Annotated in this window: 55 protein-coding genes, 1 other RNA gene and 1 riboswitch; of the genes, 31 read left to right on the top strand and 25 right to left on the bottom strand. The window is 60.2% G+C overall.

Going from position 1 to position 56,211, the window contains the following annotated elements; genetic code table 11:
- Positions 1-149: 149 nt before the first annotated feature.
- The 12 genes from NOM06_RS14980 to smpB form a co-directional block, all read right to left on the bottom strand.
- Positions 150-1,040, bottom strand: a complete 891-nt coding sequence (locus NOM06_RS14980; RefSeq protein ID WP_179214432.1) for a hypothetical protein — start codon at positions 1,038-1,040, stop codon at positions 150-152.
- Positions 1,041-1,435: 395 nt separating this feature from the next.
- Positions 1,436-4,261 carry a DUF927 domain-containing protein gene (locus NOM06_RS14975; protein ID WP_255912147.1) on the bottom strand — a complete coding sequence of 942 codons (2,826 nt, stop codon included), beginning with the start codon at positions 4,259-4,261 and terminating at the stop codon, positions 1,436-1,438.
- On the bottom strand, positions 4,258-4,614 hold the full coding sequence (locus NOM06_RS14970; protein WP_255912145.1) for a hypothetical protein: 357 nt from the start codon (positions 4,612-4,614) through the stop codon (positions 4,258-4,260). The genes NOM06_RS14975 and NOM06_RS14970 overlap by 4 nt, the downstream gene beginning before the upstream one ends.
- A gap of 144 nt (positions 4,615-4,758) precedes the next feature.
- Positions 4,759-5,013, bottom strand: coding sequence for a hypothetical protein (locus NOM06_RS14965; RefSeq protein ID WP_255912143.1), 255 nt, complete (start codon positions 5,011-5,013; stop codon positions 4,759-4,761).
- Positions 5,010-5,168, bottom strand: a complete 159-nt coding sequence (locus NOM06_RS14960; protein WP_255912141.1) for a hypothetical protein — start codon at positions 5,166-5,168, stop codon at positions 5,010-5,012. The genes NOM06_RS14965 and NOM06_RS14960 overlap by 4 nt, the downstream gene beginning before the upstream one ends.
- The gene (locus NOM06_RS14955; protein WP_255912140.1) at positions 5,165-5,776 is read right to left on the bottom strand and encodes an ash family protein; all 612 of its coding nucleotides are present in this window, start codon (positions 5,774-5,776) and stop codon (positions 5,165-5,167) included. Before NOM06_RS14955 ends, NOM06_RS14960 begins: the two co-directional genes overlap by 4 nt.
- Before the next feature lie 10 nt (positions 5,777-5,786).
- Entirely contained in the window at positions 5,787-6,137 is a 351-nt protein-coding gene (locus NOM06_RS14950) for a helix-turn-helix domain-containing protein (protein WP_255912139.1), read from the bottom strand.
- A 9-nt stretch (positions 6,138-6,146) separates the two neighbouring features.
- Positions 6,147-6,365, bottom strand: coding sequence for an AlpA family transcriptional regulator (locus NOM06_RS14945; protein ID WP_026457192.1), 219 nt, complete (start codon positions 6,363-6,365; stop codon positions 6,147-6,149).
- A 111-nt stretch (positions 6,366-6,476) separates the two neighbouring features.
- On the bottom strand, positions 6,477-7,328 hold the full coding sequence (locus tag NOM06_RS14940; RefSeq protein ID WP_082791869.1) for a hypothetical protein: 852 nt from the start codon (positions 7,326-7,328) through the stop codon (positions 6,477-6,479).
- Between the two features lie 113 nt (positions 7,329-7,441).
- Positions 7,442-8,692 (bottom strand): integrase domain-containing protein, encoded by a 1,251-nt coding sequence (locus tag NOM06_RS14935; protein WP_255912138.1) that lies wholly within the window; start codon positions 8,690-8,692, stop codon positions 7,442-7,444.
- 180 nt (positions 8,693-8,872) lie between these two features.
- Positions 8,873-9,232, bottom strand: a transfer-messenger RNA (tmRNA) gene (gene ssrA, locus NOM06_RS14930).
- Between the two features lie 166 nt (positions 9,233-9,398).
- Positions 9,399-9,887, bottom strand: coding sequence for an SsrA-binding protein SmpB (gene smpB / locus NOM06_RS14925; RefSeq protein WP_005334498.1), 489 nt, complete (start codon positions 9,885-9,887; stop codon positions 9,399-9,401).
- Positions 9,888-10,056: 169 nt separating this feature from the next.
- On the opposite strand from smpB, the gene NOM06_RS14920 reads away from it, so the two are divergent.
- Positions 10,057-10,491, top strand: coding sequence for an SRPBCC family protein (locus tag NOM06_RS14920; protein WP_005334496.1), 435 nt, complete (start codon positions 10,057-10,059; stop codon positions 10,489-10,491).
- Complete coding sequence (locus tag NOM06_RS14915) at positions 10,484-10,831, top strand: RnfH family protein (RefSeq protein ID WP_019446547.1); 348 nt, start codon at positions 10,484-10,486, stop codon at positions 10,829-10,831. The genes NOM06_RS14920 and NOM06_RS14915 overlap by 8 nt, the downstream gene beginning before the upstream one ends.
- A gap of 81 nt (positions 10,832-10,912) precedes the next feature.
- Here the strand turns inward: NOM06_RS14915 and NOM06_RS14910 are convergent, their stop codons facing one another.
- A complete protein-coding gene (locus NOM06_RS14910; protein WP_164537244.1) occupies positions 10,913-12,187 on the bottom strand; it encodes an amidohydrolase in 1,275 nt (424 codons plus the stop codon).
- 179 nt (positions 12,188-12,366) lie between these two features.
- Positions 12,367-14,823: an acyl-CoA dehydrogenase FadE gene (fadE, locus tag NOM06_RS14905; RefSeq protein WP_255912137.1), complete on the bottom strand. Its 2,457-nt coding sequence runs from the start codon at positions 14,821-14,823 to the stop codon at positions 12,367-12,369.
- Positions 14,824-15,079: 256 nt separating this feature from the next.
- Between fadE and lpcA the strand changes: the two genes are divergently transcribed.
- The 3 genes from lpcA (at position 15,080) to NOM06_RS14890 (ending at position 17,259) form a co-directional block, all read left to right on the top strand.
- Positions 15,080-15,658, top strand: coding sequence for a D-sedoheptulose 7-phosphate isomerase (gene lpcA, locus NOM06_RS14900; RefSeq protein WP_005334485.1), 579 nt, complete (start codon positions 15,080-15,082; stop codon positions 15,656-15,658).
- A 164-nt stretch (positions 15,659-15,822) separates the two neighbouring features.
- A complete protein-coding gene (locus tag NOM06_RS14895; protein ID WP_236562085.1) occupies positions 15,823-16,632 on the top strand; it encodes a class II glutamine amidotransferase in 810 nt (269 codons plus the stop codon).
- A gap of 291 nt (positions 16,633-16,923) precedes the next feature.
- A complete protein-coding gene (locus NOM06_RS14890) occupies positions 16,924-17,259 on the top strand; it encodes an Hpt domain-containing protein (protein ID WP_005353511.1) in 336 nt (111 codons plus the stop codon).
- A 39-nt stretch (positions 17,260-17,298) separates the two neighbouring features.
- Here the strand turns inward: NOM06_RS14890 and yvcK are convergent, their stop codons facing one another.
- Positions 17,299-18,213 (bottom strand): uridine diphosphate-N-acetylglucosamine-binding protein YvcK, encoded by a 915-nt coding sequence (gene yvcK, locus NOM06_RS14885; protein ID WP_201941316.1) that lies wholly within the window; start codon positions 18,211-18,213, stop codon positions 17,299-17,301.
- A gap of 113 nt (positions 18,214-18,326) precedes the next feature.
- Here yvcK and NOM06_RS14880 point away from each other — a divergent pair, with 113 nt between their 5' ends.
- Both NOM06_RS14880 and NOM06_RS14875 read left to right on the top strand, forming a co-directional pair.
- A complete protein-coding gene (locus NOM06_RS14880) occupies positions 18,327-19,511 on the top strand; it encodes an FIST signal transduction protein (protein ID WP_107685081.1) in 1,185 nt (394 codons plus the stop codon).
- A 31-nt stretch (positions 19,512-19,542) separates the two neighbouring features.
- Positions 19,543-21,639 carry an ATP-binding protein gene (locus tag NOM06_RS14875; RefSeq protein ID WP_255912136.1) on the top strand — a complete coding sequence of 699 codons (2,097 nt, stop codon included), beginning with the start codon at positions 19,543-19,545 and terminating at the stop codon, positions 21,637-21,639.
- A gap of 249 nt (positions 21,640-21,888) precedes the next feature.
- Here the strand turns inward: NOM06_RS14875 and NOM06_RS14870 are convergent, their stop codons facing one another.
- The 3 genes from NOM06_RS14870 to narQ form a co-directional block, all read right to left on the bottom strand.
- Entirely contained in the window at positions 21,889-22,464 is a 576-nt protein-coding gene (locus tag NOM06_RS14870; protein WP_005334473.1) for an LON peptidase substrate-binding domain-containing protein, read from the bottom strand.
- A gap of 103 nt (positions 22,465-22,567) precedes the next feature.
- A complete protein-coding gene (gene narL, locus NOM06_RS14865) occupies positions 22,568-23,206 on the bottom strand; it encodes a two-component system response regulator NarL (RefSeq protein WP_033136243.1) in 639 nt (212 codons plus the stop codon).
- Positions 23,206-24,918 carry a nitrate/nitrite two-component system sensor histidine kinase NarQ gene (gene narQ / locus NOM06_RS14860; RefSeq protein WP_100653336.1) on the bottom strand — a complete coding sequence of 571 codons (1,713 nt, stop codon included), beginning with the start codon at positions 24,916-24,918 and terminating at the stop codon, positions 23,206-23,208. The genes narL and narQ overlap by 1 nt, the downstream gene beginning before the upstream one ends.
- Before the next feature lie 78 nt (positions 24,919-24,996).
- Positions 24,997-25,137: riboswitch (molybdenum cofactor riboswitch) on the top strand.
- Here narQ and moaA point away from each other — a divergent pair.
- From moaA to NOM06_RS14780, 16 genes are all read left to right on the top strand, one after another.
- Positions 25,125-26,120, top strand: a complete 996-nt coding sequence (moaA, locus tag NOM06_RS14855; protein WP_255912135.1) for a GTP 3',8-cyclase MoaA — start codon at positions 25,125-25,127, stop codon at positions 26,118-26,120. (Overlaps the previous riboswitch by 13 nt.)
- A gap of 239 nt (positions 26,121-26,359) precedes the next feature.
- Entirely contained in the window at positions 26,360-26,902 is a 543-nt protein-coding gene (napF, locus tag NOM06_RS14850) for a ferredoxin-type protein NapF (RefSeq protein WP_255912134.1), read from the top strand.
- Between the two features lie 29 nt (positions 26,903-26,931).
- Positions 26,932-27,186 carry a chaperone NapD gene (locus NOM06_RS14845; RefSeq protein WP_031227438.1) on the top strand — a complete coding sequence of 85 codons (255 nt, stop codon included), beginning with the start codon at positions 26,932-26,934 and terminating at the stop codon, positions 27,184-27,186.
- A gap of 101 nt (positions 27,187-27,287) precedes the next feature.
- Positions 27,288-29,777, top strand: a complete 2,490-nt coding sequence (gene napA / locus NOM06_RS14840; protein WP_255912133.1) for a nitrate reductase catalytic subunit NapA — start codon at positions 27,288-27,290, stop codon at positions 29,775-29,777.
- A gap of 16 nt (positions 29,778-29,793) precedes the next feature.
- The gene (napG, locus tag NOM06_RS14835) at positions 29,794-30,531 is read left to right on the top strand and encodes a ferredoxin-type protein NapG (RefSeq protein ID WP_255912132.1); all 738 of its coding nucleotides are present in this window, start codon (positions 29,794-29,796) and stop codon (positions 30,529-30,531) included.
- Entirely contained in the window at positions 30,528-31,403 is an 876-nt protein-coding gene (gene napH / locus NOM06_RS14830) for a quinol dehydrogenase ferredoxin subunit NapH (RefSeq protein ID WP_255912130.1), read from the top strand. The genes napG and napH overlap by 4 nt, the downstream gene beginning before the upstream one ends.
- Positions 31,403-31,858, top strand: a complete 456-nt coding sequence (locus NOM06_RS14825; RefSeq protein ID WP_005334452.1) for a nitrate reductase cytochrome c-type subunit — start codon at positions 31,403-31,405, stop codon at positions 31,856-31,858. Before napH ends, NOM06_RS14825 begins: the two co-directional genes overlap by 1 nt.
- An 11-nt stretch (positions 31,859-31,869) precedes the next feature.
- Positions 31,870-32,460, top strand: a complete 591-nt coding sequence (locus tag NOM06_RS14820; RefSeq protein ID WP_005353459.1) for a cytochrome c3 family protein — start codon at positions 31,870-31,872, stop codon at positions 32,458-32,460.
- Positions 32,461-32,702: 242 nt separating this feature from the next.
- Positions 32,703-33,209, top strand: coding sequence for a molybdenum cofactor biosynthesis protein B (gene moaB, locus NOM06_RS14815; RefSeq protein WP_005344126.1), 507 nt, complete (start codon positions 32,703-32,705; stop codon positions 33,207-33,209).
- 9 nt (positions 33,210-33,218) lie between these two features.
- A complete protein-coding gene (gene moaC, locus NOM06_RS14810; protein ID WP_101530463.1) occupies positions 33,219-33,743 on the top strand; it encodes a cyclic pyranopterin monophosphate synthase MoaC in 525 nt (174 codons plus the stop codon).
- Positions 33,740-33,985, top strand: coding sequence for a molybdopterin synthase sulfur carrier subunit (gene moaD, locus NOM06_RS14805; RefSeq protein ID WP_040065190.1), 246 nt, complete (start codon positions 33,740-33,742; stop codon positions 33,983-33,985). Before moaC ends, moaD begins: the two co-directional genes overlap by 4 nt.
- Before the next feature lie 2 nt (positions 33,986-33,987).
- Positions 33,988-34,461, top strand: a complete 474-nt coding sequence (moaE, locus tag NOM06_RS14800) for a molybdopterin synthase catalytic subunit MoaE (protein ID WP_255912128.1) — start codon at positions 33,988-33,990, stop codon at positions 34,459-34,461.
- Positions 34,462-34,548: 87 nt separating this feature from the next.
- Positions 34,549-35,277, top strand: a complete 729-nt coding sequence (modA, locus tag NOM06_RS14795) for a molybdate ABC transporter substrate-binding protein (RefSeq protein ID WP_255912126.1) — start codon at positions 34,549-34,551, stop codon at positions 35,275-35,277.
- Between the two features lie 111 nt (positions 35,278-35,388).
- Positions 35,389-36,069, top strand: a complete 681-nt coding sequence (gene modB / locus NOM06_RS14790; RefSeq protein ID WP_005361814.1) for a molybdate ABC transporter permease subunit — start codon at positions 35,389-35,391, stop codon at positions 36,067-36,069.
- Complete coding sequence (gene modC, locus NOM06_RS14785) at positions 36,066-37,166, top strand: molybdenum ABC transporter ATP-binding protein (RefSeq protein ID WP_255912124.1); 1,101 nt, start codon at positions 36,066-36,068, stop codon at positions 37,164-37,166. The genes modB and modC overlap by 4 nt, the downstream gene beginning before the upstream one ends.
- Positions 37,167-37,257: 91 nt before the next feature.
- Positions 37,258-38,034 (top strand): alpha/beta fold hydrolase, encoded by a 777-nt coding sequence (locus NOM06_RS14780; RefSeq protein WP_255912122.1) that lies wholly within the window; start codon positions 37,258-37,260, stop codon positions 38,032-38,034.
- Positions 38,035-38,104: 70 nt separating this feature from the next.
- Here NOM06_RS14780 and moeB read toward each other — a convergent pair whose 3' ends face one another.
- A complete protein-coding gene (moeB, locus tag NOM06_RS14775; RefSeq protein WP_255912121.1) occupies positions 38,105-38,860 on the bottom strand; it encodes a molybdopterin-synthase adenylyltransferase MoeB in 756 nt (251 codons plus the stop codon).
- Positions 38,857-40,083 (bottom strand): molybdopterin molybdotransferase MoeA, encoded by a 1,227-nt coding sequence (moeA, locus tag NOM06_RS14770; RefSeq protein WP_305120799.1) that lies wholly within the window; start codon positions 40,081-40,083, stop codon positions 38,857-38,859. Before moeA ends, moeB begins: the two co-directional genes overlap by 4 nt.
- Positions 40,084-40,392: 309 nt before the next feature.
- Here moeA and folE point away from each other — a divergent pair, with 309 nt between their 5' ends.
- Both folE and NOM06_RS14760 read left to right on the top strand, forming a co-directional pair.
- The gene (gene folE / locus NOM06_RS14765) at positions 40,393-41,049 is read left to right on the top strand and encodes a GTP cyclohydrolase I FolE (protein WP_005334419.1); all 657 of its coding nucleotides are present in this window, start codon (positions 40,393-40,395) and stop codon (positions 41,047-41,049) included.
- A 411-nt stretch (positions 41,050-41,460) separates the two neighbouring features.
- Positions 41,461-43,116, top strand: coding sequence for a methyl-accepting chemotaxis protein (locus tag NOM06_RS14760; protein ID WP_201947832.1), 1,656 nt, complete (start codon positions 41,461-41,463; stop codon positions 43,114-43,116).
- 71 nt (positions 43,117-43,187) lie between these two features.
- Here the strand turns inward: NOM06_RS14760 and NOM06_RS14755 are convergent, their stop codons facing one another.
- Positions 43,188-44,918, bottom strand: a complete 1,731-nt coding sequence (locus NOM06_RS14755) for a formate--tetrahydrofolate ligase (RefSeq protein ID WP_129503616.1) — start codon at positions 44,916-44,918, stop codon at positions 43,188-43,190.
- Positions 44,919-44,985: 67 nt separating this feature from the next.
- Here NOM06_RS14755 and NOM06_RS14750 point away from each other — a divergent pair, with 67 nt between their 5' ends.
- A complete protein-coding gene (locus NOM06_RS14750; RefSeq protein WP_255912119.1) occupies positions 44,986-45,426 on the top strand; it encodes a hypothetical protein in 441 nt (146 codons plus the stop codon).
- A 42-nt stretch (positions 45,427-45,468) separates the two neighbouring features.
- Here NOM06_RS14750 and NOM06_RS14745 read toward each other — a convergent pair whose 3' ends face one another.
- On the bottom strand, positions 45,469-46,371 hold the full coding sequence (locus NOM06_RS14745; protein WP_005334412.1) for a LysR family transcriptional regulator: 903 nt from the start codon (positions 46,369-46,371) through the stop codon (positions 45,469-45,471).
- Between the two features lie 109 nt (positions 46,372-46,480).
- Between NOM06_RS14745 and NOM06_RS14740 the strand changes: the two genes are divergently transcribed.
- The 4 genes from NOM06_RS14740 to NOM06_RS14725 all read left to right on the top strand — a co-directional run bounded on the left by NOM06_RS14740 (position 46,481) and on the right by NOM06_RS14725 (position 49,472).
- A complete protein-coding gene (locus tag NOM06_RS14740) occupies positions 46,481-47,041 on the top strand; it encodes a YceI family protein (protein ID WP_005334411.1) in 561 nt (186 codons plus the stop codon).
- The gene (locus NOM06_RS14735) at positions 47,041-47,778 is read left to right on the top strand and encodes a hypothetical protein (protein WP_255912118.1); all 738 of its coding nucleotides are present in this window, start codon (positions 47,041-47,043) and stop codon (positions 47,776-47,778) included. Before NOM06_RS14740 ends, NOM06_RS14735 begins: the two co-directional genes overlap by 1 nt.
- A 182-nt stretch (positions 47,779-47,960) precedes the next feature.
- Positions 47,961-49,085, top strand: coding sequence for an adenosylhomocysteinase (locus NOM06_RS14730; RefSeq protein ID WP_005353422.1), 1,125 nt, complete (start codon positions 47,961-47,963; stop codon positions 49,083-49,085).
- A gap of 78 nt (positions 49,086-49,163) precedes the next feature.
- Complete coding sequence (locus NOM06_RS14725) at positions 49,164-49,472, top strand: SelT/SelW/SelH family protein (protein ID WP_043821170.1); 309 nt, start codon at positions 49,164-49,166, stop codon at positions 49,470-49,472.
- 114 nt (positions 49,473-49,586) lie between these two features.
- Here the strand turns inward: NOM06_RS14725 and NOM06_RS14720 are convergent, their stop codons facing one another.
- Positions 49,587-51,296, bottom strand: coding sequence for a lysophospholipid acyltransferase family protein (locus tag NOM06_RS14720; RefSeq protein WP_255912117.1), 1,710 nt, complete (start codon positions 51,294-51,296; stop codon positions 49,587-49,589).
- Between the two features lie 212 nt (positions 51,297-51,508).
- On the bottom strand, positions 51,509-52,732 hold the full coding sequence (pepT, locus tag NOM06_RS14715; protein ID WP_255912116.1) for a peptidase T: 1,224 nt from the start codon (positions 52,730-52,732) through the stop codon (positions 51,509-51,511).
- A gap of 1,013 nt (positions 52,733-53,745) precedes the next feature.
- Here pepT and speA point away from each other — a divergent pair.
- The gene (speA, locus tag NOM06_RS14710) at positions 53,746-55,647 is read left to right on the top strand and encodes a biosynthetic arginine decarboxylase (RefSeq protein WP_005344160.1); all 1,902 of its coding nucleotides are present in this window, start codon (positions 53,746-53,748) and stop codon (positions 55,645-55,647) included.
- 84 nt (positions 55,648-55,731) lie between these two features.
- Here speA and NOM06_RS14705 read toward each other — a convergent pair whose 3' ends face one another.
- Complete coding sequence (locus NOM06_RS14705) at positions 55,732-56,187, bottom strand: hypothetical protein (protein WP_255912153.1); 456 nt, start codon at positions 56,185-56,187, stop codon at positions 55,732-55,734.
- Between the last annotated feature and the right edge of the window lie 24 nt (positions 56,188-56,211).

Here is a 56,211-nt window from a genome sequence, read left to right as displayed (position 1 = left end):
CACTTGTTTTGATTTCTGTTGGTGGTTTGTTGTTGCTGAACCAGCGTTAGCTAGGTTCTTGCTGTCAACGCGCTTAGGTCCGCCCGCTCGGGAACAAACCATATTCGTTTTCCGTCCAAGCTAAATAATGCCCAATTTCCTAGGGAGCTTTAGCCGATCAGGTTATCTAGGATCCGCTCTGCCTCGGGGGCGTCGTCCCGCTCACTGCCCATCAGGTAGCGCAGGGTTGCCCGCGCCTCTTCCCTGTTTCTCGGTCGCAGTTCAGCCAGCAGACCAAATACAAACCAGTCGCGGGCGTGTGCCTCTGTGCTGTTCTCGTAATAGCCTTGCGTGTCGCACGCATGGCGCAGCCGGTACAGCTCGTTCCAATAGGCCAGCTCGTGAAGGCAGTCGCTCAGAGTGTGCGGCATCAATTCCGGCACTGCCTTGAACCGCTCCGCGACCTGTTCAGGCGGCAGTTGCCAACTGTCTTGCTCCAGCCCTCTCAGTACCTCCTGACAAAACGCCTCCGCCTGGGTGTCGTCCCACAGCGCATCCCCGAACCGCCCGATGGCTTCGGATTCATTGGCTCGCCGTTCAATGGAGCGCTCGGCCAGTCCATCCAGATTGGCAAAGCCGATGCTGCCAAGGCCCGCGAGCATATGACCCGCCTTAGCCACCAGCCATTTGCCGTAACGCTGCTCTAGCTCGCCGGGCGTGGTGGTGATCCGCCCTGCCGCCTCCTTGGCCTGGGCAATGCGCACCGGGTCGCCCGTCCCTATCACTTGACGTAGCCAGAGCAGGGCGTCGATCTCCTTATCCCCGGTCACCACTTCCTGCTGCGGTAGCTCTGGCACCGCTGGCAGTGTCTCCCCGCTGCTTTGTAGTGGAGGCAAGGTGAACATGGCCCGGTGTCTTGGGTTGTCGGTGAACAACCCCGATCTGCTGACGATAGCTTTCACCGTTCCCAGAGAGAGGCCAGCCAGAGAAGCCACCTCACTCAATGAATGGGTGCGGCGCAGGGTGATCACCTGCTCGCGCTGTTCGTTGGTCAATCTCAATGCAACCCCCTGTTGCGGCAAAAGAGTGATCTTGATCGGCTCGTACCGCTCTATAGATGAAAAAAACAGTGGTTCCAGTGGTTCTGTGGTTCCAACTCCTCGCCAGCCCGCGCCACAGCAGGGTTTATTGGTGAACCACTTGTGACTTACCCACTGGTTCTTAGACCCCCGTCACTGGTTCCGACCTAATATCGACCCCATTTAGGAACCAGTGGAACCAGTGCGGAACCAGTCGATTCTTATACAGTGGTTCCGTCTCTATCCCTTATGTCGTAAGGGTTTGAGGATGTTAGGAACCAGTGAACCAGTAGAACCACTGTTTTTCCTTTGTGCTCGCGCATGAAGCTGGCAAGAAAAGGGCGCACTCGGCAGCCCATTGCTTACCTCTGGCTGGCTTAGTCGCCCTGTTGTCCTTCGGTATCGTCGGCCAATACCAGATCGGTCAGCACATAGACCCGTGCCCGCTTTCCGGTCGGGAGCCGCCTCAACAACTGATAACGCCCCTCACCGCCGAGCAGGTATCCCGCTTTGGCTGACAGCTTGGCGGCCTTCTTAGCATCGCGTCCGCTGGTGATCTCAACCCAGCCCGATGGGTCAACCCAAAACTCCAGTTCATCATCGGTACCATGCCTAGGGTTACGCCTGTAACCAACCACATTTGCCGGGCGATGGTTCGGGTCGCTCACATCAACAAAGCGGGTGTACTGGTGAGCCCGCATAAAGGCCCGGATCTGCGCCAAGGTTGCAGCGTCCTCCTTATTGCCAAGGTGACCACGCTCCGCCAACCACGCCTTGAGGCAGACCCGCACCGCTCGCAGCGCCTCCCCATCGGGCCAGCCTGTGACCCCCAGCCGGGTTGCCAGCTCACCGGCAGCCGCCACCAGCGCGAACCGGTTGATGGCGCGGCCTACCTGATTGCCCGCCTCCTTCGGCGTCAGTTCGGCGGCAAGGCGCTTTATCTCGCCCCGCAGGCGCTCTCTGTGCGTATCCAGATCCCCGGCCAATGCCTCGGCATAGGTTCGGAAGGCGCTGCCGTGCTGGTGGTCGCAGTGGGCCTTGAGTGTGTCGGCGAAGGTGCGCCCGCTCTCCATACCATGAAGCCACTCAAACGCCCCATGGTGGCCTGTATCGCTCGGGATCTGGATTGTGCGTACCTCCATCCCCGCCTGGGTACGCTGGCCCGCGCTGGCGGCGTGATCTTCAAGGCTCAATTCGCCAGTGGAGAGGAACAGCAAGCGCCATGCCTTACGCTCCCTCAGCTCCCCATCCTGCTTGCTTCGTCCCTTGCCTTGGCCATTCGCCAACATGTAGGCGGTTTGCCCTGCTTCTCGCCCATCCATCTCGCCCAGTTCGTCAAGGCAGAGCAGAGCATCATTGCGCCGGCTGGCTATCCCCTCAATGGCGTTGCCGGTTGCCCGCCATGTCTGGCTGTAGCGATCTGGGTTGCCGTAGACGCTGGCGGCGGCCTTCATGATGGTGGTCTTGCCATCCGTGCTCTCACCTTTGAGGTGAAAGCCTCCCCCTTCCATGCCGACCAGAGAGAGAAGGGGGGCTGCAAAGGCCAAGGACAGGGCAAAGCAGAGGCGGGAGTTACCCACCGCCAGCGCCGCAACCCCCTGTTGCCACTCGCCCAAGGTGCCGCGCTCGACAAAGTCGCTGGCTGCGTAGCCAGTTGTTTGCAGGATCACCCCATCGGCGTCAGGCCCTATTGACCCTTGAGGCAGTACATAGGCCCGCCCATGCCAGCCGGTGCGCTCCACACAAGTGATCCGCTTGTCAGGCCGACAAGCCATCAGGTACTCGGCGAGTTTGTGTTTGCGGCCCAACGCAATAAACGGCAAGCCCGCATCCAGCAGGGCGGCTAGCACCTCTTCACCCTGACGGCGTGTCAGCTCCCTCATGGGCATTGGCCAGCTACGTTTGCGCCCTGCGCTATCTTGCCACTCGAGCAGGCGGCCATAGCCTCGCCCGTGTTCGTCACTGGTTTCAGCCAGTACCCGCACCGGGCTGGATATGGGCACCAGCTCTTGCCGGGCATCGTCTCCCCGTCCCACCTGTTCCCAGACACAGAGGCGATCACCCCGGATCTCGAACCCTATCGGCAGGTCTTGCCCTTTCTCTGTCTCGTCATCGCGAACCGGGTGAAGCGGTACCACTTCGGCCTGCCAGGGAGCCCCTTCCTTCTGGTGGGCGTCTTGGTCTTGGGGTTGTTTGGGGGTAGGTGTGGCGCTGGCGCTCATGATGGCCTCTTTGGTTGCGGTCAGCCCGTGGGCTTGGTGGTAGTCGTTCCAGTCACCGGCAACCGATGGCAGGGCCACCAGCCCACCCACGGTTGCGGCGGCGTGCTCGGCTTTGGCCTTACCAGGGTTGCCCTTGGTGCCTTCGTCATTGTCGCCACAGAGCAGGAGCCGGGCCTCTGGGTGCTGGCGGCGGGCAATCTGGGCAATGGCCAGCAGGTTGCCGGCATCCATGGCGCAATAGACTGTCGCTCCAGTTGCCGCTTGGACAGACAGCCCCGAGGCATATCCCTCCACCACTGCCACCAGCTCCCCGCCATCGATACGGTGGAAAGCCCCGGCCTTCTGGCCGCCAGGCAGGTAACGCTTGTCCCCCTCGGTGTTGATGAGCTGAACGTTAATCAGCCCCCCCGCCTCATCCCACAGGGGCACCACCAGCGAACCGGGTTGGTATGTCAGTTCGCCCACTGCGATGACCCGCTGAGTGAGCGGCATGAGTAAGCCTGACAGCGCCTTACGTTCCAGATATGGGCTGATCCCTTGCTTGATGTCTGCCGAGATGCTGGTAGCTCTTCTGGCGGCCTTGCGCCGTTGTTGCTCCGCCTGCTTGTGCTCTTGCTCCGCCCTGGCCTGTTGTTGCTGGTGGAGCTGCTCACGCACGGCATGGTCAAGACCGCTATCCGATAAGCCCACCAGCGGGGCGATCAGCTCGGCGGCCTCTTTGGGCTGCCTGCCGGTCACCTTGCCAACCAGATCCAGTCCATCCCCGTTCCCGCACTGGTTGCAGAACCAGGTGCCGCGACCGGCCTTGTCATCGAGCCGGAACCGGTCGTTGCCACCACAGGCAGGGCAGGGGCCATGCTTACCACGGTGCGGGGTGTCGATACCCACCGCCGCCAACAGCTCGGGCCAGTGACCACAGGCAGCAGCGGCCACATCAGAAACGAATCGGGGGCTTGCGCCCCCTTTGATTGCCATGGTCATTGTGTGGCCCTCCGCTCGCACTCTCTCGCCAACTCCGCAATGGGATTCAAACCCCGATCCAGCATGCCGCGTACATCGGTGCAGAAGGCTTTGTTCATCTCGTCCAGCACCACCTCACCCAGCGGGGTGAGCGCCTCCCCGGCCACCATGTGACGTAGCATAAGCAAGGCGTCCTCCCGTCCCTGCTTGCCGCCAGCGTGCTCCAGATGTGCGCCCACGATTTGGTTGTGGATCGCTATGGTCAGCACCTCCTGACCCAATGGCAGTTGCACTTCCAGATGTGTGAACGTGTTACCACGCACTGCCAAATAGGCCCGTGCCACCGCCTCCACCAGCTTGTCAATTTCACTCATTGCAACCCCCAGTTGCGGTGTGATGGGGTGGCCGTTGGGCCTTCATCAGTCGGTGAAACAACACCTGCAGCACCGCTAACCGCACCGGAACCCGGTACAGCTCGCGCCAGATGCGGCGGCGCAGGGCATCTATCCGCCGTTCGCTCAAAGGTCACCCCCGGTCAGTACCGCCACCAGCTCATTGAATGCCTGCTCAGTCAGTCCCGCTTTCAGCTCGCGGGCTTGCTTGGCGGTCACCACCACGGCGGCCCCTCGGGTTCGCTCAATGAACTTGTCTCGATCAGAGCGCCAGCTAAACGCGCTCAAGCTGCCCGCCTGTGAACGCTTGCCGGTGTGCGGCTTGATGGGGTCAACAAAGGCTGGCTCGCTGCCGTGCGCAGCCCATGCGAAGTAGATCATTGCAGTGCCTCCCTGCGGATCCCCGCCTCCAGGTAGAGGGCATCGAGCAGGTGGCCATAGCGGTGGCACTCTTGCGGACTCAGATCGGTTTCTTCCAGCAACATGGCCAGTTGTGCCAGCAGCTCAGCCAGACGGGGGGAGTGGGTCGGGTTCATGCGGGCACCTCCCCAGACGGACGGCGGCTGACAAACACCAACGGCAAACCGGCCAGGGCGGCGCGGGCTCCTGCTTCGGTGTCAGCCGCGGTGGAAATGGTGCGGATACGGCTCAGGTCTGCCAGCCGGCAGGCGCTGGGGGCGATTAGGAAAGTGAATACTTTGGATGTAGCAGGGGTGGGGACAGTAGCCATAGTGGCAGCCTCCTTCTTTAGCAGTTTGTTACTGCCACAGAAAGACGCCAATCTTCTGGTGGCAGCCCGGACGAGGTTGGCGTAACTGGTAAAGAAGGAAACCAGCGCCTCTTTCGAGGCCCTCGCCCGAACCGCCATAACACTGTAGAGGCTGCCGACCACGTAGGCCAGCTGCGCCCCAAGGAATGAGGTACGAGTACCGACAAAAAACCACGCAAGAGCGTGGGTCGGCTCCAACTTTAAATTCGAGACGCCAATCTCGGCAACGGATTTTGCCGGTGCGGGAAGAATCGTACCCTCTTGGCTGTTAACGGGCAAGCCAATCGCAAAATTTGGCTGCAGTCGCTTATTTGACGGTCTATCTGATAGCAGAGCTTGGCCCTGGGCAATGCTCCCATAGTGTGCGTTTTGCATGCTGTATTCCTTAAGCGGCTGGAGGTAGATCATCCCTGGAGAAGTCGGGATGCGGCCATTCAGGGTGCTTCAGCACATAAAGAGCTACTTTGCGTCGCTCACTCCCACGGAACATGACCACATCCTGGATCAGTGTTTCAATGTTGAAACCTCGCTCACGAAGTTCATGGATGCGGCTTGCTGCTTCCGGTATCGCATAATCCGCTGTCAGGCTTAAGCTCAAGGTGGGGCCTTGGCGCAATATGCTCAATACCTGTGCTCGTTGTCCGCTGACTATCGGAGCTGTATGCAGGGTGCTATGCTGTTGATGCTCAAACTGGGTCGTGCCGTTCTTCTTGGTGCGGCCTTTTTCTTTTTTCATGCCTGCCCCCTAAGCTGCTACGTTGCGAGCGGCTACACGCTCAGCCATCCAGGCATCAATCTCAGCCTCGATAAATGCCACAGAGCGACCGCTCCCCAAGCGAACTGTTTTGGGGAACTGGCCCTGAGCCATCATGTCGTAAATACTGGATTTGCTCAGGCCGGTTTTATTGATGGCCTCCCGCACTCGAATAAAGCGAAGTGCGGGGGCGGTGATGTGTTGCTCCATGTTTGTCCTCATCGTTCGTTTGGTTTCGATGGGGTCATTGGAGCACGTAGAGGAGGGATTTCGATGTCGGGTAATCCTAACTCAACGTTGAGTAGTATTACCCTACAGTGGTTATTTGCCTTTGCGGGGCCTTCCAGTTGTCATGGCCGAGCTGAGAAGGCGTTCAACAGTGTCAGATGACAACGGGCACGAATTTTCATCAAATAGACCATGTTCATGAATGATTATTTTTGCTGCCCAATCTACGGCCGTATCGTCCGGTTCATCCCGCCAAGCTGGATTTAGCTTTGTGTGGATGGCTGCAGCCAACACTCGTTCTCGATTAGCGGCATGATACTCAGCTACTGGGTGGGAATTCTGAGTTTTATGGTTTGATCGCCCGGTCTGCAAAAATGCGTTTTTGGGAATTGGCATGCCTGACTCAATATGCTTTTTCAGCAATACCAAGTCTCGTCTAATTAGCCATACTTGGTTTGGTTCAATTGGCGCTTCATCTTCACTGCTTTCCACAACGATGCTGACGAAGTTACAACCATAATCAAAACCTGTAGGCAGAAGGCTCCACTCGCTCAGATACGCTTTTCGCTCAAGAAGCATGTGCTCAAATACGCTCTTATCCAGTGACCAAAGACCATCAGCAATAGTAGTTGGAGAGTCGTGAGTGCCATATCTTCTGGTTAGTTTTGCATTGCAACCGATGCTGGCTGGTTGGGGGTGAATGCCGCTGGTCTCATCAGGATAGAAAAGTAAATCAAGCTGCTCGTCATATTCATCTTCACCTTCAACAATCGAGTTGTCTTTTACGAATACAGGGTAAGCAGGTACTGCAGATAGCCAAGCTGAGCCCTCGATCGCACCGATAGAGCACCAATGGAGAATATCCTCAACTTCACATCCTAACAGGCGTGCCGCTCTATCAATCCGGCAATACTCCAGTGGTAATAATGGGTTGTCTTTGCTCATTCTCGCATTACCTTTTCACGTAGAACCTGATGTTGATCTCGGGTCAGACTGGCTAGGTTTTCCCGTATTTCGATTGGCCGATCTAGGCCCGGCAGTTCGGGAACGGGTGGCCGTCAGTCGCCCACCACCCTCAATGCCTTAAAGCCACTCGCTAAAGAGAGGTTCCCCTGGCTGGCCTGCTCGATGTGGTCACTCCACCAGCCCATCATGATCACCCGCTGTTCGAAGTAGTCCGACCGGTTATAGGCGCGGCGGATCTCGTTGTCGTCGGCATGGGATAGCGCCGCCTCGATGGCATCAGGGTTGAAGCCCTGTTCATTGAGAGTCGTGCTGCCCAGTGAGCGCAGGCCGTGGGCTACTAACCGTCCACCGTACCCCAGCCGTTTCAGGGCTGCATTGGCGCTCTGGTCGTTGATATGGCCCAGTGGGTCTTGCCGTCCCGGAAATACAAAGGGGCGGTGGCCGCTGATTGGTCGCATCCGCTCAAGCAGGGAAAGAGCTTGCGGAGTGAGTGGCACGCGGTGTGGACGATCCATCTTCATCCGTTCGGCTGGGATGTTCCACACATTGGCTTCGAAGTCGATTTCATCCCAGCGAGTACCAGCCGACTCGCCAGGGCGTACCAAGGTATGAAGGCTCCATTCAATTTGGCAGCGGGTTGTCTGGTCTAGCCGCCCATTGGCAATGTCAGCCATCAGTAACGGCAACTCATCTGGTGTGAGAGTGGGCATGTGTTTTTTGTTGGGTTTCTTGAACACCTTGCGGATCGCTGAGCAGGGATTTGCATCGAGCAGGCCATGGTTAACGCTGTAATCGAGGATCTCGTTTATGCGTTGGCATAGGCGACGTACCGTCTCGAGTTTGCCATCAGCTTCAATGGGGCGAAGAATCTCAATGACCCTAGGGGCTCGGATCTGATGGATGGGCATAGAACCGATGAATGGCAGCACATACATCTCAAGGGAACGCCAGGAGTCGGCGGCATAGGCCTCTGTCACATCATGACGTTTCAGGTCCAGCCACTTAGCTGCCATGAATTCAAAGGTGTTGGTACTGACCTCTTGTTCTGCTTGAGCAATGGCTATTTGTTCTTGTTGGTGAAGTTGGGGATCAATGCCATCGGCCAGTAGAGCACGAGCTTCTTGCCGGCGCTCTCGGGCTGCGGCCAAAGTCACATCGGGGTAGGGGCCAAAACCAATATTTGCTCGCTTTTTATTACCCGGGCGATAGTAGTTAAAGATCCATAGCCTTGCGCCATTCGGTTTAACCCTCAAGTACAACCCGTCACCATCGCCTAGGTTGTACTCCTTGGCTTCCGGTTTAGCGACCCTCAGTTTTGAGTCGGTCAACTTGTCTCTACTCATGTTGTTACCCCCACCAGAAGTAACACCAAAAACGGTGTTACCAGAGTCTTGTTACTGCAGATGTTACTCTTTAGGCTGGATTTAGGCGAATGCCTTGGACTGCTGAGGACAACAAAAAACCCGCAAAGCCTTACGCTGTGCGGGTTTCTGTACTTCTTCGTTCCCGGCCGGAACATTGTTTGGTGGAGCTGGGGGGATTTGAACCCCCGTCCAAAATTACTACATCCTTGGCACTACATGCTTAGTCACTCTTTACATTCGCCAACCCGCTGCGGAGAGACACGCCACGAATTGACTAGCTCGATTGGTTTTAATGTTTCCGCCCCGAGCAGGACTTCCACACGATCCTGTGAAGGATGACCTTCCGATTCCCTAGGACACAGGCAAGCTAGGGTAGAAGGGCTCTATGCAGGTTATTAAGCTGCTAGTGCGTAGTTTTCGTCGTTTGCGACTATTTTTTTGCGGTTTATTAACGAGGCCTACCGCACCTCGGCATGCACCTTGGGTTTCGTGAATCTTGTCGAATCCAGAATCAGCCCCAAGTTGTTAATTGCGATTGTACGCAAAAATGCTGTCATAGCAAGGCGTTGATACCCATTCCCTCTGGCAACCAGTCTGTTTGCCGATTTATTGTACGCAGCTGAGCTTGAAGGGCCAGCTGCGCCGGGGGAAGGTGAACCGGCGTCCTGATCCTGCCAGTCGCAGGTTAGCCGCGATGCTTGTTCTTCATGATGCGGGCTTTTTCCCGATCCCATTCGCGGGCCTTGGTATCTTCGCGCTTGTCGTGCTCTTTCTTGCCCTTAACCAGGCCGATCTCGACCTTGACCCAGCACTGTTTCCAGTAGAGGGCGAGGGGAACTATGGTGTAGCCCTGACGGGCGATCAGGCTTTCGAGCTTGTCGAGTTCACGACGGCTCAGCAGCAGTTTGCGGGTGCGGGTCGGGTCACATACCACATGGCTGGAGGCCGCTTGCAGTGGCAGGAAGCTGGAGCCGAACAGATAGGCCTCGCCATCGCGGAAGATGACATAGGCTTCGCTGATGTTGGCCTTGCCCGCCCGCAGGGATTTGACTTCCCACCCTTGCAGGGACAGACCCGCTTCGATCTTCTCTTCGATGAAGTATTCGTGGCGCGCGGTTCTGTTGAGTGCAATGGTGCTGGACCCGGCTTTGTTTTTACTGTTTTTTTTGCTCATGACGGGCGATTTCCGGCAATGACTAGGAGGCTCGTATTATACGTAGGCAGGGGCGGCTGTAAAACGCGCAGCAGGTCAAGTGGTGGCTTTCTGAGCGGTTTGGCTGAGGTTTTACCTCCACAACCCCAAACATGGTGATAAAATCGCGCCGATTGGATGAGGAAAAGCCATGCCCCGAATTACGCGCAGTGCCCTGGTGATGTTCAGTGCAGAACAGATGTTCAAGTTGGTTAACGATGTGGATGCCTATCCGCAGTTTTTGCCCGGCTGTGTCGGCAGCCGTGTCCACGAGGCTGGCGATGACTACATGATGGCGTCGGTCGATGTGGCCAAGGCGGGGATTGCCAAGACCTTTACTACCCGCAATCAGCTGGATGTGAACCGTCAGATCAGGATGGAGCTGGTGGATGGCCCGTTCCGCAAGCTGGCGGGCTGGTGGACCTTTACCCCACTCGATGTGGATGCCTGCAAGGTGGAGTTCGATCTCGATTTCGAGTTTACCTCCAAGCTCATCGAGGTGGCCTTTGGTCAGGTATTCCGCGATCTGGTGAGCTCCATGGTCTCCGCCTTCTCCAACCGGGCGAAGGAGGTCTACGGTGTCTGACCAGCTCAATATCGAGGTTGTCTATGCCTTGCCGCAGCAGCAGACGGTGATTGCCCTGCGGGTGGCGCCCGAGACCTGCGTGCAGGCGGCCATCGAGCAGTCCGGCATCGTGCAAAAACACCCCGAGATCGATCTGGCGGTCAACAAGTTCGGCATCTACAGCCGCCCGGTGAAAGGGAGCGAGCCGCTGCACGACGGGGATCGTATAGAGATCTACCGCCCGCTCATCGCCGATCCCCGCGAGATGCGCAAAAAGCGGGCCGAGAAGGCCAAAGAAGAGGGGAGAGCCGATAGCGTGACCGGTGGTCGCCCCGATGTGCATCGCAAGCACCGCGAGTAGCGCTCAGGTTTTTCTTGCAGAAAAAAGGCGCCGAGGCGCCTTTTTTTGATCCCGTTAGCCGGTGAGCTTGCCGAGGGGATATCAAGAGAGGGCTGCTTCTGCCACACCCAGTCGTGCACGGGCCCAGGCGGCCAGTAGCTCTACCCCGCTTTGCATCACCCGCTCATCGAAATCGAATTCGTTGTGATGGTGCGGCGCCGCCAGATCGGCCCCCAGGATGAGGTAAGCCGCTTCGCCCCCCTGCTTTTGCACCCGCTCCATCAGAAAACCGGCATCTTCGCTGGCGCCAAAGCGGCGAGTCTGGATGGTGGCGAGCCCCTGCTTGCGGGCCAGCGCCGCCAGCTCGGCCTGCAGTGCCGGGCTGTTGTCGAGGGCAATGGCCTCACCCTGCTTGATGATGCGATAGGTGACACCGTGGGCGAGGGCAGTACCTTCGACGATGCGCTGTACCTGACTGAACATGTAGTCGTTGAGCGTGCTATCGGCGCCGCGGGTTTCACCGCGCAGCTCGGCATGATCGGGGATGACGTTGCGGCCGCTGCCAGCGTGAAGCTGGCCGACGTTGATGCGGGTCATGCCATCGCGGTGGCGGGGAATGCCGAGCATGGCGGTGGTGGCCATGCAGGCGGCGGCCAGCGCATTGCTGCCAGCATTGGGCTCGAGCCCGGCGTGAGCAGCGGTGCCCATAAAGTGGACGTCGAACTTGGTGGAGCAGAGAAATTCGGTGGGGTTGATCACCAGCTCGCCGCTGCCAGCGTGAATACCGATATGGAGCGAGAGCAGGGCATCCACGTCATCGAGTGCGCCACCGGCAGCTAGCGCCTTGCCACCGCGGCACCCCTCTTCGGCGGGTTGGAAGAAGAGCTTGATGCGACCGCACAACTGCTCTTTCATCGCCATCAACTGGCTGGCCAGCCCCATGCCGATGGCGGTGTGGCCATCGTGAGCGCAGGCGTGCATCCACCCCTTGTTGTGGGAGGCAAAACCCTCTTGCTGCGGTTGGTGCTGTTCGGCGTCGGACTCTTCCACTTCCACCGCATCGATGTCGAAGCGAAAGGCCAGGGTCGGGCCGGGACGGCCGGTATCCAGCTCTCCCATCAGGCCTGTGACATCGCCGATCCGCTCCAGCCAGTCGGGATGGGCTCCCTGACGGCGGGCACGGGCCTTCTCGGCCGTCACATCCACATCACGGCCCATCATCAGATTGCTGGCCAGCAGCTTGTCGCCGAGCACGATGCGATAACCTAGCTCGTTCAGGTGGTGGGCAATCAGGCTGGTGGTGCGAAACTCTTTCCAGGCGGCTTCCGGCAGGCGGTGCAGGTCGCGGCGCCACAGGATCAGGTGCTCAAGGGTCATCTTGGCTTCCTTGGTGATTCGATGTGTCGGCTATTGTGCCTTTTTTCCCGGCTGACCACACGGGGCCAGCAGCTGGTCGGGGGAGCTGTGCGTGCGAGTGGTGACTGTTCGGGCCGTGAATAGTGGTGAGCGCCCATAAAAAACGCCTCCACAAGGGAGGCGTTGTCGATAGCTGGTTATCAGGCCGCGTGATGGTAAGCGGAGGCTTCAAACAGCTTCTTGTTGGCCACCAGATCGATGGGGTCAAAATCATCGACGTTGATGGTGCGCAGGCGACTCACTTCGGCGCGGCGCAGCAGCTCCGCTTCGCTCTGGGTCAGGACGCCAGCGGCCAGGCCAATGTCGGCCACCTTGTCCAGCGCCATGAAGGGGCGCTTGATGCCATCAGCCTTGCAGACTTTCTCGAACAGCGGCTCGGCGGCCAGCACGTCATCGAGCGCCTGCTCCAGCAGGCCGAAGGGGTTGCCCTCTTCGCGGGTCAGATACTGACCTTTGGCCAGACGGCTGCGGGTTTCGCTCGGGGTTTGCAGCAGACGGGCAACCTGTTGGTCCAGCTTGTCGCACGGACGGTTCAGGTCGCGACCCAGCGGCAGTACTACGGCACGCATGGCCAGACCAATCCAGCGGTTCGGGAAGTTGCGCAGCAGCTCGTCGATCGCCTCTTGTGCCTTGAACATGGCATCTTGCAGTGCCCAGTGCAGCAGCGGCAGGTCGGCCTGCTGGCGTCCCTCGTCCTGATAGCGCTTGAGGGCGCTGGAGGCCAGATAGAGCTGGCTCAGCACGTCGCCAAGGCGGGCGGAGACCCGCTCCTTGCGCTTGAGCTCGCCACCCAGGGTGCCCATCGCCATGTCTGACAGGAACGCCAGGTTGGCCGAGAGGCGGGAGAGCTGCTGGTAGTAGCCCTTGGTCTGGTCCTTGTAAGGGGCCGCGGCAAAGCGGGCGCCGGTGATACCGAGCCAGAAGCTGCGTACCAGGTTGCTGATGGCAAAGCCGACGTGGCTGAATACCGCCTTGTCGAAATCTTTCAGCGCCTGCTCCTTGTCGGGATGGCTAGCGGCCAGCATCTCCGGCAGTACATACGGGTGGCAGCGGATAGCGCCCTGACCATAGATGATCATGCTGCGGGTCAGGATGTTGGCCCCTTCCACCGTAACGGCGATGGGCGCACCCTGATAGCCGCGGGCCAGATAGTTGTTGGGGCCCATGCAGATGGCCTTGCCGCCGTGGATGTCCATGGCATCGATGATGCACTTCTGGGCACGGTCGGTGAGGTGGTATTTGACGATGGCGGAGATGACTGACGGCTTCTCGCCAAGGTCGATACCGGTCACGGTCAGGTTGGCTGCGGCGCCCATGATGTAGGCGTTGCCGCCGATGCGGGCCAGCGGCTCTTCAATCCCTTCCATCTTGCCGATGGGCAGTTTGAACTGGCGACGGATGCGGCTATATGCGCCGCTTGCCAGGGCCAGCATCTTGACGCCGCCAGTGCTGTTGGAGGGCAAGGTGATGCCGCGACCGACCGACAGACACTCGACCAGCATGCGCCAGCCCTGACCGGCCATGGCCGGGCCACCGATGATGAAATCGAGCGGGACGAACACATCCTTGCCCTGGGTCGGGCCGTTCTGGAACGGCACGTTGAGCGGGAAGTGGCGACGGCCGATGCCGACCCCCTTGATGTGAGTGGGAATGAGGGCGCAGGTGATGCCGAGCTCTTCCTCTTCGCCCAGCAGGTGTTCCGGATCACGCAGTTTGAAGGCGAGACCCAGCACGGTAGCAATAGGGGCGAGCGTGATGTAGCGCTTGTTCCAGGTGAGGCGCATACCGAGCACCTCTTTGCCTTCCCACTCGCCCTTGCAGACGATACCGAAGTCGGGGATGGAACCTGCGTCCGAACCTGCCTCCGGGCTGGTCAGGGCGAAGCAGGGGATCTCTTTACCCACCGCCAGGCGGGGCAGGTAGTAATCTTTCTGTTCGTCAGTGCCGTAGTGTTGCAGCAGTTCGCCCGGGCCCAGCGAGTTGGGTACGCCGACGGTGGAGGCGAGCACGGCGCTGGCGCCGCACAGTTTTTGCAGGACGCAGGACTGGGCGTAGGCCGAGAACTCCAGACCGCCATATTTCTTCTTGATGATCATGGCGAAGAACTTGTTGTCCTTCAGGTATTGCCACACCTCGGGGGATAGATCCGCGCGCTCGTGGGTCACTTCCCAGTCGCTCACCATGCGGCACACTTCCTCGACCGGGCCATCCATAAAGGCCTGCTCTTCGGCCGAGAGGGTGCTGACCGGAATGGCGTGCAATTTTTTCCAGTCCGGGTTGCCCGCGAACAGGTCGGCTTCCCACCAGGTGGTGCCCGCTTCAATCGCCTCTTTCTCGGTGCGGGACATCTCCGGCATGATCGATTTGTAGATCTTGAACAGCGGCTTGGTTATTTGATTGCGGCGAAATTCCACCAGATTGAGCGGGATGGCGATCACCGCGAACAGCGCCCATACCAGCAAGGGCACATGACCATAGATGGCCCCAAGCACCAGGGCGGCGCCGGTGACCAGGGTGGAGATGAACAGGGATGCCCGGCGATAGGCCAGGGCTCCGATAACCAGGATCACCCCGAGCAGAGTGAGGGTCGTCGTCATTGCTTGCTCCTTGCGTGTATAAATGTGCCAACGTGGTGTAACTCATCCAGAGGTCTGACCTGTTGGATATGGCCCCTGTTGTAATTCATACGCACAAAGTTATCAAGCTGTTTACATCTTCATTACCTTCTCTCTGTGATCCCCATAACGCTCACGCGCCGCAAGCGCTGTGGCTCGCAGGGGGGCGACTGTGCGATTCGCTTGTGCGAGAATAGCCGCGATCTACACGCACACTAAAAACAGTGGAAGAGACATCATGTACCAAGAATTGATCCGCAATGAACTGACCGAAGCAGCCAGCGTGCTGCAGGCCTTCCTGGCTGATGAGCAGAACCTGAAAAACATCGAAGCGGCCGCCAAACTGCTGGCTGACTCTTTCAAGGAAGAGGGCAAGGTGCTCTCTTGTGGCAACGGTGGCTCCCACTGTGACGCCATGCACTTCGCCGAAGAGCTGACCGGTCGTTACCGCGAGAACCGCCCGGGTTATGCCGGTATCGCCATCTCCGATCCGAGCCACCTCTCCTGCGTCTCCAACGACTTTGGCTATGACTATGTCTTCTCCCGTTACGTAGAAGCGGTTGGCCGTCGTGGCGACGTGCTGCTTGGCATCTCCACCAGCGGCAACTCCGGCAATATCCTGAAAGCCATCGAGGCTGCCCGCGCCAAAGGGATGAAAGTGATCGCCCTGACCGGTAAGGATGGCGGCAAGATGGCGGGTCTGGCGGATGTCGAGATCCGCGTGCCGCACTTTGGCTATGCCGACCGTATTCAGGAAGTGCACATCAAGGTGATCCACATCCTGATCCAGCTGGTCGAAAAAGAGATGGCCAAGTAATCAGGCCATCGTCACCAGACAAGGGCAACGCCGGTAACATGGTTCGCCATCGGCCGGTTGTTGCCAGTCACAGGGGAAGGGATTGCGCCTTCCCCTGCTGTCTGTCGAACCAGCGAGCTGGTCGAACATGACACAAGCCAAATCATGAAAGGAGTCTGCCGGATATGTGCGAACTGCTCGGCATGAGTGCCAATGTGCCGACCGATATCTGCTTCAGCTTTACCGGGTTGATGCTGCGCGGCGGCAAGACCGGGCCCCACAAGGATGGCTGGGGGATCACCTTCTACGAGGGGAAGGGCTTTCGCACCTTCAAGGATCCCGAGCCCAGCGCCCAATCTCCCATCGCCAGACTGGTACAGGCGCTGCCCATCAAGAGCTGCGCCGTGGTCAGCCACATTCGGCAGGCCAACCGTGGCTGTGTGTCACTGGAAAATACCCACCCCTTTACCCGTGAGCTGTGGGGCCGTTACTGGACCTTCGCCCACAACGGTCAGCTGACCGGCTACAAGAAGCTGCCAACCGGCCGCCACCGGCCGGTGGGGGATACCGACAGCGAGCACGCCTTCTGCTGGCTGCTCGATCGGCTGGAGCAAAAATATCCCAAGCGTCCAGCCAACTTTCCCGCCATGTTTCGCTATCTCGCCACCTTGTGTGACGAGCTCAGAGCGTTCGGGGTATTCAACATGCTGCTCTCGGACGGGGAGTATGTGATGAGCTACTGCACCAACAACCTGCACTGGCTGACCCGCTGTGCGCCCTTTGGCGAGGCGAGCCTGCTGGATGAGGAGGTGGTGATCGACTTTCAAAGGGAGACCACCCCCAACGATGTGGTCACCCTGATCACTACCCGTCCGCTGACCGGCAATGAGAATTGGGTCAAAATGGCGCCCGGCGAATTCAATCTGTTTCGCATGGGGGAGCGGGTGGCGACCAATCAGGTTGCGCTTGAGCAAGATAAAAAAATACCAGGGTAGATACCTACCCTGGTTCTTCGCAGCAGCCATAAAAGGCAAAAGGGATGAGAGGTGTTGCTGAGCATCATCACTCTGACGGCATTGAGTGTTGATCAATTGTTAATTTGTGGCAATCAAGTTGTTGTCTTTAGGGGCGTTTGAGCATCGCTATTTCGATACTGATCACATTTTTTGCCACTTTATTCCCTGAGCCATCCAATCGGGTGCTTCATCACTGCCTGGCCGTGAGCCACGACATCGAAAACTATCTATAGTATGGTCTGTTTGAATACCGTTCAGGAGGAGCCTCGCATGGAGTGGGTGGATCGCAAGGTGTTGCAGCAGCTGGCAGAGGATATCGGTCCGGATATGCTGCCCGTGGTCATCGCAGTCTTTATTGAAGAGGTGGGCGAGCAGCTGAGTCAGCTCAGACCCCTCTATGAACAGGGAGAGTGGGAGGCGCTGGCTCGGGTAGCGCACAGCATGAAATCATCCTGTGGCAGCTACGGCGCCATGCCGAGCTATCAGCAGGTGATGGCGTTGGAGATGGCCAGCAAGCAGGCCGATGTGGCCGAGGCAGAGCGCCAGTTGCAACTGCTGGAGGCCTCCTTGCCTCAGGTACTCGCGTTTCTTGCCGATTATCAGTAACGGCGCCATGCAGGGGGGCCGGGGCGCCGTGACCGTTGCCTAACGCTGGTTGAGAAGTTGCTGGATGATCCGGTCCAGCGCCAGTTTCAGCTTCAACCGATCGTGCCGATGGGGCAGCTCAAGCTCGCCCAGCTCGGCTTCGATCACTCGCCCTTGCCAGTCCCCCGCATCACCCGCGCCTTGTGGGGCCAGGATGGCATCCAGCCGACCCTGACCGACCCGGGATTCCAGCCAGCGACACTGACTCATCAGATCCAGCTGACTGGCAGGGCCGTTTTCCGCCACCAGATTGCAGACGAAAACCAGCATGGCGCTGCTCTCGTTGATGGCCTGGGCGATCTCGGCCAGCAGCAGTGGTGGCATGATGGAAGTGAGAAAACTGCCCGGCCCCAGAATGATCATGTCCGCCTGTTGCAGTGCCAGCACCGCTTCCCGGGTCGCTTGCACCTCCGGCATCAGGCCGAGGGATAGAGGCGGTGTTGCCAGTTGATCGATTGATACCTCTCCCAGGATCTGGGTGCCACACACCATATGGGCGCAGAGATCGGTGGGAAATTCAGACATGGGTAGCAATTGTGACTCGATTTTGAGCATGTCACTGATCAGCTTGATAGCATCAAGAGGACGGACACAGAGATTATCGAGCGCCAGCAGCATCAGGTTGCCAAGGTTGTGGCCCGCCAGCTCGCCTTTGCCGGCAAAGCGGTACTCGAACAACAGGCTGCCGATGCTGGGATCGGTCACCAGCTGGTTCAGGCAGTTGCGCAGATCGCCCCAGGCGATGCACTCCTGACTCTTGCGCAGGCGTCCGGTCGAGCCACCATCATCTGTGGTGGCGACGATGCCGGTGAGCCGTTGACCGAGAAACGAGAGGGACGAAAGCACTCGTCCCATGCCATGGCCACCACCGATGGCAACGACCCGATCGAAGTCATTGATGTTTTTTTGCCACATATGGGCGTCCTGTTATTGGTCTCAGTTGACCGCTATGTTAGCAAGCGAAGCGAGATAATTGTTTGATAAAGGTATGATTTTTGCTTGAGGCTGCCATTCGATAAAACAAGGAGATGGTGTTGAAATTTCTGACCGTTCACTCCCTCGCCCAGAATTCATCGCTGGCGGCCCAAGATATCTGCGCGCAGCTGCGCCACCATGCCGATCAGGCCCCCTCCCTGCTGTTACTCTATTTTACCCAAGCCCATGAGGGGGCGATACTGCGCGACGCGCTCAAACGCCAGTTCCCGACGACCCGCCTGCTTGGGTGCAGCTCTTGCGGTGGTGTCATGACCGAGATGGGACACCACGCCCGAGACGGATATGGGCTGGCCGTTGCTGCTCTGTACGATGAGAAAGGGGCATTCGGGGTAGCCGGTGCCAGCGGTGACGGGGTGGATGTGCGGCAGTTGCTGCGCCGAGCCATGAGCGACTGTGGTCGGCCGGGCGAGCTGCCCCAGTTGATCCTGTTTCATGCCAGTCCCGGCAAGGAAGAGGGGCTGCTGGCCGGTATCGAGGCCGAACTCGGTGCCTCGGTGCCGGTGGTCGGTGGATCCGCGGCAGATAGCAGCGTCAGCGGTGACTGGCAACTCTGCTGGGATGAGGCGGTGAGTCAGGATGGCATCGGTCTGGCGGTGCTCTATCCCGATTGCCAGCTGGCCTTTCAGTTTCATTCGGGCTATGTGCCTGCCGAATTCAGCGGCGAGATCACCGCCTGCAACGGGCGGGAGGTACTCACCATCGATCACCAACCTGCCGCCGAGGTCTATGCCCGCTGGTGCGGGCGCGAGCAGCCCTGGCCGGTGGGGGCGATTTTGCGGGAGACCACGCTCACCCCGCTGGCCCGTCAGGTGGGAGCGCTGGATGGCATTCCTTACTACAAACTTTCCCATCCTGAAGCTGTGACCGAACAGGGCGGGCTGCGGCTCTTTACCGATGTGGTGCAAGGAGAGCGTCTGCTGTTGATGTACAGCAGTCAGGAAGGGTTGCTGCAGCGCAGCCTCAATGCCATGCGTATCGAGCCAGGGTATGGGGTCGACGTGGAATTGCAGCCCATCGGCGCGCTCATCATCTTTTGTGCTGGTTGCCGTTTGGCGCTAGGTGATATGTTGTGCCAATTTGTCGAGCAGAGCCAGGCTCGCCTCGGCAAGATCCCCTTTATCACCCCCTTTACCTTCGGCGAGCAGGGGCGGCTGCCCAATGGCGAGCTGGCCCACGGCAACCTGATGGTATCGAGCGTGATTTTCCTGACCCGTTGAGTCGGCAGAACATAACAGAGCAGGCAACAAGATGATTGGCAACAGTGAACTGGAAGCCCTCGGCGACAAATTGCAGACCACGCTGGTCGATCTTATGCGTTGCCGCGAGCGCGAGGCCAAGTATCGTCACGAGTCCCAGACCCTGCTGGGGGGGGTTGCCACCCTCGCCGATGCCAAGACGCTGGAGCAGGTGCTGGAGAGCCTTATCCAGGTGCTCAAACCCTTTATCGGCTTTGAGCACGCGGATGTGGTGGCCTGGGAAGGGGAGCAGGGAAGTACCCACCTCAGTACCGAGCCGATGCTCGCTGCCCGCAGCTGGCGCATGACCCCGGCATTTGCCCGCGCCATTTCGGGTGAAACCCTGGTGATTTACGATCCCGCCCAGCTGCCTGAGCTTGCGCCGCTGGCGAGCGAGCCGGGTTGGGCCAGCGTGATGCTGACCGGGCTGCAGGCCCCCGGTTTTACCGCCACCCTCATCTGCCGCCACGCTCTGGCGGGCACCTTCGATCTCACCAGCAAGGCCGCCATGGAGCGTTGCCGTCCGCTCATCGCCCAGGCGCTTGTCAACATCACCTATCGGGCCCGCTTGCAGGAGCAAGTCGCGGTAAAAACCGAAGCGCTGCAGGCCAGCGAACGCCGTTTTCGCAGCTTCGCCGCCATGGCCTCTGACTGGTTCTGGGAGACAGATGCCGAGCATCGCCTCAGTTATGCCTCTGAGCCGGGTTATCTGGATGAGATGACCCCGCAGGCGACCCGGCCGACCCTCTATGACTACGTCTGCAACAAGCAGAGCTGCGATGCCCAGAAATACCTGCAGCTTTTGGCGCTGCGCCAGCCGGTGCGAGGGGTGCGGATGCAGGTTGCGCTGCAACACGGCCCCTGCTGGATGGAAGTGAGCGCCGAGCCCTGTTTTGACCATGATGGTCTGTTTATCGGTTATCGTGGCACTGCCCGGGATATCAGCAACCAGATCCGCCGTGAAGAGGAGCTGGCGCGGGCACGGGATGAGGCCGAAGCGGCCAACCGTGCCAAGTCCCAGTTTCTGGCCATGATGACCCACGAGATCCGCTCGCCCATGAATGCGGTGTTGGGGATGCTCGATCTGGTGCAGCATGCCGAGCTGGCGCCGGAGCAACAGAGCCTGCTGCGCCATGCCACCCACTCGGCCAGATTGCTGCAAACCATCATCGACGACGTACTCGATTTTTCGAAAATCGAGTCGCAAACCCTGGTGTTTCACTGCGAGACCCTGCAGCCCGTCCAGCTTTGCCAATCTCTGGTCGAGCCGCTGCAAGCTCGCGCGACCGGCAAGGGGATCGCGCTGGTTTATCGGGTCGATGAGTCTGTGCCCCGGGAGTTGCAGGGGGACCCGATGCGTCTGTCACAGGTGATGGGCAATCTGCTGGACAACGCCCTCAAATTTACCGAGCAGGGGCAGGTGACACTGCACCTGGGTTGGCAGGATGAGAAGCTGCTGATCTCGGTCTCCGACACCGGGATCGGGATCGCCGATGCGGATCAGGCGCTGCTGTTTGAACCCTTCTCCCAGGTCGACAACTCGGCCACCCGGCGTTTTTCCGGTACCGGCCTCGGTCTTGCCATCAGCAAGCGTCTGGTGACGCTTATGGGGGGGGAGATCCACCTGAAGAGCGAGCCGGGCAAGGGAAGCTGCTTCTGGTTCGAGCTGCCCGGTATGGCGCTGCCTTGTCATAGCCAGCCGCAGTGGGAGGAGGGGGCTTCGGCACTGCTGCCACTGGATGTGCTGGTGGTGGAAGACAGCCCGGTAAATCAGCTGGTGGTATCGCTGATGCTGCAAAAACTGGTGGGCAAGGTACGGCTGGCTGCCAATGGTCTGGAGGCGCTGGCACAGGTGGATGAGCAGCTCCCGGATCTGATCCTGATGGATATGCGGATGCCCCTGATGGACGGGCTGGAAGCGACCCGACGCTTGCGGGAGTTGGGATGCACTATGCCAATCGTTGCCCTGACGGCTAATGCGATGGCGGAGGACAAGGCGTGCTGTCTGGCGCAGGGGATGGATGACTTTCTCGCCAAGCCTATCACCTTGTCACGGCTGAGAGAGTGTTTGCAGCGTCACTTTGGTCAGCGGTTGCCGACGCGCGGATAAAAAAAATGGTCAACTTTGTGGGTTGACCAGTTCTTCAGCAAATACTGAAGAGAGCACGGGATAAATCGGGTTGTATCAATCTATATGAAAAATCTGTGCCAACTTTTTAGGGACTCTTTTGTGTTCAATTTTGGCCGTTTAGCGCAGCGGCTCTCTCTTGTTATGGCGTTTTGCGTTCCTACTTACTCGCAAAATGCGAATTTCACATTTTCATTGTTGGAATAATTGCATTTTGCAACGCTGTTTTTGTCATTGTGAAATCAGGCGATGCAGAAATTTACGGGCCGCTTCGCTGTTTTGTTTGGCAATCAGCATCTGCTTTTCATAAATCGGCATCGGCAATATCTCGAGCCAGCGCTGGCAGAGCCAGGCGGCATCTTCAAAACGCTTGTCCGGATAGAGCTCATCAAGCTCCGGATACTGCTCGAACACTTCCCGCAGGCGATTGACCAGCAGCTTGTCGTTGAAATCTGAGTGAGTGCTCGGCCAGTTAGGCAGCATCTCCACCTTGGCCCGGCGCAGGCCCATCTCGTCTGTTTCCATCTCGTGGATGCAGAAGCGCTCCAGTCCCAGTACCGTCACTCCTAGCAGGCCATCATTAAGGGTGTAGAAGTCGGTCACCTTGACCCGGGTGCCCACCGGCAGAATGCGGCCGGATTGTCCCGAGGTGGTCGACTCTTCCATCACGATGCCAAAGCCCTGATCGTTGATGAATGACTCCTTGAGCATCTGCAGGTGGCGTGGCTCGAACAGACGCAGAGGAAGCTTGCCGCCCGGCAGTATGTGGGAAGGCAAGGGGAACAGTGCCAAAGGTTGTAGTTTCATGTTCCATCCTCCATTGAGTAGTTGCTGAATATGACAATGCAGCGACTGTGCCAGAGAATGAAAAAAGCCACCGGAGGGTGGCTTTTCGGGCGGTTGAGAGCGCTTAGTTGCGCTGCTCCAGATACATGACAGCCGCTTCCACGCGGCTTTGCGCCTCGAGTTTCTTCAGCAGGCTCTTCACGTGAACCTTGACCGTTCCCTCGGAGATATGGAGTACCGAGGCGACCTGTTTGTTGGAGAGGCCTTTTGCAATTTCGCGCAGGATTTGCATTTCGCGACGCGTTAAGCTTTCCAGCTTCTGCTGCAGGTGATCCAGCTCGTAGATGTTTTCGAGATAGGGGCGCAGCGGTTCGCTCAGGATCTGCTTGCCGGTCATCACGTCGGCCAGCTGGGCCAGCAGCAGATCAGGCTCGGTATCCTTGAGCAGGTAGCCGTCGGCACCCGCCTTGAGCAGGGCTACCACATCCTGACGGGCATCGGAGACGGTGAGGATCACCACCCGGGAGGTGATCTCTTCGGCCCGCAGCGCCTTGAGGGTATCGAGGCCGGAGAGCCCTTTCATATTGAGATCGAGCAGGATCAGATCTGGCTCTGACTCTTTGGCCAGCGCCACGGCGTCTGTGCCGTTGGAGGCTTCACCGGTCACTTCCATGTTCTCTTCCAGAGCCAACAACTGCACAATCCCTTTGCGCATGAGGGGATGGTCATCTACGACCAGAACACTGTATTTCATCTCGTCCATCAGGCGTCTCTCGCTAGACTGGTGGGAAAGGTCAGATGCACGCAGGTGCCTTGTGGTTGCTGCTCGTTGATGGTCAGCAGACCGTGCAGTTTGCTGGCGCGCTCGTTCATGATGCTCAAACCGTAATGGTTGATCGCCGAGCTGGCGAGTCCGATCCCGACACCGTCATCTGAAATCTGAACCTCGATGTTACCACTGGCGAGGGTCTCACAGCTAACATCAATCACTTGCGCGTTGGCATGTTTGATGGCATTGAGCACTGCCTCACGGATCAGCTGCAAAATGTGGATATGCTGGCCCGCCTCCAGGTCGTTGTCGGCCAGTCCGTAATGGAACCGGATTTCGGCCTGGGTCTGAGGCTGCAGTTGATCAAGCATGACGCGGATCGCTTCCCCCAGATTGGCATCGCCAATGGTGAGACGGAAGGTACCGAGCAGTTCGCGCAACTGGGTATAGGCATTGCTAAGCCCCTCGTCGATCTGCTGCATCGCCTCCTGCGCCTTGTCATGCTGCCCCTTGGCGTAAGAGCGCTTGAGCAGGGTGGACTGGATCTTGAGATAGGAGAGGGCCTGCGCCAGCGAGTCGTGCAGCTCCCGGGCGATCACCGCCCGCTCCTCCATCAGCAGCAGTCGCTGCTGTTGCAGCAGGGTCTGGTCTTTGTGCAGCACTTGGGCCAGCAGCATGGTGAAGTTCTTGATCAACCGCTCATCGATGGGGTGCTGGCTGATGATGTCGAGGCGGCCGAACTCCTGCTCATCCATCTGCAGATAGAAGCTGGCGACCGCATCGAGATCGCCGGGCCAGCCGGTGCGCCCCGAGATGTAGACCGGCATGGCGTTGTGCTCGAAGCGGGTCAGCCGGATATGGTCGATATGCTGGTGGGCGGCGGCGCGGTCCAGCAGTTTGATGAGGGTACGGGTGCTGAGCGGGGCGGCGTGCAGCTTCTGGGCGGTCGAGTAGAGAAACGAGAGGGTGTCGTTGGCCTGTTGCAGCTTGGCGGTTTTCTCTTCCACCTTGTTTTCCAGCTCCCGATAGAGCTTACCCAGCTCGTCGGCCATGGTGACGAAGGCGCGCGACAGCTCCCCCAGCTCATTTTCGCCGTGGGCGGGCAGTTGAAGATCGAAATCCTGCCGCTGGATCTGGCGGGCACAGTAGACCAGCTGGTTGAGAGGGGCGACCACCTGCTGGCGGGTGAAGCGCACCGTGAACCAGGCGATGGTGATGATGGCCAGCAGGCCGAGCCCCTCCGCCAGTGCCAGCATCCGTACCTTGAATTCCACGTGGTACTGCATCTGATTGACGAAATTGTCGATGGCCGCCACAAACTGCTCGGTGTTATCGGTGTACCGTCTGGGGGTGCGATCCTCGATGTGCTGGCGCATCACCTGCCACTGGCCGAGCACCTCGCCATAGGTGCGACGCAGGGAGGCAGGCGTGATCCAGCGCTGGGTCTCCTGCAGCTCTTCGGCGTGCAGGGTCTCTTCAAACTGGGAGAGGCGCCCCAGCACGCTGTCGCCCCGCTCGATTTCGTAGGCCATCCGGTAGGCTTGCATCCGCAGCGAACCGGAGAGGTTGATAGCCTTTGCATCGGGTACCGAGTAGAAGAGGGTGACCATGGCGACCAGCGCGATCAGGCTGGCCATAAAGAGGATCAACACCATGGCGCGGCCAATGGCACTGCTGACCGAATGGACCCTGAACCGTTTTCCCATACTGATGCGCACCTCTGAATAGTGATAAGGACCCCGCAAGATGCGTGGGAGTGTACTCCAACTTGTGTTAGCATCGAAAAACTAGATGAACTCCGAGCGGTTTTGCCTAAGTCCTAGCGATAGGGGGAAACCAGCCGTCAGCCGACGTTCGAGCTGTAAGGGTCAGGAAAGAAATGCCCTGGCCTCCCGTATTTGGAAAGGTGTTTATGTTGCCACTTGAAGATGGTTTTTCCCGTCGTTTTTACTATTTGCGTCTGTCAGTGACCGATGTGTGCAATTTCCGTTGCACCTATTGCCTGCCTGACGGTTATCGTCCCCCCGAAGGTCACAAAACGGGGCGTCAATCCTTTCTCTCGATTGACGAGATCCGCCGCGTGGTCAGCGGTTTTGCCGCCATGGGCACCCGCAAGGTGCGCATCACGGGGGGCGAGCCCTCCCTGCGCCGCGATTTCACCGAGATCGTCAAGGTGATTGCCACCACCCCGGGTATCGAGAAGGTCGCCATGACCACCAACGGCTATCGCCTCAAGGAGCGGGCTCAGGAGTGGTTTGATGCAGGACTCAACGCGCTGAATGTCAGTGTCGACAGTCTCGACCCGCGCCAGTTTCATCAGATCACCGGTGAGAACAAGCTGGCCGAGGTGATGGAGGGGATCGAAGCAGCACTGGCCGCCGGTTTCAAATCGGTGAAGATCAATGCTGTGCTGCTCAAGGGGCTCAACGACTACCAGCTTGATGCCTTTCTGGGCTGGATCAGGTACAAGCCCATCGAGCTGCGCTTTATCGAGCTGATGCAGACCGGCGAGATGGATACCCTGTTTCGTGACCACCATGTCAGCGGCGAGCAGATCAAACAGCGCTTGCTGGAGAGCGGCTGGGTGCAGCAGTTGCGGGGCACGGATGACGGTCCGGCGCAGGTCTTTATGCACCCCGATTCGCAAGGTGGGGTGGGGCTCATCATGCCCTACAGCAAGGATTTCTGTGCCGGTTGCAACCGGCTGCGGGTCTCCTCGCTGGGGAAGCTGCATCTTTGCCTGTTTGGCGACAACGGCATCGACTTGCGGGATCTGCTCGGCGCAGATAGGCAATCTGATGAGCTGCAACAGCGCATTCGCGCGGCACTGGCGGGCAAGAGTGCTACCCATCGTCTCCATGAGGGCAATGCCGGCATCACCCCTCATCTCGCCTCGATCGGCGGATAGCCGCAAAAAATCGCCAACGATTAAATAGCAATCCTCACATGGAGGTATTTTAACCGATACCTCCATTTTTATTGCGCTGCAAGGCTTTGATCTGGCGCAAGAATCCCCCCTGTTTATCTCCCTGGTGGTATATCCCTTACCTTGTCAGGGCCGCAATATACACCCACTCTTATAATTGGTATCAAGAATGCCAATCATGGACTCGCACTGTCCCCTTTTTCACCAGAACAGGAGTCAACATGCCGGATGAGATCGATCTTGCCCGCCGCGGCCTGTTCCGGGGGCGGCTGAGAACTGCCGAACCGCCGGTGCAGTTGCCCTGGTCAGTCAACTGGTCGGCATTTGTCGCCGACTGCACCCGCTGCGGGGATTGTCTGGCCGCCTGTCCGGAGCAGATCCTGGTGAATGGCGAGGGCGGTTTTCCGGTGGTCGATTTCCAGCGTGGCGAGTGCACCTTCTGTACCGAGTGCGTCACGGTCTGCAAGGTGCCGCTGTTTCGCCCGACCAGCGAGTCTCCCTGGCACTATAAGGCCCATATCGAGGCCAACTGTCTGGCCAATGGTCAGGTGTTCTGCCAGCGCTGTCAGGACAGCTGTGAGCCCAATGCCATTCGTTTTATTCCGGTGCTGGGGCGTGTGCCCACCCCGACGGTCGAGCCGGATCGCTGTAATGGCTGCGGCGCCTGTGTGAAGGATTGTCCGGTTGGCAGCATCAAGGTCGACGGGCGAGCCGCCCCATCCGGTGGTGCGAGCCAGCCCACCCTCAAGCAGGAGTCAGAATGAGTCAGAAGCCGTGTGACACAGAAGCCACAATGGATCAGGAGTTCCATGTATCGAGTCTGGTGGTGCTGACTCAGCCCCCTTTGCGCCATCAGCTCGCCGAGCAGATTGGCGCCCTTGAAGGGGCCGAGATCCACGCCGTCAGTGACGAGGGCAAGCTGGTCGTGACCCTGGAAGGTCCGAGCCAGCGGCCGATCATGGCGGCCATTGATGCGATACAGGCGATGCCGGGTGTGCTCTCTGCCGCCCTGATTTACCACCAGTTCGATGAACTGGGCGGTCACTGAAAAGAGTGATGGGATGCCGGGCGTGCCCTCTGCGGCTGATGGCTGGCTCCCGTTCGACAGATTCGACAACTATTACGCGATAAGCAATGTGAGGATATGCCATGAAGCTGAGTCGACGCGACTTTATGAAGGCCAACGCGGTGGCAGCTGCCGCTGCCGTGGCCGGTGTCAGTGCCCCCACGCTGGCAGCCAATCTCATCACCAGTACCGACAAGACGGCCATCCATTGGGATAAGGCTCCCTGCCGCTTCTGCGGTACCGGCTGCTCCGTGCTGGTGGGCTCTCAGGATGGTCGGGTCGTGGCGACTCAGGGCGACCCCGATGCGCCGGTTAACCGTGGCCTCAACTGCATCAAGGGCTACTTCCTCTCCAAGATCATGTACGGCCAGGATCGCCTCACCCAGCCGATGCTGCGGATGAAGAACGGCCAGTTCGATAAGGATGGCGACTTTGCCCCTATCAGCTGGGATCAGGCGTTCGACATCATGGCCGAGAAGTTCAAGGCGACCCTGAAAGAGAAGGGGCCGACCGCCGTCGGCATGTTCGGCTCCGGCCAGTGGACCGTCTGGGAAGGCTACGCTGCCGCCAAGCTGATGAAGGCCGGTTTCCGCTCCAACAACATTGACCCCAATGCCCGTCACTGCATGGCCTCTGCGGTCGTCGGCTTCATGCGTACCTTCGGCATGGACGAACCGATGGGCTGCTATGACGATATCGAGCAGGCCGATGCGTTCGTGCTGTGGGGCTCCAACATGGCCGAGATGCACCCCATCCTCTGGTCGCGGATGTCTGATCGTCGCCTCTCCAACCCGGATGTGCTGGTGCACGTGCTCTCGACCTTCGAACACCGCAGCTTCGAGCTGGCGGACAACGGCATGGTGTTCACTCCGCAGACCGACCTGGCGATCCTCAACTATGTCGCCAACTACATCATCCAGAACGACAAGGTGAACTGGGACTTCGTCAACAAGCACACCGTGTTCAAGAAGGGGGTCACCGACATCGGTTACGGCCTGCGCCCGACTGATCCGCTGCAGCAGAAAGCGAAGAACCCGGACAGCGGCGATGCCACGCCGATGACCTTTGAGGAGTTTGCCAAGTTCGTGGCGGATTACGATGTGGAGTCGGTCTCCAAGCTCTCCGGCGTCTCCAAAGAGAAGCTGGAAAAGCTGGCCAAGCTCTATGCCGACCCGAGCAAGAAGGTGGTCTCTTACTGGACTATGGGCTTCAACCAGCATACCCGTGGCGTCTGGGCCAACAACCTCTGCTACAACATCCACCTGCTGACCGGCAAGATCTCCGAGCCGGGTAATGGTCCTTTCTCACTGACCGGCCAGCCCTCTGCCTGTGGCACCGCGCGTGAAGTGGGTACCTTTGCCCACCGTCTGCCTGCCGACATGGTGGTGACCGAGCCCAAACACCGCGCCATTGCCGAGAAGATCTGGAAACTGCCGGAGGGGACCATTCCCGACAAGGTGGGTTTCCACGCCGTGCTGCAGGATCGCATGCTCAAAGATGGCAAGCTCAACGCCTACTGGGTGATGTGCAACAACAACATGCAGGCCGGCCCCAACATGAATACCGATCGCCTGCCTGGCTATCGCGATCCGCGCAACTTCATCGTGGTCTCCGACCCGTACCCGACCGTCACTGCCCAGGCCGCTGACCTCATCCTGCCGACCGCCATGTGGGTGGAGAAAGAGGGGGCCTACGGCAACGCCGAGCGCCGCACCCAGTTCTGGCACCAGCAGGTGAAAGCGCCGGAAGGGGCCAAGTCCGACTTGTGGCAGCTGATGGAGTTCTCCAAGCGCTTCAAGGTTGAGGAAGTGTGGCCGGCTGAACTGATTGCCAAGATGCCGGAAGTGAAGGGCAAAACCCTGTTCGACGTGCTCTATGCCAACGGTCAGGTCAACCAGTTCCCGAAAGAGCAGAGCAAGGGGATGCTGAACGACGAAGCCGAGCACTTCGGTTTCTACGTCCAGAAGGGCTTGTTCGAGGAGTACGCCACCTTCGGTCGTGGCCACGGTCACGATCTGGCACCGTTCGATCAGTACCACGAAGCGCGCGGTCTGCGCTGGCCTGTGGTAGATGGCAAAGAGACCCTGTGGCGCTACCGTGAAGGGTTCGACCCCTATGTGAAAGCGGGCGAGGGGGTGCGTTTTTATGGTAAGCCCGATGGCAAGGCGGTCATCTTCGCCCTGCCGTTCGAGCCCGCCGCCGAGTCGCCCGATAAAGAGTACGATCTGTGGCTCTCCACCGGTCGCGTGCTGGAGCATTGGCACACCGGCACCATGACCCGTCGGGTACCCGAGCTTTATCGCGCCTTCCCGGATGCGGTGCTCTTCATGCACCCGGACGATGCCAAGGCTCGCGGCGTGCGTCGTGGTGAAGAGGTGATCGTCTCTTCCCGCCGTGGCGAGGTGAAGACCCGTGTCGAGACCCGTGGTCGCAACCGTCCGCCGAAAGGACTGGTCTTCATGCCCTTCTTTGATGCGAGCCAGCTGGTCAACAAGCTGACCCTGGATGCCACCGATCCGCTCTCGAAAGAGACCGATTACAAGAAGTGCGCCGTCAAGGTGATGAAGGCTTAAGGCGGGGGAGTGCGAGATGAGTCGTAGTCGTCGCCAGTTTCTGGCCGACATGGCCAAGGGGGCCTGCGGTGTGGGCCTGCTTGGCGTGGGGCTCGGCGGCATGGCACGCCAGCAGGCACAAGCTGTGCCTGCCCAGGCGCTGCGTCCGCCTGCCGCCCTCGATGAAGCAGATTTCCTCAGCGCCTGCGTGCGTTGCGGGCTCTGCGTCGAGGCCTGCCCCTACGACACCCTCCAGCTCGCCCGGCTGTTTGACCCTGTGACCACTGGTACCCCCTATTTTAAGGCGCGTACCGTGCCCTGCGAGATGTGTGATGACATCCCTTGCGTGGTGGCCTGTCCGAGCGGGGCGCTGGATCAGCAGATGACCGACATCGATCAGGCCCGGATGGGGGTGGCTGTGCTCATTGATCACGAGACCTGCCTCAACTATCTGGGGCTGCGCTGCGATGTCTGTTATCGGGTCTGCCCGCTGATTGACAAGGCGATCACTCTTGAGCTGCAGCATAACCAGCGTACCGGCAAACACGCCATGTTCCTGCCCACGGTACACAGCGATATCTGTACCGGCTGTGGCAAGTGTGAGCATGCCTGCGTGCTGGAGGAAGCGGCCATCAAGGTGGTGCCACGCCAGCTTGCCAAAGGTGAGCTGGGTCATCACTACCGGCTCGGCTGGGAAGAGAAGGCCAAGGCGGGGAACAAGTCGCTCATCGGCGACAGACTCACCCTGCCCACACGCAAACCGGAGGGGTTATGAGTCGTTATCCGGGGGAAGAGGCGCGCATCAAGCTGGGGTGGTGGCGTTCCCATCGCTTCCTGCTGCTGCGTCGGCTGAGTCAGTTCAGCGTGCTCGGGCTGTTTTTGCTGGGGCCGCTGGCGGGTATCTGGATCCTCAAGGGCAACCTCTCCAGCTCGCTGTTGCTGGAGACGGTGCCGCTGACCGATCCCCTCACGCTGTTGCAGTCGCTGGCGGCGGGTCACTGGCCCATCACCACCCTCTGGCTGGGGGCTGCCATTGTGCTGGCCGGTTACTGGCTGGTCGGGGGGCGGGTGTTCTGCTCCTGGGTCTGTCCGGTCAACCTCATCACGGATGCAGCAGCCTGGCTCAGGGGGCGACTTGGCCTCAAGGGCAATGGCCAGTTCAGCCGTGCGACCCGCTACTGGCTGCTGGCCATGGTGCTGGTGGTGCCAGCGGTGGTCGGGGTGATGGCGTGGGAGCTGGTCAATCCGGTGTCGTTCGCCATGCGCGGTCTGCTGTTTGGCATGGGGGCGGGCTGGGCCCTGCTGGTGGCGCTGTTCCTGTTCGATCTTTTCGTGGTTGAGCGGGGCTGGTGCGGTCATCTTTGTCCGGTGGGGGCCTTCTATGCCCTGGTCAACCGGGTCGGATTTATCAAGATTTCTGCCAAGGGGCGCGAGCGGTGCAACAACTGCATGGATTGTTATGCGGTCTGCCCGGAGCGTCCCATCCTGCGCGGGCCTGTTCACGGTGCCAAGCGCGGTCACGGGCCCTTGATTGCGGCTCAGGAGTGTACCAACTGTGGCCGCTGCATCGATGTCTGCGCGGAACAAGTTTTTGAAATCACTGTAGGTTTTGCCGTCAAGGCAGAAAAAACGTCGGAGAACAAATAATGAAAAAGCTGATTGGAGCAATGCTGGCCTGCCTGATGGCGGGATCCTTGATGGCAGCGGCCCCCGAGATCACCAACAGTACCGGTGGCCTCAAGTCCGAGCGTGGCGCCACCGATCTGGTGACCGATGCCACCGCCGCGCCCCTGAAAAACTTCCGCAAGGATGGTGCGCCCTACGATCGCCAGTACATGCATCAGCCGCCGCTGATCCCCCACGACATTCGCAACTACGAGGTGGATACCAAGGTCAACAAGTGCCTGGCTTGCCACAGCTTCAAGAATGCCAGTGCCATGAAGGCTCCCAAGATCAGTCCGACTCATTTCGAGACCCGCGACGGCCTGACCCTGGGTGAAGTGTCGCCGCGTCGCTACTTCTGCCTGCAGTGCCATGTGCCGCAAGCGGATGCCAAGCCGCTGGTGGAAAATACCTTTAAACCGGTTGAAGCGCTGAACTGAGGAATCCATAGATGAAATTACCCGGCTTTATCCAGCGTCTGTGGACCACCTTCAAGTCACCATCGAAGGCGGCTCTCTGGGTCATCCTGCTGATGGGCTTCTTCGGTGGCGTGATTTTCTGGGGTGGTTTCAACACCGCCATGGAAGCATCCAACACCGAAGCCTTCTGCACCAGCTGTCACGAGATGAAGGACAACGTGTTCGAGGAGTACCGCGACACAATCCACTACGCCAACCGCTCCGGCGTGCGGGCCAGCTGCCCGGATTGCCATGTACCACACGAGTGGACCTACAAGATCATCCGCAAGGTGCAGGCTTCCAAGGAGCTGTGGGGCATGATCACCGGCAAGGTGGATACCCGCGAGAAGTTCGAGTCGCACCGACGCGAGATGGCGGAGCGGGAGTGGCAGCGGATGAAAGAGACTGATTCGCGCGAGTGCCGCAACTGCCACAACTTCGAGTACATGGACTTCTCCCTGCAGGGGCAGCGTGCCGCCAAGATGCACTCTACCAATCTGGCCAGTGGTGAAAGTACCTGCATCGACTGTCACAAGGGGATAGCTCACCAGCTGCCCGACATGACCGGGGTGAAAGGGTTCTGATCCTGCGACGACAGGCCGGGTTTGCCCGGCCTGCATTTTGTTCATATATGGGACAAGCATCAGATTTGTGTGTCTTTTAAATCCCATATCTCGTGAAACCTTTGATAGAATCAGCCCGCCGTCACACGCTTGAGCAAGTTGGTCACCCCTGTCTGCGTCAGTTTTTGCGCCCTGACAGCTGGCCTCTCATACCCCTTCTCTTCCTGCCTCGTTGACGGCCCATAGCCACAAGGAGCTGCCCGATGGGACAGAAACACAACGCATTTATTCCCCTCAAGATCGCCGTGCTGACGGTTTCCGACAGCCGCACCGCCGCCGATGACAGCTCGGGCGACTATCTGGTCTCGGCCCTTACCGACGCGGGCCATCAGCTGGCCGATCGGGCACTCTGCCCGGACAACCTGTTTCGCATCCGCGCGCGGGTGAGCGAGTGGATCGCCGATGAGGGGGTGCAGGTGGTACTGATTAACGGCGGTACCGGCTTCAATGAACAGAACCGGGTACCGGAAGCGGTCGGTGTGCTGTTCGAACGCACCGTACAGGGTTTTGGCGAGATGTTCCGTCAACTCTCTTTTGCCGAGATTAAAGGCTCCGCCATGCAGAGCCGTGCGCTGGCGGGACTCGCCAATCGCACCCTGATCTGCTGTCTGCCCGGCTCCACCGGCGCCTGTCAGCTGGGTTGGGAGCAACTGATCCGCGATCAGCTCGATGCCCGCACCAAGCCGTGCAACTTTGTCTCCCACCTCTGAGAGCAAGTGATGAACCAGACCGATACCAAGCAGACCCAGCCCAACCTGACGCATCTGAACCAGAGCGGCGAAGCCCATATGGTGGATGTGACCGACAAGCAGGTGACCGAGCGTGAAGCCCGTGCCGAGGCGTTTGTTGCCATGGCCCCCGAGACGCTGGCGCTGATCCTGAGCGGCCAGCATCACAAGGGGGACGTGTTCGCCACCGCCCGCATCGCCGGCATCATGGCCGCCAAGAAGACCTCTGATCTGATCCCACTCTGCCATCCGCTGGCCTTGACCAAAGTCGAGGTGGAGATAGTGCCGCTGCCCGAGCAGCACAAGGTGCATATCCGCACCCTCTGCAAGCTCTCCGGCAAGACCGGGGTGGAGATGGAGGCGCTGACCGCCGCGTCGGTAGCGGCGTTGACCATCTACGACATGTGCAAGGCGGTGCAAAAGGACATGGTGATCGAACAGGTGCGGCTGGTAGAGAAAAAGGGCGGCAAGTCCGGCCATTTTCAGCTGGGGTCAAATAGCGGGGAGCAAGCATGATCAAGGTACTGTTTTTTGCGCAAGTAAGAGAGCTGGTGGCCTGCGATGAGCTGAGCCTGCCGTGCGACTACGCCACTGCCGAACAACTGCGCTCGGCGCTCTGTGAACGCGGCGACAAGTGGGCGCTGGCGCTGGAAGCTGGCAAGCTCTTGGTCGCGGTCAACCAGACCCTGGTGCCCCTCGATACCCCCATCAATGATGGCGATGAGGTGGCCTTCTTCCCGCCGGTGACTGGAGGTTAAGGATGAGCGAGGCAACCATGACCGATCGCGTTCTGGTCCAGCGGGAGGATTTCTCGCTGGCGGACGAATATGCCCGTCTCGCCACCCGCCCCGACAGTGGCGCCATCGTCACCTTCGTTGGCAAGGTTCGCGACTTCAATCAGGGGGAGGAGGTGAAGGGGCTGGCCCTCGAGCACTACCCCGGTATGACCGAGAAGGCGCTGGCCGATATCGTGCAGGAGGCCCGTCGCCGCTGGCCGCTGCAGGAGTGTACCCTCATTCATCGTATCGGCGAGTTGTGGCTTGGCGATCAGATCGTGCTGGTGGCGGTGAGCAGTGCCCACCGCGACGCCGCCTTTGACGCCTGTCACTTCATCATGGATTTCTTGAAAACCCGGGCGCCGTTCTGGAAAAAAGAGCTGACCGCCGAGGGTGTGCAACGCTGGGTCGAGGCCAAGGAGAGCGACAACGCCGCCGCTGCCCGCTGGCAAGCCTGACCTGTTCATCACGAGGGGCGCAGGTTCAACGGGAACCACGGCCCCGCCAAGGGACGCGGATGTGCGAGCCCCATCAGGAGAAAGGGAATGAAACCGCTGTTATCTGTTGTCATCGCAGGCGTCTGCGCCGCCACCTTGCATACCGGTGCCGTGCAGGCCGATGAAGTGAAGGTGGCTGTGGCGGCCAACTTCAAGGGCACCATAGAGCGTATTGGCAAGGAGTTTACCGCCAAGACCGGCCACACCCTGGCAATCTCGTCTGCCGCCACCGGAGTGCTCTACACCCAGATCAGTCACGGCGCACCGTTCGATCTCTTCCTCTCCGCCGATGCGGCGACCCCCGAGAAGCTGGAAAAAGAGGGCAAGGGGAGCGATCGCTTCACCTACGCCATCGGCCAGCTGGGGCTGTGGAAGAAGGGGGGGCCGGCCCCTGACGAGGCGACCCTGCGTAGCTGGAAAGGCAACCTCGCCATCGCCAATGCCCGTACAGCTCCCTATGGTGCTGCCGCCATGGCGACCCTCACCCATCTCAAGATCGATCCCAAGAAGTACCGGCTGCTGACCGGTGCCAACATCGGCCAGACCTGGCAATTTGTCGATACCGGCAATGCCGAGCTGGGCTTTGTCGCCTGGGCCAATCTGGTGGAAGCCGGCAAGACCGGTGAAGCCTGGGCGGTGCCTGCGAGCTTCTATCCCCCCATCGAGCAGCAGGGGCTGGTACTGAAGAAAGGGGCTGGGGTGGAGGCACTGGTCGCCTGGCTCAAAGGGCCGGGTCAGGCGCAGATCAAGGCTGCGGGTTATGCCCTGCCCCAATAAGGGGATGGGCCTGATGCGATACCCTGAGTGGTCGGCCTTCGGGTCGGCCACTCTTTGCAATAAGGATGGAGACCATGCCGTTGGGGGCATTTATCAACCGGGAGGTCGGTAATGAGTGAAGGGGATCTGCTGGCGGTCTGGCTCACCCTGAAGCTTGCGGCTTGCACCACAGCGATTTTGCTGTTGCTGGCACCGCCGCTGGCCTGGTGGCTGTCGCGCAGTCAGAACCGGCTGCGGCCGCTGGTGGAGGCGCTGGTGGCGCTGCCGCTGGTGCTGCCTCCCACAGTGCTGGGGTTTTATCTGCTACTCGCCTTCTCCCCCGAATATGGTTTCGGCGCCTGGTGGCGCGACACCTTTGGCGCCCCGCTCGCCTTCAGCTTTCTCGGCCTGCTGTTTGCCTCCATCCTCTATTCGCTGCCGTTTGTGGTGCAGCCGCTCACCTCCGCCTTCGTCAACATGGGCAACAAGGAGCTGGAAGCTGCTGCGACCCTGGGGCTCGGCCCGCTGGAGCGCTTTTTCCACATCATCTTGCCGATGACCCTGCCCAGCTTCGTAATGGCGGCAGCCCTCGGCTTTGCCCATACATTGGGGGAGTTTGGCGTGGTGCTGATGATTGGCGGCAATATCCCCGGCGAGACCCAAGTGCTCTCCATCGCCCTGTTTGATCATGTGGAGGCGATGGATTACCAGAACGCCCATATTTTGGCTGGCGGCCTGATGGCCTTCTCGCTGGTGATGCTGGTGCTGGTCTATGGTGTGTTGCAGCGCAGACAGCGGAGAGTGTTCGGATGAACCAGCCAGCCACTATTCCGCAAGACAACGCCCTGCACCGCCATGCCCTGAGCCTCCATGCCCGGCGCGAGTTTGGCCCCTTTACCCTCGATTGTGCACTGACCCTCGAGCTGGGGGGGATCCTAGGCCTGTTCGGCCCCTCGGGCTGTGGCAAGAGCACCCTGCTGCGCATCATCGCCGGACTCGATCGCCAAAACGGGGATCGCTTATGGTGGTGCGAGCGGGAGTATGCTCAACTGCTGCCCGAAGCGCGCCGGATCGGGCTGGTGTTTCAGGACTCGCGGCTCTTCCCCCATCTGACGGTGCTCGGCAATCTGCAACTGGCGGCCCGCAAGGGGCGAGGGCGCTGGCAGCCCGAAGCGCTGGCGGCGCGGCTCGGCTTTGCCGATCTGCTGGGGCAACCTGCCCATGCCCTTTCTGGCGGCCAACGCCAGCGTGTAGCATTGGGGCGGGCGCTGCTGGCCGAGCCTGATCTGCTGCTGCTCGATGAGCCTTTTTCTGCGCTCGATCGGCGCAGCCGCATCCATCAGGCCCATGTGCTCAAGGGGTTGCAGCAGGAGAGCGGTATCCCGATGATCTTCGTCAGTCACGCCATGGAGGAGGTGAGCCTGCTCTGCGATCAGCTGGTGCTGCTGGAAGGTGGCAGGGTGGAGGCGCAAGGCCGGCCGAGCGAGATCTTCGCCCGCACTGATCTCTCGCTCGCCAGCCGTGACGATGCCGGGGTGATGCTGGCGGCGACCCTCTCTCACTACGATGAAGAGGAGCAGATGGCGACCCTGCAGCTTGGTGAGCAGCAACTGCGGGTCACCATGACCCAGGTGCCGGATGAGAGCGGCCCTTTGCAGATCAAGGTGGCCGGGCGCGATGTGGTGATTGCCACGGCACCCATCGAGCACTCCAGTCTCTCCAACTGTCTCGTCACCCGTCTGCTGGCGGTGCGCGAGGTTCGCCCCGGCCAGACTCTGTTGCAGTTGGCGCTGGGTGAGCAGATACTGCTGGCTCGGATCACCAGCCGCTCCGCCAGGCGGCTGGCGCTGGCGCCGGAGCAGCAGATCTACGCTTATATCAAGGCGGTGAGTCTGGTCAGCGAAGGCTGATTGGGCGTCGTGCTGATAACGTGGCAGGATGGCCACGGGCAACATAACAACGAGAGATGGTTCAGGTGATGAGTCGAGAGGCAATACACTGATGCGCCGCAATCAGGTGATGAAATTCAACGGGCTTGCCCTGCGCAGCGCAGGAGAGGGCCCCTTGCTGTTGCTGCTGCACGGGCTGGGCTCCTCGAGCCTCGACTGGCAGGCGCAGATCGAACGGTTTTCCGAACAGTACCGGGTGGTGGCGCTGGACTTGCGCGGCCACGGCCAGAGCATGCAGGAAGGGCCGTTTGACGTGGCCACTCTGGCGGCAGATGTAGTGCGCTGGCTTGATGAGCAATCCGGCCCCGCCTGGGTGGTAGGGTTGTCGCTCGGGGCCATGGTGGCGCTGGAGCTGGCGCTGCAACTGCCCCACAAGGTGCAGGGGCTGGTGCTGGTCAACGGTTTTAGCGAGTTTCTGCTGGAAACACCCAAAGAGCAGGAGCGTTACGCCCAGCGTCTCAAGTGGCTGCGCTGGTTTGGCATGCGCCCCCTCGCCTGGTGGCTGGGACGCGAGCTCTTCCCGGGCCCGGATCTGGCGCAGGTGCGCCACACCTTCCGGCTGCGTTTCGTGCGCAATAAAAAGAAAACCTACAAGGCGCTGCTGGAGGCGCTACCGGGCTGGTCGGTGCGCGCCCGGCTCGGCTCCATCTGGCAGCCGGTGGCCATCATCTCCACCAGTCACGACTACCTGCCGCTGGCCAAACGGGTAGAGCAGTTTGCCGCCTTGCCCAACGCCACCATCCACACTCCCAACGGCCACCACGCCTGGCCCGCTGAAGACCCCTCGGGCTTTAACCACCTGTTGCAACGGGTCCTCACGACCCATTGAGGAAGGAGTTGTTAGGCACAGATATCAAAAAGCCGAACCACAGGGTTCGGCTTTTTTGATCCTGTTTGCGTCAAGGATGGGAGCAGACCGGGCAGTCGGGGCGCTTGGGCAGCTTCATCTCGCGGAAAGTGCCGCTCAGGCCGTCAATCATCAGCAGGCGGCCGCTGTAGTTCTTACCCATGCCGGCCAGCAGCTTGATGGCTTCGAGTGCTTGCAGGCTGCCCACCAGACCCACCACGGGGGCGAGTACCCCCGCTTCGACGCAGGTGAGGGCCTGCTCGCCAAACAGAGTGCTGAGGCAGGCGTAGCAGGGCTCATCTTCCTGCCAGGTGAAGCTGCAGAGCTGGCCCTCCAGCCGGATGGCGGCGCCACTGACCAGCGGCACCCTGTGCTGGCGTGCTTTTTGATTCAGCAGGTTGCGAATGGTCAGGTTGTCGGTGCAGTCGAGAACCAGCTGATGCCGTGGCAGTAGGGTATCGAGCAGAGCCTCATCGGCCACGGCAGCGTGGGTCTCGACGTTGAGCCAGGGATTGAGGGCATGCAGCGACTGGGCGGCAGAGTCTACTTTGTAGTGGCCAATGCGCTCATCGTTGTGCAGCACCTGACGCTGCAGGTTGGAGAGCTCCACCTTGTCGAAATCGACCAGAGTGAGCTGGCCGACTCCGGCCACCGCCAGATACTGGCTGGCGGCGCAGCCAAGGCCACCGGCGCCGATCACCAGCACACGGGCCTGCTTGAGCGCCTCCTGTCCCTCGAAGTCGAAGGATTTGAGGATGATCTGGCGGTTGTAGCGCAGCAGTTCGGCGTCGCTCAGGATCTCGCTCACAGCAGCAATCCCCCGAATGGCTCCACGGTGACCGTCTCGCCTGCGGCGACGCAGCCCCGTTCCCGTTCAAGAACGATGTAGCAGTTGGCTCGCGACAGGGAGCTGAACACGGCAGAGTCCTGCGAGCCGGTGCTGCGCACCTCGAGGCCGTTCGGTCCCTGACTCAGGATGCCGCGCTGGAAGTCGAGTCGGCCCGGGCTCTTTTTGAGTGGCTCGGCCACAATGGCCTGTAGCTGAAGCGGGCGCTCGAAGTGCTGGCCCGCCAGCTTGGCCAGCGCCGGTTGCACCAGCTGATCGAAGGTGACCATGGCGGAGACGGGGTTGCCCGGCAGGCCGAAGAACCAGGTGCGGGGCAGACGGCCAAAAGCAAACGGCTTGCCCGGCTTGATGGCGAGCTTCCAGAAGCCAATCTCGCCGAGCTCGTCCAGCAGTTGTTTGGTGAAGTCCGCTTCTCCTACCGAAACGCCGCCGGTGGTGATCAGCACGTCGGCCTCTTCATCGGCACGGATAAAGGCGGCGCGTAGCTGGGCGGGGTCGTCGGGGATAATGCCAAGGTCGAGGCAGTCGCAGCCCAGCCGCGCCAGCATGGCCCGCACGCCGTAGCGGTTGGAGTCATAGATATCGCCGTGAGCAAGCGGGGTGCCGACCGGTTTGAGCTCGTCACCGGTGCTGAAGATGGCTACTTTCAGTGGGCGGCGCACCGCGACAGTGGCCACGCCGAGGGATGCCAGCAGCGGCATCTCTCTTGGGGTGAGGCGAGTACCGGCGGGCAGCACGCAGGCGCCCTTGCCGATATCGCTGCCGGCGCGGCGGATATTCTGGCCCGGTTCGGGTTGTGCCAGAAAAGTGATCCGATCGCCGTCGGCCTGCGTTTCTTCCTGCATCACCACCGCATCGGTGCCTGCGGGAACCGGGGCGCCGGTCATGATCCGCACGCAGTGGCCGGCGGGCCACTCGCCCTGATAGGGCTGACCGGCAAACGCTTTGCCCGCCATGATGAGCGGGGTGCCAGCAGTGAGATCCGAAAGGCGCACGGCGTAACCGTCCATAGCTGAGTTGTCGAAGGGGGGCACGGCGAGGGGAGAGGCGATGTCGCTGGCCAGCACCCGGCCAAGGGCCTCTGGCAGGGGCTGCTGCTCGCTGTCGCAGCAGCAGGCGAGTTGTTCCAGCATCCCTTGCAGGGCATCGCTTAAGGGGAGTAGTCCGCTGGTATCAAATCCCATCGTCATGACCTCTTTCTATGATTGAAGGCGGGATTATCACAAAAATCCCCGGGGATGGGCAGGTTATCTCAAGGGAATCTCGGAGTAATCGGCGCAAAAACGGGGGTAGATGGCCATAAAGTATGAGGTGACGCACAAGTTGACTTGAATCTTGGCGGCAATGGCCGTTTACTATGCCGCCATAACAGATGGCCGTCACATCCCGTGTGGCGGCCATTACAGCGATACCATCGGCCCTGTACGCCGCAATAACATAAGGGGTTGCTCCTTGAGCTGCCCTCACAGTCCCTGAGCGTGGGAGAGAAGATAATGACAACCTTAAGTCCGGAAGCCTTGCTGGTCAGGGCTGCCCTCGAAGCCCAGGGACTGGAAACCCCCCTGGTCACCAACGAGCTTAACAGCCAGCAGAAGCGGGAGAAGATCGAAGGCCATATGCGCTCCATCATGGAGACGCTGGGGCTGGATCTGACCGATGACAGTCTGGCCGAGACGCCGCACCGCATCGCCAAGATGTACGTCAACGAGATCTTCTCCGGCCTCGATTATTCCACCTTCCCCAAGGTGACAGTGATCGAGAACAAGATGCAGGTGGACGAGATGATCATGGTGCGGGACATCAGCCTCACCAGCACCTGCGAACACCACTTCGTCACCATCGACGGCATGGCTCATGTGGCCTATATCCCTCGGGGCAAGGTGATTGGCCTGTCGAAGATCAACCGCATCGTGCAGTTCTTCGCCCGTCGTCCCCAGGTGCAGGAGCGGCTCACCCAGCAGATCTTGCTGGCGCTGCAGACCCTGCTCGGCACCAAGGATGTGGCCATCAGCATCAAGGCGACTCACTACTGCGTCAAGGCGCGCGGAGTGATGGACTCCACTTCCTATACCACCACCACCTCCCTCGGCGGGGTGTTCAAGACCCAGCCCGATACCCGGGCCGAGTTTCTGGGCGGCCTGCGCGGATAAGATGGCGGTTGTTTTGTAACCGCAACGCTGAATAAACGAGACGCCAGCAGCCATTGCTGGCGTTTTTCATTGGTTCCGGATGAGAGTGGCGGCCTGCAACGGCTTGACCCGCGCGGCTTGCCTTATGCAAACGTTATGCATTTTTTCGATTTATTCATCTGAGCGGTATATTTAATCGAGTACGATAAATCCCTCGTTTTCACCTTACAAAAAGTAACCGGACAGACTCTTTCCGAACCATCACAATCCGGTTACTCTAGCGCCCCCTCACGGCTCTCGCTGCCGCTCATGGAATTCAGAGATATTCATCAAGGTTGGATGGTGCGCCACTGAACAGGTGGCCAGATAGTTCATGTCAGGAGGGCGTGAACCGGACGAGTGCTACGAATTTAACGACCACCAGGATATCCCATGAATACCAGTACCATGACCATAGGTAAAAAACTCACCGCCGGCTTTGCCGTGCTCGGTTTGATGGTCGCCTTTATCGGCGGTTTTTCCCTTGTCCAGTTTGGCAACATGAATGATGTTGCCATCCGGTTTACCGACAGCATCCTGCCTGCGGTCAATCGCACAAGTGCGATCGGGGATTCTCTCGGTGAGTTGCGTCGTTATGAGCTGGGTTATTTCGTGGTGGCTGCCGAGCCGCTGAAAAGGGCTGAATATCGGAATATTGCCAGTCAACAGCTTAACGCGATCGCGCAGCAGCTGATTGCCCATGACAAGACGATCTGGCCTGAGGATGTGGCGGAGCGCCGTACCTTCGATACGGTGAAATCTGACTGGGATCGTTACGTCGCCTTGCACCAGCGAGTCCAACAGCTGCAAGACAGCGATCAGCTTGCCGAAGCCCAACGCATCTTCCTTGAGGAGGGGGTTCCCCTTTACACCGCGCTGAGCAAGTCAGTGGCCTCCCTTATTCAGATTAACCATGGTTATGCCTCTGAATCCCGCAGTGACATTGTCGCCTCTTACCAATCCGCCAACCTGAGCGTCACCATCGCACTGGTGATCGGTTTGATCCTTGTGGTGGTGCTCTCCGTGGTATTGACCCGCCAGATCCGCGACCCGCTGATCATGCTGGCCCGTCAGGCCCAACGTATTGCCAATGGCGATCTGGGTCAGGGCGAACTGCAGCAGTGGATCCGTGACAGCCGCTTCAACCGCGATGAACTGGGCCAGCTGGGTTCCGCCATCAACCGGATGCAGGGCTCCCTCTCCGATCTGGTGAGCGAGATCGCCGGCTCCGTGAGCCAACTCAGCAGCGCAGTGGAGGAGGTGAGCGCCATCTCCAGCCAGTCCGCCAGCGGCATGGCTATCCAGCAGAACGAAGTCTCCCAGGTGGCGACCGCCATGAACGAGATGCAGTCCACCGTCAACGAAGTGGCCCGCAACACCACGGATGCCATGAGCGCCGCCAAGGATGCCTCCCGCACCTCTGCTGCCGGCAGCGAAGTGGTACGCAGCTCCATTGCCAGCATCGAAGAGGTGTCGGTCAAGATTGAGCAGGCTGGCACAGTGGTGCAGCAGCTGGAGGCCGACAGCGCCAACATCAGCGTGGTGCTGGATGTAATCCGCGATATCGCCGGTCAGACCAACCTGCTGGCCCTTAACGCGGCCATCGAAGCGGCCCGTGCCGGTGAGCAGGGGCGTGGTTTTGCGGTCGTTGCGGATGAAGTGCGTTCATTGGCCCAGCGTACCCAGGACTCCACCGCCGAGATCAGCAAGATGATCGAGCTCTTGCAGAGCCGCGCCGCCGAGGCGGGCAACGCCATGCAGCTGAGTCGTCACCAGATGCAGGAGAGTGTCGGTCTGGCGCGGGATGCCGGTACCAGTATCGAGACCATCAACGGTGCCGTGGTGCGCATCACTGACATGAACACCCTGATCGCCACCGCCACCGAAGAGCAGAACGCGGTGACCGAAGAGCTCAATCGCAGCATCGTCAACATTCACAATGCCGCTGACGAGAATGCCCAGGGCGCTCATCAGATCGCCCAGGCTTGCGTCGAGCTGAGCAAGCTGGCCAATACCCTGCACCATATGACCCAGCGCTTCACCCTCTAAGGGTTGATGCATGGATAACAGAAGGCCCCGCAATTGGCGGGGCCTTGTTGTTTCTGGCGTTGTGGAAGGGCTCAGCTCAGGCCGACTATCTCGCCGTTCTCATCGATATCGATATGGCGATAGGCAGGCAGACTGCCCAGCCCCGGCATGGTCATGATGGGGCCCGCCAGCGCATAGACGAACCCGGCACCGGCGCAGAGCTTCACCTCGTCGATGGGCACCTCGAAATCGGTCGGCACCCCTTTGAGGGCGGGGTCGTGGCTGATGGAGAGCGGCGTCTTGGCCACGCAGATGGGCAAGTGATCCCACCCTTCGGCAGAGAGCTGGGCCAGCTGCTGGCGCGCTTTGTCGGAGAGCTGCACTCCGCGGCCGCCGTAGCCGCACTCCACCAGGGTCGCCAGCTTGGCATCGAGGCTCGCCTCGTCGGGGTAGAGCAGTTTCACCTTGCCGGGTTGCTCGCAGGCGGCCACCACGGCGCGGGCCAGCTCGCTGGCACCGGCACCACCCTGGGTGAAGGCGTTGGAGATGGCCGCGCCACAGGCACCGGCTTGCTGCGCTTCATGGGCCAGCAGCGCCAGTTCGGCCTCGCTGTCGGTGGGGAAGCGGTTGATGGCGACCACCACCGGCACCCCGTAGCGGCGGGCGTTCCGGATATGCCAGGCGAGGTTGGCGCAGCCCTGCTTGAGGGTCGGCAGATCTTCCCCTTGCAGGCTGGCTGGCAGCGGCTGGCCTGGGCGGATATCGAGCAGGCCGCTGTTGGCCTTGAGGCCGCGCACCGTGGCCACCAGCACCACGCAGGCGGGGGTAATACCGGATTGGCGGCTCTTGATGTTGAAGAATTTCTCCAGCCCCATGTCGGAGCCAAAACCTGCCTCGGTCACCACATAGTCGGTCAGGCCAAGGGCGATACGATCGGCGATCACCGAAGAGTTGCCGTGGGCGATGTTGGCAAAGGGGCCGGCGTGCACCAGCACCGGCGTCTGCTCGGTGGTCTGCATCAGGGTTGGTTGCAGCGCATCTTTGAGCAGTACCGTCATAGCGCCCGCTACTTCCAACTGTTCGGCGGTGATGGGCTTGCCGTGGATATCGCGGGCCAGCTGGATGCGGCCGATGCGCTGGCGCAGGTCTTTCAGATCGCTTGCCAGCGCCAGAATGGCCATCAGCTCGGAGGCGGCGGTGATGACGAAGCGATCGCTGCGCTCTACACCATCGGCAGCGCCCCCCTGACCTATGGTGAGGTGGCGCAGGGCGCGGTCATTCATGTCGAGGGTGCGCGGCCAGAGGATGTTGTCGGAATCGATATCGAGCCGCGGCAGGCCGGTTTTGGCGGTGAACTGGTCGCCGAGTTTGCGCTCATGGAACAGGCGGGCATCGAGGGCTGCCGCCGCCAGATTGTGAGCCGCCGTCAGAGCGTGAAAATCGCCGGTAAGGTGGAGGTTCATCTCCTCCATCGGCACCACCTGGGCGTGGCCGCCACCGGCAGCGCCCCCCTTGACCCCGAATACCGGCCCGAGGCTCGGCTGGCGGATAGTGGCGATGCTGGGCTGGCCGATATGGTTGAGCCCCATGGAGAGGCCAAGGGTGGTCACCGTTTTCCCTTCACCGAGCGGGGTAGGGGTGATGGCGCTCACCAGTACCAGCTTGCCGCGCTGTTTGGGCTGAGACGTGAGCAGGTCGAGGCTGAGCTTGCCTTTGTAGTGGCCATGAGGGCTGAGCAGGTGCTGGGGGATGGCGAGGCGTTCGGCCAGCGCGTGGATTGAGAGACGGGGGGACTGGCGGGAGATCTCGATATCGCTTAGCATCAGCACCTCGTTGGCATATCGGGGTAAAATATGCGGCGCAGTCTAGTGGAATATAGCGGGTAATCCAATGACGAAAACGATTTTATTTGGTGGGGGTGAGGTTCGTCAGAATCCTGTTCTGCTGGATCTCAACGCACTCTATCATCCCCCCAAGCAGCCGATGACGGCGCTGGGGATTGTCAGCGCGCTGGTGCCGTTGTTCGGTTTCGGCTGGCAGGCGATGACCCAGGACCCCGAAACCCAGCTGCGCCACGAGATCCGCAAACGGGTCAACAAGCACAAGACCGACGAGGCAAACCTCATTCTGATCCTGCAGCTGGCCGCCATGTTTGACTGCCCCGAGATTGAAGTTGCGCTCCCCTATGCCCTCAGTGAGCCGCAGTTGTCGGTGATCCGCACCCGTCTGCCACGCTGGCAGTTAAGCCTCGAGCAGGAGCGTCTGCTAGCCAAGCTCACCCCTGTTGCCGCATCCACCACCGCATCCACCACCGCATCCGGCCAGCGTTAGGTTTCAAGCCGGACTAGCAGGCCGGACCCACAGCTCTGGCAATCAGGTCGGCGCATCCCACTGCTGCGGGGCGAGATAGCGCTCCTGCACGAACTCGATAAAGCAGCGCACCTTGGCCGAGACGAAGCGGCGGTGCGGATAGACCGCATAAAGTCCCACATCTCCCTTGTCCCACTCTGGCAGCAGGCTGACCAGCTGCCCTGACCGCAGGGCCTCCCCCACGATAAAGGTGGGCTGCAATATGATGCCCTGATCATCACAAGCGGCGCGGGTCAGCGCCACCCCGTTGTTGGCCCGCAGCGGCCCCTGTGGCCGGATGCTCTGCTGCTCGCTTCCCCGTTTGAAGTGCCACTCCGGCTGGGTCAGGGTGTAGATCAGACAGTCGTGCTGCTTGAGATCCTCGGGTTTTTCCGGTCTGCCCTTGCGTGCCAGATAGGCGGGGCTGGCGCAAAGTTCGACCCGAATGGTGGCAAGCTGGCGCGCCACCAGCGAGGAGTCGCTGAGGTGGCCGATCCGCAGCGCCAGATCGAACCCCTCTTCCACCAGGGCCACTCGCCGGTCGCTGTACTCGATATCGAGCTTGAGATCGGGAAAGCGCTGGCGAAACAGCGGCAGGGCGGGGGAGAGGTGCAGATAGCCAAAATCCATCGGCACCGAGAGCTTGAGGGTGCCGTTCGGCTGCTGGTTGTGGTGGGTCAGCTGGCTGTGGGTCTCTTCCAGCTCCGCCAGCAGGGCGAGGGATCGCTGGTAGTAGAACTGGCCCGCCTCGGTGGGATTGACCTGACGGGTGGTGCGCGACAGCAGCCGGGTGGCGAGGGACTCCTCCAGCTGCTGCATCAGTTTGGAGGCCATGGCGACCGAGATGCCGAGCTGGTTGGCGGCCTTGGTAAAGCTCTGGCACTCCACCACCTTGATAAAGGTGCGCATGGCGGCGATCTGGTCCATTTTCCATCCTCAGTAAATAATGAATTTAATAAATCACTGATTATTCATCTTCAGAACGAGGTTAGCATTTTAACCACTGATGTGAACCCCAAGATGAAGGAACGAACGGATGAAAATGACCAAGGCTCTGCTGGCCTCCTGCCTGTTTATGGCTACCCCTCTGATGGCGGCGGATTACGACGTGGATGCGGCGCACACCACGGTGCAGTTCAAGGTGGGTCACCTGGGCTTCTCCGAGCTGGTGGGTCGCTTCAACACCTTCAGCGGCACCTTCAGCATGGATGACGCCAACCCGGCGGCCGCCAAGGCGAGCTTTGAAGTGGATGCCGCCAGCGTCGACTCCAATCACGAAGCCCGCGACAAGCACCTGCGCAGCCCTGATTTCCTCGACGTGAAACAATATCCCAAGATGACCTTCGTCAGCTCCGCTTACGAGGGCACCAAGGATAAAGGCGTGCTGAAAGGGACCCTGACTCTGCACGGCGTCTCCAAGGAAGTGGCCTTCGATCTGGTCAAGATCGGTGAGGGCAAGGATCCCTGGGGCGGCTACCGCAGCGGCTTCAACGCCTCCACCACCATCAAGCGCAGTGACTTTGGCGTGAGCTACATGCTGCCCGGCATCCCGGACGAGATGAACATCAACCTGTTTGTCGAAGGCGTGCGCAAGTAATGGGCGCGGAACTTCTGCTGCAAACCCTGGCGGCTCCTCTGGGAGCCGCTTTGCTATCGTGGCGCTGGCCGCGACTGGGGTATCTGTGGGGCGCGCTGGCGCTCTGGTTGGTGGGCTCATTGCTCGGCGGTCTCTATGGTATTCCGGCCAAGGCGTGGCAGTGGCTGCCGCTGACCCTGCTGGTCCCCGCCATTGCGGCTCAGGTGAACGATCAGCGCGGTTCGCTGCTGCTCTTTGCGGTGTTCAGTGCGCTGGTGTGGTGGCAGGGATTGGCCTCGGTACTGGCGAGCGAACCCGGGATCTGGCTGGCGCTACTGCCCGCCATCCTCTGGTTTGGCTGGAGCACCTTGCGCGGTGACAGCCGCGAGGGGCTCGGGTTTGCCCTCGGCTTTATCTGGCTGGCGCTGGTGATCGGCATCGATGGCAGCCTGCTGATTGCCCAGCTGGCCGGTGCGCTGGCCGCTTTCGCCGGTTTTCGCGCCCTGCTTGCCACCTTTGTTGGCATCAAGGTAGCCCCAGCCGGTCTGGCGCTGGCCCTCGCCTTCGTCCAGATGCTGGCCTGGCAATATGTGGAGGTGCCGCTGGTGGTGTTGCTGCCGGTCTGGTTGATGCCACTGCTGGAGTGGGTGTTGCGTGACAAACCCTTGCCAGTGCGTTGGGGTGGGCTGATCCTGCTCGCTGCCGCGGGAACCGGACTAAGCCTATGGTGGGTGTGGCCTGCTGCTTCTTTGTACTGATTTTTGCATGAAAAACAGGCAATTACAGTCATTTTTGCATACTCGCTCATACTCTTGGCAGATAATGATTGAGCCCCATATGTGTTTCAGATAAAAAGGATTTTCATTTTATTTGGACACACACAGAACCCGGCCGCGCCGGGTTCTGTTTGCCTGCTTTGCGGCACATAAGGAGGCCACAGTTGCGCAGTCAAGGATCTGAGCATCTGTTTTTTCGCCATTTCACCGGACAGGGACGTATCGACGGTCTCTGCATTCTGCTGGTCACTCACCTGCTTCCCGATCGCCCCCGTTTTATCGACGCTCTCGGTCAGATTGGACGGATTGGTGCCATTTTGCCCAAACCGAAATCGGTACACGGTCCGACCCTGGAGTGGGTATCCCAACACTATCCGGTGCTGCCCCTCAACCGGCGCTGGACCAATGAACCCGACAGCCTCATCCAGCAGATTGCGCCGCTTGTGGCCCCCCACGAGCGGTTGCTGATCCTCGATATTGGCGGTTACTTTGCCAAAACCCAGGTGATCTTGAGTGAATACTTCGGCCCCCGTTTCCTCGGGGTGGTGGAGATGACCGAGAACGGTCATCAACGCTATGAGCAGGAGGTGCTGGCGACCCCGGTGGTGTCGGTGGCTCGCAGCCCCCTCAAGCAGGCCGAGGATATCCAGATTGGTTTGAGCGTGGTCTACTCCGCGGAGTCGCTGGCTCGTAACCTCAACCGTACTTTCAACGTCTGCGAAGCCGTGCTGTTTGGCTATGGCAAGGTGGGGCGCAGCATCGCCCGCGACCTGCGTTGTCGCAATCTTCATCTCGGGCTGGTGGAAACAGATGTGCTGCGACAGGTCGAAGCGCTCTCTCACGGTTTTCGTCTGATCACCAAGGCCGAGGCGTTGAGCCGTGCCGAGCTGGTGATCTGCTCTACCGGCAACGGCTCGCTGGACTTGGCGGATCTACAGGCGCTGCGCCCCGGCACCATGGTCGCCTCGGTCACCTCGGCTGACGACGAGTTTGCCTTCTCGCTGGCCCAGTTGCCGTGGCCGAGCGAAGAGGTGTGCCCCCATGTGCTGGCCCTCAACCGGCCGGATGGTACCCAGATCTACCTGCTCAACCGGGGCGAGGCGGTCAACTTCGTCCATGGCGCCGTGATTGGCGAATATGTCTATCTGGTGCTGGCGGAGATCATGGAAGGGATCCGGATGCTGGCGGCAGGCCCTCTTGCTCCCGGCCTGTTCGAGCTGCCAGAATCGGCGATGCGTACCATTGCCCGCCATTGGCTGGCCGATTTTCATGGGGTTGATCAGCATTGATTTGACCAAACCGGGATCGGCCATTGGGCAGCGGTACGCCACTTCCCGCCATTGGCCGATTTTTTTATGGAGTCACTCATGACCGAGTCTGAAACCCTGATCAGCAAACCCCGCATCGAAATCCGCTACTGCACCCTCTGTCGCTGGATGCTGCGCGCCGCCTGGCTGGCGCAGGAGCTGCTATCCACCTTCGACAGCGATCTGGGGGAGGTTGCGCTGGTGCCGGCCAGCAAGGGGGAGTTCCGCATTCTGGTGAGCGGGGTGCAGGTGTGGGATCGGGTGGTCGATGACGGCTTCCCCGAGGCCAAGGAGATCAAGCAGCGGGTGCGTGATGTCATTGCCCCTGAGCGGGATCTTGGCCACTCGGATCGCAAGGCGGCCGAGTAACGCCAGATGGGCCGAGCGCCTCGAAAAGGTGCTGAGCATGAGAACGAAAGGAGAGGGAGGCCATGGCCTTCCTCTCCTTTTTTGCCTTTGGCTGTTTGCCTGGCGCCTGCTGGGCTATGAGCGCGGCTCGGCCAGATGGCTACCGATATAGCGGGCCCGTTTGTGGGGCTTGATGCGGCTCACATCCACCCACACCAGCCCGTCGATGCAGTGGTTGAAGTCGGGGTCGATGCCAAAGTCCATAAACTGCACCCCGCCCGGCTCGCACAGCTCTGAATACTGCTTGTATAGGGTAGGGATGGCGCAGCCCAGATTGTCGAGGCGGGCCTTGAGTGCTTTGAGGTCGGCGTCGTAATCCACCCCCTCGAACAGAGGCTGTGTCTCGGGATAGGGACGGCGGGAGGGGGCCAGCGCCAGCTCGGGGGCAAAGTGCTGGCGGTAGAAGCTCACCAGCAGATCCTTGGCCGCCGGCGGCAGGCTGCCGGAGAGCGACACCGGGCCAAACAGGTAGCGGTAGCGGGGATAGCGGGCCAGATAGGCACCGATGCCGAACCAGAGATAATCGAGCCCCCGCTTGCCCCAGTAGGCGGGCTGGATAAAGCTGCGGCCAAGCTCGATGGCCTGCTCCAGCCGGGGCAGCAACTTATCCTCGAAGCCGAACAGGGTGTGGCTGTAGAGACCATCCTTCCCCTTGCTGGCCAGCAGCTCCGCCACCGGGGCGAACCGGTAGGCGCCGATGATGTCGAGTCGGGCCGGATCCCAGAGGATCAGGTGGTGATAGTCGTTGTCAAAACCATCGAGATCCCGCCGCTTGCCAGACCCTTCCCCCACCGCGCGAAAGGCGATCTCCCGCAGTCGCCCCAGCTCGCGCAGGATCACCGAGTGGCTCAGTTCGTGGCGGCGGTAGAGGTAGATCCCCTGACCATCCGGGGTGGTGCCGAGCTGCTCACAGCTTTCGATGGCCTGTTTGAGTTGGCGGCGATCCTCCGGCAGGGCGATGGGGGCCTCGGTCTGCAGGCGCCCCGCCTTGCCACGGCCAATCCGGTAGAGGTGGTTACGCACCAGCCGCGCCGCCGTCTTGGCTGGCAGCTCCTGAAAACTGCCGAGCGGAATGCGCGCTCCTATGGTCACCGGCAGAGTCTGCCCCTGCTGGCGAAACAGCTGGCGCACCAGCAACAGGGCGGAGGCGGGCTTGTTGAGCCAGGAGGCGAGATAGAACCAGAGGCTGTTGCGCCCTCCCAGATGGATGGGCACCAGCGGGGTGCGGGTGCGCTGGGCCAGCTTGATAAAGCCTGCCTGCCAGGGGCCATCTTTCACCCCCTTGAGGCCAAGCCGCGAGACTTCACCTGCGGGGAAGATCACCAGCGCCCCTTCATGGGCGATGTGTTCGTTCATGGCGAGGATGGCCTGTCGATCGGTCTTGCCCTCTATATTGTCCACCGGCAATAGCAAAGGGCGCAGCGGCGCGAGCTGGGCCAGCAGCTGGTTGGCGACGATCTTCACATCGGGGCGGATGCGGCCGAGCAGTTGCAGCAGCGCCAGTCCATCCAGCGAGCCGATGGGGTGGTTGGCGACTAGAATGACCCGGCCGCTGGCAGGAATATGCTCCAGCTGCGCCTCGCTGACCCGATAGTCGAAATCGAGCTGGGTCAGCGCCTGCTCGACAAAGTCGAGGCCGCGCAGGTGCGGGTAGCGGGTGGCAAAGTCGGCAAAGGCACGTTCGTTGAGTAGCCAGCCCAGCAGCCGCTTTAACAGCGGGGTGAGCAGGGGGTAGCCAAGCAGGTGGGGGAAGTGCTGGGTCAGCAGGGTATCGATAGTGAACATCTGGAGGGCTCCGGCGATCCGTTGCTCCCAGCATGATGCGGCACTGTTCCCGCGACATGTCAGCTGGATGACAGTTTGATGGCAGCGGCAGCCAGTTGCTCCTGAGCGACTCTCCCCGGTTTCCCTTTCCTGATGGGTGATGGCCAGATAGCAAGGGGAGAGCAGGTTAACCGGCTCCCCCCTTGCTGGTCATGGTAATGATTGCGACCAGATTAACCGCGCCAGGCTGCGGTGAGACGCACCAGCTCCAGCAGGGTGGCGACCGATCTCTCCATCGATTGCAGCGGGATGAACTCGTGCTTGCCGTGGAAGTTGTGGCCACCGGTGAAGAGGTTGGGGCAGGGCAGACCCATAAAGGAGAGGCGGGCGCCATCGGTACCGCCGCGAATGGGTTTGATCTTCGGCACCACGTCGGCGGCCTCCATGGCGGCCTTGGCCAGCTCGACGATATGCATGTGCGGCTCGATCTGGCTGCGCATGTTGCGATAGCTGTCGGTCAGGGTGAGTTCGATGCGGGCCTTGGGATACTCGGCCTGCAGGGCTGCCACCCGGCTTTGCATCTCGGCCTTGCGTGCGGCGAAGTGCTCGTCGTCGAAGTCACGGATGATGTAGTGGAGGGTGCTCTCCTCCACGGTGCCGCTCATCTGGGCCAGATGGAAGAAGCCCTCATACCCGTCGGTGCACTCCGGGGTCTCTTCGGCCGGCATGGCGGCGTGGAAGCGGGCGGCCAGGGTCTGGCTGTTGATCATGCTGCCCTTGGCGGTGCCGGGGTGGACGTTGTTGCCGATAAAACGAACTGTGGCGCTGGCGGCGTTGAAATTTTCATACTCCAGCTCGCCCAGTTCGCCGCCATCCACGGTATAGGCCCACTTGGCCGGGAATCTCTCCAGCGGGAACAGGTTGGCGCCACGGCCAATCTCTTCATCCGGGGTAAAGCCGACCCAGATATCGCCGCGCGGGATCTCGGGGTGCGCTTGCAGGTGGTCGATGGCAGTAAGGATCTCGGCGATACCCGCCTTGTCGTCGGCGCCAAGCAAGGTAGTGCCGTCGGTGGTGATGAGATCCTGACCCAGGTAGTTTTTCAGGAAGCGGTAGTCACGGATGGCGAGCACCTCGTCACCCTTGCCAAGGCAGATGTCGCCGCCCTGATAGTTTTCGATGATTTGCGGAACTACGTGCTCCGCCTCGTAGTCGGCGGTATCCATGTGGGCAATCAGGCCGATGGCGGGGGCGTCCGGCTGGTTGCCCGGCAGGCAGCCGGTGAGGTAGCCGTGTTCATCCAGGGTGACCTGGCTCAGCCCCAACGCCTTCATCTCTTCTTGCAGGGCACGGGCAAAGATCAGCTGGCCTTCGCTGCTGGGGCAGGCTGGATTGGTCTCATCGGAGCGGGTATGAAAAGTTACGTAACGCAGAAAACGCTCAAGCAGGGTATCCATTAGTCAGCCTCTAACCGATTGTGAGCGGTCATTGTGGCCAATCCGTGCGGGGCACTCATTGCGTCAGCGCAGGTTTTCCCATTTTTTGACGCAAGGGAAGAGCGGCGAATGTGCGGCGCGCGGGGCAACGTCCGGGAGGGAGATCGCATAAATGTGGCATTTATTACGATATTTAGGCGCTGGCGGTGGCGACCAAATTCCCCTCAGCCACCGCACAGCAAGGCGTCAGCCCAATCATGGCGTTTTCACACACTTTTCAAGGGGAAACCGGGCTGTCGCATAACCTGCGCCATCCCAGAGCCCGCCTGCCCGCCAGCAAGATTTGATCGACTTATTAAAAGGGGATTTTGAACACTATTTTTTATTGTCACTGCCCGCGGTAAGTGTGTACACTCCGCGCCGATCCAAGGGCAACCCTGAAGCAGGCAGAGCCGCCAGAAACCTGACCGATCATACGCCTATAGGGCGAGGCACGCAGAAACGACAGACACTGCTGGGGAATGGTTTCTTTAATACCGGTTAGGCTCCGGTATCAGGGAGAACAACAGACTCTCATCCTTCATTTGACCGAGTGGGCCACCGGCTCATCATCTTCCCTTGTCATGGGCGGTCACTGACGGTGAGGTGGGCTGTGGTTGTTGTCGTCTATCAACACGCATGCGTGCTGGCGCCTTCGCTTCTCTTCCTTGGAACCCTCTCCTTCTGTCGGGATCGCTGCCGAATGATGAACTGACGGCGTGGCTGATGTCGTCTGTCATCAAAGTACCGCGGCGCTACGGCATAGTGGCACCGCATACCGTTGAGCTTGATGTAAAGCCACCAGCCCCACATCAAGACTCGTTACTTCCCCAAGATCCACCAGGCAGCCTCTGGCTTGCCGCGATGTGCAAAGCGTTGGTTTGGGTGGCTGCGTCTCGTGATGGCAGCGCTCGCCGTACTCTGCACTAGATGGTCTGGATGTGATTGAGGGTAACGAAGGCGACTTTGGGTCGCTCATTTGCGAGGCATAGCCCATGACTAACTGGTCCAGCAAGGACTCCTTGAAGGTCTACAACGTTCCCTACTGGGGTGCGGGTTTTTTCAATATCAATGACGCCGGTCATGTGACCGTCGCCCCCGACAAATCACGCCCTGACGCGCATATCGTGCTCTCTGACGCCATCGAACAGTTGCGTCAGTCCGGGCTGACCACCCCCGTGTTGCTGCGCTTCCCCGACATTCTCAAGAGTCGGGTCGATGCGCTGTTCAACGCCTTTGGTCAGGCCATCGAGAAGTCTGGCTATGAAGGGGACTACCTCTGCGTTTATCCGATCAAGGTAAACCAGCAGCGTCGTGTCATCGAGACCATCAGCCAGTCCTACAGCGACAAGCCCCGGCTTGGCCTGGAAGCTGGTTCCAAACCGGAACTGCTGGCCGTGCTGTCCCATCACCATGAGCAAGGCTCGGTGATCGTCTGCAACGGTTACAAAGACCGCGAATATATCCGCCACGCCCTCCTGGGCAACCTGATGGGCCACAAGGTCTACATCGTGGTGGAGAAGCCCTCCGAGCTGGAAATGGTGCTGGACGAGTCGGCTCGTCTCAACATCAAGCCCAACATCGGGGTGCGTGCCAAGCTCGCTTCCACCGGCTCCGGCATGTGGGAATCGAGCGGTGGCTCCATGTCCAAATTTGGTCTCTCCGCCTCCCAGATCCTGGCGCTTATCGAGCGTCTGCGCGGGCTGGGCAAGCTGGATTGCCTGCAACTGCTGCACTTCCATCTGGGCTCCCAGATCGCCAATATCCGCGACATTCAGGGCGGCATCCGCGAGTGCGGCCGTTTCTACGCTGAACTGCGTCGCCTCGGTGCCAACATCGAAGTCGTGGACGTCGGCGGCGGCCTGGGTGTGGACTACGAGGGAACCCGTTCCCAGAGCCACTGCTCCGCCAACTACAGCCTCTCCGAGTACGCCAACAACGTGGTATGGGGCATCGGCGATGTCTGCCGCGAGTTCGATCTGCCGCACCCGACCATCATCAGCGAGTCCGGCCGTGCCCTGACCGCCCACCACGCCGTGCTGGTCACCAATATCATTGGTGCCGAAGGGGTGGAGATGAACGACATCAGCGCGCCGGACGAAGATGCACCGACCATTCTGCAGAACATGTGGAAAGGCTGGCTGGATCTGCGCAGCGAAGATCCCTCCCTGCTGGAGATCTTCCATGACTCGGTGGCAGATCTGGGTGACGTGAATACCCAGTACACCATGGGCCTCTTGAACCTTGAACAGCGTGCCTGGGCCGAGATGCTGCACCAGAACACCTGTCTGGCGCTCAAAGAGATGCTCAACCCGGTCAACCGCAACCACCGTGCGCTGGCTGACGAACTGAGTGAAAAGCTGGCGGACAAGTGCTTTGCCAACTTCTCCCTGTTCCAGTCTCTGCCGGATGCCTGGGGTATCGGTCAGGTATTCCCGGTGATGCCGCTGGCTGGTCTCGATCGTCCGCTTAGCCGTCGCGGTATCCTGATGGATATCACCTGTGACTCCGACGGTCAGGTCGAGCACTATGTCGACGGTCTGGGGGTCGAGAGCACCCTGCCAATGCCGGTTTATGGCGAAAACGAAGAGTGCCACGTCGGCTTCTTCCTGGTCGGAGCCTATCAGGAGATCCTCGGCGATCTGCACAACCTGTTCGGTGACACCCACTGCGCGGAAGTGTGGCTGGACGAAGAGGGCAAGATGGACATTCGCAACGTGGTGCGTGGCGACACCGTCGACCAGCTGCTGCGTTACGTCAACATCGACCCGTCCGTGATCCGCGAAAACTACCAGCGGATCGCCGCTCACCCGGCGCTGGACGATGCCACTCGCAAAGCCCTGCTCGACGAGCTGGAGCTGGGCCTGCAAGGCTACGCCTATCTGGAAGACGAATAAGCGCCCGCGCTTGACGTTCGCCGTGAAGGCATAAAAAAGGGAGGCATTTGCCTCCCTTTGTCCTATCTGTTTCTCCTGTGGTGGTCAGGTCTGCGAGCTCAGCGCCTTGTGCAGATCCCGCTGCAACTGCTGATTGTCGTCTCTTTGCAGCTCCACAATACCCAATTGCAGTCCCTGCTCGATGGTGAGTGACCCGTTCAACATGGCGTTGATGGCGGCTTCACTCAGCAGCATCACCCGGTCTTTTGGGTTTGGGCCGCTGGTGTGCAGCTGGAGCAGTAGGGACTCCTTGCCTCGTACTCTGGACCAGAGTCCTGAGTCGATAAGCAGGATAGAGATCCCGCCGCCTACCCCTGCCTGCTGGAGTCGACTTTTGAGGGTTTGGAGCCATGCCTGGCTACGGGAGAAGCCGGCTTCGCCTGTCAGGGCTGCCAAGGGGGGTAACTGCTCACGGCTCACCGCAGTCGCCGTGGCCATGGCAATATTGTGCGTATTCCGGCGAAGTTGAACAGCCATTCCGGCCAACGTGAACACCCTGATCCTTAACGCGCTCACGTCATCCCG

It is taken from the genome of Aeromonas sp. JL9 (assembly GCF_024436075.1).
In the GTDB taxonomy this organism is placed as follows: Bacteria; Pseudomonadota; Gammaproteobacteria; order Enterobacterales; family Aeromonadaceae; genus Aeromonas; species Aeromonas veronii.
Note: the sequence above shows the minus strand (reverse complement) of the source record. Positions and strands in the feature narration are given on the sequence as shown.

Bases quoted from the DNA above. Each gene is read 5' to 3' on its own strand.
- NOM06_RS14975 (WP_255912147.1), bottom strand. From the start codon at position 4,261: ATGACCATGGCAATCAAAGGGGGCGCAAGCCCCCGATTCGTTTCTGAT.
- NOM06_RS14970 (WP_255912145.1), bottom strand. From the start codon at position 4,614: ATGAGTGAAATTGACAAGCTGGTGGAGGCGGTGGCACGGGCCTATTTG.
- NOM06_RS14965 (WP_255912143.1), bottom strand. From the start codon at position 5,013: ATGATCTACTTCGCATGGGCTGCGCACGGCAGCGAGCCAGCCTTTGTT.
- NOM06_RS14960 (WP_255912141.1), bottom strand. From the start codon at position 5,168: ATGAACCCGACCCACTCCCCCCGTCTGGCTGAGCTGCTGGCACAACTG.
- NOM06_RS14955 (WP_255912140.1), bottom strand. From the start codon at position 5,776: ATGCAAAACGCACACTATGGGAGCATTGCCCAGGGCCAAGCTCTGCTA.
- NOM06_RS14950 (WP_255912139.1), bottom strand. From the start codon at position 6,137: ATGAAAAAAGAAAAAGGCCGCACCAAGAAGAACGGCACGACCCAGTTT.
- NOM06_RS14945 (WP_026457192.1), bottom strand. From the start codon at position 6,365: ATGGAGCAACACATCACCGCCCCCGCACTTCGCTTTATTCGAGTGCGG.
- NOM06_RS14940 (WP_082791869.1), bottom strand. From the start codon at position 7,328: ATGAGCAAAGACAACCCATTATTACCACTGGAGTATTGCCGGATTGAT.
- NOM06_RS14935 (WP_255912138.1), bottom strand. From the start codon at position 8,692: ATGAGTAGAGACAAGTTGACCGACTCAAAACTGAGGGTCGCTAAACCG.
- smpB (WP_005334498.1), bottom strand. From the start codon at position 9,887: ATGAGCAAAAAAAACAGTAAAAACAAAGCCGGGTCCAGCACCATTGCA.
- NOM06_RS14920 (WP_005334496.1), top strand. From the start codon at position 10,057: ATGCCCCGAATTACGCGCAGTGCCCTGGTGATGTTCAGTGCAGAACAG.
- NOM06_RS14910 (WP_164537244.1), bottom strand. From the start codon at position 12,187: ATGACCCTTGAGCACCTGATCCTGTGGCGCCGCGACCTGCACCGCCTG.
- fadE (WP_255912137.1), bottom strand. From the start codon at position 14,823: ATGACGACGACCCTCACTCTGCTCGGGGTGATCCTGGTTATCGGAGCC.
- lpcA (WP_005334485.1), top strand. From the start codon at position 15,080: ATGTACCAAGAATTGATCCGCAATGAACTGACCGAAGCAGCCAGCGTG.
- NOM06_RS14895 (WP_236562085.1), top strand. From the start codon at position 15,823: ATGTGCGAACTGCTCGGCATGAGTGCCAATGTGCCGACCGATATCTGC.
- NOM06_RS14890 (WP_005353511.1), top strand. From the start codon at position 16,924: ATGGAGTGGGTGGATCGCAAGGTGTTGCAGCAGCTGGCAGAGGATATC.
- yvcK (WP_201941316.1), bottom strand. From the start codon at position 18,213: ATGTGGCAAAAAAACATCAATGACTTCGATCGGGTCGTTGCCATCGGT.
- NOM06_RS14880 (WP_107685081.1), top strand. From the start codon at position 18,327: ATGGTGTTGAAATTTCTGACCGTTCACTCCCTCGCCCAGAATTCATCG.
- NOM06_RS14875 (WP_255912136.1), top strand. From the start codon at position 19,543: ATGATTGGCAACAGTGAACTGGAAGCCCTCGGCGACAAATTGCAGACC.
- NOM06_RS14870 (WP_005334473.1), bottom strand. From the start codon at position 22,464: ATGAAACTACAACCTTTGGCACTGTTCCCCTTGCCTTCCCACATACTG.
- narL (WP_033136243.1), bottom strand. From the start codon at position 23,206: ATGGACGAGATGAAATACAGTGTTCTGGTCGTAGATGACCATCCCCTC.
- narQ (WP_100653336.1), bottom strand. From the start codon at position 24,918: ATGGGAAAACGGTTCAGGGTCCATTCGGTCAGCAGTGCCATTGGCCGC.
- moaA (WP_255912135.1), top strand. From the start codon at position 25,125: ATGTTGCCACTTGAAGATGGTTTTTCCCGTCGTTTTTACTATTTGCGT.
- napF (WP_255912134.1), top strand. From the start codon at position 26,360: ATGCCGGATGAGATCGATCTTGCCCGCCGCGGCCTGTTCCGGGGGCGG.
- NOM06_RS14845 (WP_031227438.1), top strand. From the start codon at position 26,932: ATGGATCAGGAGTTCCATGTATCGAGTCTGGTGGTGCTGACTCAGCCC.
- napA (WP_255912133.1), top strand. From the start codon at position 27,288: ATGAAGCTGAGTCGACGCGACTTTATGAAGGCCAACGCGGTGGCAGCT.
- napG (WP_255912132.1), top strand. From the start codon at position 29,794: ATGAGTCGTAGTCGTCGCCAGTTTCTGGCCGACATGGCCAAGGGGGCC.
- napH (WP_255912130.1), top strand. From the start codon at position 30,528: ATGAGTCGTTATCCGGGGGAAGAGGCGCGCATCAAGCTGGGGTGGTGG.
- NOM06_RS14825 (WP_005334452.1), top strand. From the start codon at position 31,403: ATGAAAAAGCTGATTGGAGCAATGCTGGCCTGCCTGATGGCGGGATCC.
- NOM06_RS14820 (WP_005353459.1), top strand. From the start codon at position 31,870: ATGAAATTACCCGGCTTTATCCAGCGTCTGTGGACCACCTTCAAGTCA.
- moaB (WP_005344126.1), top strand. From the start codon at position 32,703: ATGGGACAGAAACACAACGCATTTATTCCCCTCAAGATCGCCGTGCTG.
- moaC (WP_101530463.1), top strand. From the start codon at position 33,219: ATGAACCAGACCGATACCAAGCAGACCCAGCCCAACCTGACGCATCTG.
- moaD (WP_040065190.1), top strand. From the start codon at position 33,740: ATGATCAAGGTACTGTTTTTTGCGCAAGTAAGAGAGCTGGTGGCCTGC.
- moaE (WP_255912128.1), top strand. From the start codon at position 33,988: ATGAGCGAGGCAACCATGACCGATCGCGTTCTGGTCCAGCGGGAGGAT.
- modA (WP_255912126.1), top strand. From the start codon at position 34,549: ATGAAACCGCTGTTATCTGTTGTCATCGCAGGCGTCTGCGCCGCCACC.
- modB (WP_005361814.1), top strand. From the start codon at position 35,389: ATGAGTGAAGGGGATCTGCTGGCGGTCTGGCTCACCCTGAAGCTTGCG.
- modC (WP_255912124.1), top strand. From the start codon at position 36,066: ATGAACCAGCCAGCCACTATTCCGCAAGACAACGCCCTGCACCGCCAT.
- NOM06_RS14780 (WP_255912122.1), top strand. From the start codon at position 37,258: ATGCGCCGCAATCAGGTGATGAAATTCAACGGGCTTGCCCTGCGCAGC.
- moeA (WP_305120799.1), bottom strand. From the start codon at position 40,083: ATGGGATTTGATACCAGCGGACTACTCCCCTTAAGCGATGCCCTGCAA.
- folE (WP_005334419.1), top strand. From the start codon at position 40,393: ATGACAACCTTAAGTCCGGAAGCCTTGCTGGTCAGGGCTGCCCTCGAA.
- NOM06_RS14760 (WP_201947832.1), top strand. From the start codon at position 41,461: ATGAATACCAGTACCATGACCATAGGTAAAAAACTCACCGCCGGCTTT.
- NOM06_RS14755 (WP_129503616.1), bottom strand. From the start codon at position 44,918: ATGCTAAGCGATATCGAGATCTCCCGCCAGTCCCCCCGTCTCTCAATC.
- NOM06_RS14750 (WP_255912119.1), top strand. From the start codon at position 44,986: ATGACGAAAACGATTTTATTTGGTGGGGGTGAGGTTCGTCAGAATCCT.
- NOM06_RS14745 (WP_005334412.1), bottom strand. From the start codon at position 46,371: ATGGACCAGATCGCCGCCATGCGCACCTTTATCAAGGTGGTGGAGTGC.
- NOM06_RS14740 (WP_005334411.1), top strand. From the start codon at position 46,481: ATGAAAATGACCAAGGCTCTGCTGGCCTCCTGCCTGTTTATGGCTACC.
- NOM06_RS14735 (WP_255912118.1), top strand. From the start codon at position 47,041: ATGGGCGCGGAACTTCTGCTGCAAACCCTGGCGGCTCCTCTGGGAGCC.
- NOM06_RS14725 (WP_043821170.1), top strand. From the start codon at position 49,164: ATGACCGAGTCTGAAACCCTGATCAGCAAACCCCGCATCGAAATCCGC.
- NOM06_RS14720 (WP_255912117.1), bottom strand. From the start codon at position 51,296: ATGTTCACTATCGATACCCTGCTGACCCAGCACTTCCCCCACCTGCTT.
- pepT (WP_255912116.1), bottom strand. From the start codon at position 52,732: ATGGATACCCTGCTTGAGCGTTTTCTGCGTTACGTAACTTTTCATACC.
- speA (WP_005344160.1), top strand. From the start codon at position 53,746: ATGACTAACTGGTCCAGCAAGGACTCCTTGAAGGTCTACAACGTTCCC.